This is a genomic window from Paraburkholderia oxyphila NBRC 105797 (genome assembly GCF_000685075.1).
Classification (GTDB): Bacteria; Pseudomonadota; Gammaproteobacteria; order Burkholderiales; family Burkholderiaceae; genus Paraburkholderia; species Paraburkholderia oxyphila.
Genome location: NZ_BAYD01000006.1, coordinates 115012 through 172682, shown reverse-complemented (window position 1 = coordinate 172682; position 57671 = coordinate 115012). Strand labels below are relative to the sequence as shown.

Here is a 57671-nt window from a genome sequence, read left to right as displayed (position 1 = left end):
TGCCTCGGCCTCGAGCGGACGGCATCGGCAGAGGCCTCAATGCGCCTGCATCTTCGAAAACAGATTCAGGACGATCACGCCCGCCACGATGAGCCCGAGACCGAGCACGGCGGGCAGATCGGGCACCTGCTTGTAGAGGACCATCGCGACGAGCGTGATGAGCACGATACCCACGCCGGACCAGACGGCATAGACGACGCCCACGGGCAGATTCTTGAGCGTGAGCGAAAGGCAGTAGAACGCGACGCCGTAACCCACGACGACCACTGCCGAAGGCACGAGCCGCGAAAAACCTTCCGAGGCGCGCAGCGCGGAGGTGGCGACGACTTCCGCGACGATGGCGATGATGAGGAAGAGCCATGCAGATGTGCGCATCGCGTCAGGCCTTTGCGAGCGCGAGCTGGCTATAGTCGGAATCGAGATGGGCGCACAGCGCTTCGACCACGAGCTCGTGATCGCGGCGTTGCGGCAGACCCGAAACGGTAATCGAGCCGATCACGCCCGCGCTCGCGACGGTCAGCGGAAACGCGCCGCCATGCGTGGCGAAATCGGCGACAGGCAGGCCATTTTTGTCGGCGAGCGTGGCGCCCGACTGCTGCATGCGCAAGCCGATCGCGTACGAGCTGCGGCGAAAGTGCTCGACCACGCGCGACTTGCGGCGCGCCCACTCGACGTTCTCGGGCGTGGTGCCGGCGAGCGCACAGAAGAACAGCGGCTGGCCGAACGTGCGCACGTCGATGACGATCGCGTGCGAGCGCGCGACGGCCAGCTCGCGCAGCAGCGTGCCGAGTTGCCAGGCGCGATCGGCGTCGAAACGGGGGAACACCAGCGCATGTTCTTGCGCGGCTATCGATTGCAGATCGAGGGCGATGTCCATGGAGGGTTGAAGAGGCAGAGTCAGGGGCAAGGAAGAAACGACCCGGCGGCACGCGATGCCCGCCGCGGCGACCGAGCCCCGATTCTAGCCTGGCGCCCCGTGCGGACGCCCCGGACGCAGCCTTGCCGGCGCGCTGCGCAATGCTTCTGCAATCGACCAGAAGGCTATTCGTTAATTCCTGTTGCGCTGCCGCAGGATTTACCCTATAATTCTTTTCTCTGACGGACGCGGGGTGGAGCAGTCTGGCAGCTCGTCGGGCTCATAACCCGAAGGTCGCAGGTTCAAATCCTGCCCCCGCAACCACGTATCCAGGCAGTTGAAGTTCGGTCAGCGCAATCAAGGGTTACAACGCATCGGCGTGTAACCCTTTTTTGTTTTCCGGCGTCGGAAAACCCTGCGAGGGACAGTACGGCACACGACGGCCCCGCAGTCCCTATACCGGGGATTTGTGCCGGTTCACGTCACCCCGCCCTGCGGTGATACACTCGCATCACCCATCCCCCTATCGTGCCCATGAAATTCTGCTCGACTTGCGGTCAGGCGGTCAGCCTGCTCGTCCCGCCCGGCGACAATCGCGAACGCTTCGTCTGCTCGCACTGCGGCACCATCCACTACCAGAATCCGCGCAACGTGGTCGGCACCGTTCCCGTCTGGGAAGACAAGGTGCTGCTGTGCCGCCGCGCGATCGAGCCGCGCTACGGCTACTGGACGCTGCCCGCGGGCTTCATGGAGATGGGCGAGACGACTTCGGAAGCCGCCGCGCGCGAGACGCTCGAGGAAGCCGGCGCGCGCGTCGAGGTGCAGAACCTCTTTTCGCTGCTGAACGTGCCGCGCGTGCATCAGGTGCATCTGTTCTATCTCGCGCGTCTGCTCGACCTCGATATCGAAGCCGGCGAAGAGAGCCTCGAAGTGCGCCTGTTCGAGGAGCACGAAATTCCGTGGGACGACATCGCCTTCCCTACCGTCGGCCAAACCCTGCGCTGCTTCTTCGCCGACCGCCAGTCGGGTAGCTACGGCCTGCACACGGGCGACGTGCTGCGCTCCCTGCGCGACGGCTGATCCGCTTCCGGCGATGGTGCCCTGGCTTTCGCCCGACGCCCCGTTCCCGCCCGTCGAGCGCGCCCTTGGCGCGTCGAGCGGCGCGCCGGGCCTGCTTGCCGCAAGCGCCGACCTGCTGCCCTCGCGCCTCGTCGACGCCTATCGGCACGGCATTTTTCCGTGGTATTCGGACGGCCAGCCCGTGCTCTGGTGGAGCCCCGATCCGCGCATGATCCTGCGTCCCGACGAGTTCAAGGTCTCGCCCTCGCTCAGGAAGACGCTCAAGCGCGTCCTGCGCGACCCCGCCTGGGAAATCCGCGTCGACAACGATTTCGCCGCCGTGATGCGCGCCTGTGCGAACGCGCCGCGCCACGGCCAGCGCGGCACCTGGATCACCGCCGACGTGATCGACGCCTATTCGTCCCTGCATCGCATCGGCGACGCGCACAGCATCGAAACCTGGCTCGACGGCCAGCGCGTGGGTGGGCTCTACGGCGTCTCGATCGGCAAGATGTTTTTTGGCGAGTCGATGTTCGCCTCCGTCACCGACGCCTCGAAGATCGCGCTCGCCGCGCTCGTCGCGCATCTGCGCCGCAACGGCGTCGAGCTGATCGACTGCCAGCAGAACACCGCGCATCTGGCCTCGCTCGGCGGGCGCGAGATCGCGCGCAAGGCGTTCATCGCGCATGTGCGCGCGACCGTGGGCGCGCAGGCGCTCGGCTGGCGCTTCGACAAGCAGGTGCTCGCCGACTGGATTGGCCAGGGCCACGCCGACAACAGCCCCGTCCCGACGCTCTGAACCGCCCCGGCGCCAGATTGCGGCCACTGTGGCGCCCGTCGCGGCACCCGTTGCGCGACGCGCAATTCGGTAGATACGCGCCTGGCGTCGATGTTAGTATGCAAGGAGAAAACGTCGCATCCGCCAAATCCGCCATGGGCGGCGCTGCGCGACGATCCGAACTGCTACGAGAGCTGCCAACGTGACGCATCCAAACGAGCTGCCGCTTTCACCGCTTTCCGCGCTGCAATTCTATGCAACGGCGCCCTATCCCTGCAGCTATCTGGAGGGGCGCATCGCGCGCTCGCAAGTGGCGACGCCCAGCCATCTCATCAACTCCGACGTCTACACCGATCTCGTGAAGGCGGGCTTTCGCCGCTCGGGCGTCTTCACCTACCGCCCCTATTGCGACGGCTGCCGCGCCTGCGTGCCGGTGCGCGTGCCGGTCGAGCGCTTCACGCCGAACCGCACCCAGCGCCGCGCCTGGAAGCATCACGGCCCGCTCGTGGCGACGGTCGCGCCGCTCCATTACGACGAAGCGCATTACGCGCTCTATATGCGCTACCAGTCGGCGCGGCACGCGGGCGGCGGCATGGACCGCGACAGCCGCGACCAGTACGAACAGTTCCTGCTGCAAAGCCGGATCAACTCGCGGCTCGTGGAATTTCGCGAGCCCGATCCGCAGCGTCCCGACGAGCCCGGCACGCTGCGCATGGTGAGCATGATCGACATCCTCGGCGACGGGCTGTCCTCGGTCTACACGTTCTTCGAACCCGACACGCCGCACACGAGCTACGGCACCTACAACATCCTCTGGCAGATCGAACAGGCGCGCAGTCTGCAACTGCCTTACGTCTATCTCGGCTACTGGATACGCGAAAGCCCGAAAATGGCCTACAAGGCGCGTTTTCAGCCGCTCGAAGGCTTGTTCGATGGCGTCTGGCGCGCCCTCGCCGACTCCGAAAGCTAGTCCGGCCCCCCCCTTGGCCGCGGCCCCACAAGCAGGGCCACGGCGCCCTTGCCCTGCGCGCGCCCCTGGCGCCCCGCCTGTGCCGCGAACTTTGTCGCTAAAATAGCGGGTTCTCATTTTCCGGCGCCCGCGCCTTTTCCCCGTGTTCAGTACCCTTTATCCGCTCGTCCGCGACCGGCTCTTTCGCATGGACGCCGAAGACGCCCACCACCTCTCCCTGCGCATGATCGGCGCCGCGGGCCGCACGGGCATGGCGGGCCTGTTCGCGCCGCGCGTGCCCGACTCGCCGCGCACCGTCATGGGCCTCACGTTCCGCAATCCGGTGGGCCTCGCCGCGGGCCTCGACAAGGAAGGCGCGGCCATCGACGGATTCGCCGCGCTGGGCTTCGGCTTCATCGAAGTGGGCACGGTCACGCCGCGTCCGCAGCCGGGCAACCCGCGGCCGCGCATTTTCCGCCTGCCCGAGGCCGGCGGCATCATCAACCGGATGGGGTTCAACAACCAGGGCGTCGAGCAGTTCGTGAAGAACGTGCAGGCCGCGCGCTACCGCGGCATCCTCGGCCTGAACATCGGCAAGAACGCCGACACGCCGATCGAGCGCGCCGCCGACGATTATCTGTTCTGCCTCGAGCGCGTCTATCCGTTCGCGAGCTACGTGACGATCAACATCTCCTCGCCGAACACGAAGAACCTGCGCCAGCTGCAAGGCGGGGGCGAGCTCGACGCCCTGCTCGCCGCGCTCAAGGACAAGCAGCAGCGTCTCGCCGACCTGCACGGCAAGCTCGTGCCGCTGGCGCTCAAGATCGCGCCGGACCTCGACGACGAGCAGATCAAGGAGATCGCCGACACGCTCCTGCGCCACAAGATCGAAGGCGTGATCGCGACCAATACGACGCTTTCGCGCGCCGCGGTCGAGGGTCTGCCCAACGCGAACGAAACCGGCGGCCTCTCGGGCCGCCCGGTGTTCGACGCCTCGAACGAGGTGATCCGCAAGCTGCGCGCCGAACTCGGCGAGCAGGTGCCGATCATCGGCGTGGGCGGCATCTTCTCGGGCGAAGACGCGCGCGCGAAGATCGCCGCGGGCGCCTCGCTCGTGCAGGTCTACACCGGCTTCATCTACCGCGGCCCCGCGCTCGTTGCGGAATGTGCGCGGGCGCTGGCCTCGGGCCGCGCGTGAAGCTATAGTTTCAGGCCATGTGCGGCGCATCGCAGACGCCGCCTGCTCTGATGCAGGCAGGCTCGGGACACACCCCAGGGGCATCCCGGGCTTGCCGCAAAACCGCAGCAATACAAGAGGAAAACAATGAAAGTCGCCTTGCTGAAAAAACTCCTTGCGCTCGCACTCGTGGGCGCATCGTTCGTTGCAGCGAGCGCCCACGCCGAAGACCTGCTCGACCAGGCGAAGGCGCGCGGCACCCTGCGCATCGGTCTCGAAGGCACGTTCCCGCCGTTCAATTCGAAGGCGCCCAACGGCGATCTGGTGGGCTACGACGTCGACATCGCAAAGGCCGTGGCGGCGAAGATGGGCCTGAAGCCCGAATTCGTCACGACCGAATGGAGCGGCATCATCGCCGGTCTGCAGGCGGGCAAGTTCGACGTGATCGTCAACCAGGTGGGCGTCACCGACCAGCGCAAGGCCGTGCTCGACTTCTCGCCGGCTTACACGTACTCGGCCGCGCAGCTCATCCAGCGCAAGGACGACACGCGCCAGTTCAAGTCGCTCGAGGACCTGAAGGGCAAGAAGCTCGGCGTGGGTCTGGGCACCAACTACATGGACATGGCGAAGTCGGTGCCGGGCATCGACGTGAAGACCTATCCCGGTGCGCCTGAATACCTGCGCGACCTCGCGGCCGGGCGTCTGGACGCGGCGCTCAACGACCGCCTGATGCTCGCCTACCTGCTGAAGAACTCGCAGCTGCCGCTGCGCACGGGCTCGATCGTCGGCGACGGCAACCCGTCGGCGATTCCGTTCAAGAAGGGTAATCCCAAGTTCGCCAAGGCGATCGACGACGCCATGACGCAACTCGAAGCCGACGGCACCTTCACGAAGATCTCGGACAAGTGGTTCGGCATCGACGTGACCAGGCCGATCACGAAGTAACGATGCAGCTCACACTGGCCACTCCCGTGCAAATTGCGCTGGCGCATCTCGCGCTGACGCATCGCGCGCAGCGCATCGGGGCGGCCACGTGACATAACAGGCGCGGGGCGGTATCGCAGGATGCCGCCCCTTGTTTTTACGGCTCGCCCAGCGAGCGCTTCTCACCCGCGTCCTCCCATGCCCATCTCTACGCTCATCATCCAGTCGCTGCCGGTGCTCGCGCAGGGTGCGGTGCTGACGGTCAAGTTCGCAGTCCTGTCGATGATCTTCGGGCTGATCGGCGGCGCCGTGCTCGCGCTCATGGGCATCAGCACGAACCGCGCGCTCGTGTTCATCGCGCGCGTGTACGTGAGCCTCATGCGCGGCACGCCGCTGCTCGTGCAGATTTTCGTGATTTACTACGGATTGCCTAGCATTGGCATCTCGCTGGACCCCACGCCCGCTGGCGTGATCGCGCTTTCCGCGAACGTGGCGGCCTATCTCTCCGAAAGCATGCGCGGCGCGATTCTCGGCATTCATCGCGGCCAGTGGCTCGCAGCCTATAGCCTCGGCCTCTCGCGGCGCCAGACGCTGCGCTACGTGATCGCGCCGCAGGCGCTGCGCATTGCGGTGCCGAGCCTCTCGAACAGTCTCATCAGCCTCATCAAAGACACCTCGCTCGTCTCGGTCATCACCGTGACCGAACTGCTGCGCAGCGCCCAGGAGATCATCGCTTCGACGTACCAGCCGTTGCCGCTCTATCTCGCGGCTGCCGCCGTGTACTGGGTGCTCTGCCAGGTGCTCGAGTGGATCCAGCACTGGTACGAAAAGCGCCTCGCGCTGCCCACGCGGCATTGAGCGTCATCCAGTGCCGCTGAGCGCCGGCAGGCGCGCACGAGCGGCAAAAGCGGCCCCAAGCCTCGCTGCGCGGGGCCGCGTCTCATCCCCTTTGGTTTCGACGGCGTGGCACGCTCAATCGTGAATGATTGCTTGATCGCGCTCGCCTTGATGTTGTAGCCCTCGGCGCGCGCGTCACGCGATGCGCCCGGCAATCTGCCGTGTGCCGACCAGATCGGCTTCGAGAATTGTTGCGTGAGCCGCACGAGCAGTCGAGCGCGCGCAGCGCGCCGGAACCGGCGCAAGCCGTTCGAGCTGGCGACAACGAATATCAAAATTATTCGCCATATTGGACAGAGATTATCGAATATCAAACTGTATGCACGTCACAATGCGCCGTGAATCGTTCACACCCTTATTCGGACGTCTCCTATACCGCACCTTCGGGAGCATCGCCAGCATCGCTTGAACAGGCGAAATCCACGCCTGCAGCGTAGCCGGTTGTACTACCTGGCCGGTTGTTTTCATCGTCTCCCTGGAGGTATGGAAATGGCAAAGCGACAAAGGCGAATTCGGTGGGGTGCGGTATGAGGCGTTACCTGCTAAGACCAGGTGACAAGTCCACGGCTGGCGGCGTAGTTATCGAAGGGGTGGAAAATCGCACCCACCAAGGCCGCCCCCTGACGTTCATCGACGCAAAGGTAGTGTGCCCCGTCTGCAATACGACTGGCGTAATCGGCCGGAGGGGTCCGCATCGATCGGCAACGATGATGGGCAAGCACCAGGCGCTCGAAGGCGATATTTGTATCTGCGCGTGTGATCCGCCGCCCGTCATGATCGCCTCTCAAGACACCGCCTGGCATGAATTCACGGCGCGCGAAATGGGAGAGGCACCAGGTAGTAGTCGCTCGATGACTGGCGCAAATCACGATACGCATGACGAACTCGAACATTACTTCGAACTGCTTGACGCGATAAGCGGCGCTCCAATTGACGGAATGACCTATACGCTGTTCAGTGATGGTGTTGCACTTTTCAATAGCGAATTGCTTGCAAGTGGCAAAACGGCAATGGTGTCGAAGGCTACGCATCCAGATCTAACATTCATTGCGTGGCGGACGGGGAGCGTTAGATGAGCAACGCGATAGACAGAAATGTGCGTCTGCTTGCGGCGATTGCATATGGCGAAGCATCGACGGCGAACGACTCCCAGGAAATCGGCGGTATCGCATTTGCAGTAGCTAACAGGTGTCGAGCGTGGAATAACAAAACGGTGTCCGAATTGCGTAGCGCGGATCCGAATTATGCATATGCGTGGGACGACTCTAACGAACGTTTCAACAGGCTGATGCGAACGCGGGAATCAGAGATAGAGTTAAGTCCGGCGATGAGATTGGCGGTTGATTGGGCACGAAAAGCGATTGCCAATGATGGTGTAGACCCCTCGAATAGTGCTTTCTGGTGGGACGGACTGGATTTCAAAACAAATTATTCACAGCACCCCAAAGTGCGCGATGGCTTTAAATGGGGAGACGTTTCCCATAACATATTCAACGTCCCAGAAAAGCCGCGGCATGTTATTGTGCATTGGCGGGTAATAAACAAGAAGACTGGGCAAATTGTTGATGGAGCCGAGCGCGGTCGATACGATTCAATATGGATTTCAACCGCAGCACACGGAAGCACAATTTTCTGGGCACACAACCCAGACTATCTACAGGCCACAGGCGGAAAGGCGTATCGATGAGAATTTTTAAATATATCGCAATTTTATTTCCAATTGCATCGAGCTGCGCATACGCGGAAACCATTTACAAAAGCTATGACACATTCTATACGGATCAACCCGGAGTAGTCTTCAAAAGCCCACTCAAACGGAACATGGGGAGTGTCTATTCCAACGCTGGGGATGATGGCGTCTATACCGAATTGCAATCGACAATCGATGGTCGAGCCGTAACAATTCAGGTTGCGCCGAATCATCTATCAATCAATAAGCGGCAGTATCGCTTTACACAAGCGACAATTTTTCCAAATGAACACGCTACCGACATCTATCCCGACGATGCCAATGTTTTCGTTACAGAAAGGATAGGCAACCGTCCACCCCTTCTCTGTATGGAGGGGCACGGTAGCGGATCGGGTGAAGCTAATCGACACCAGCAAATATACGTTCTGGTTGACCCATTGAGCGGCAAATCCGTGCTTCTTCATTTGCCGAGCCTGCTTTCATCATGTCGAGCCGTATTAGCAGCGGCTAACGGTCAAATTGCCTTTCCGAAGAACAGCTATCTTGTCGATGAAGCACAAGGTACGCGTACTGGATTGCTCCTTTCGTATTTCACCTTTGAGCGCGGGAAATTTATGCCGACGGGCAATGAAATCCGCCTTCACTTCGTCAGCCCTGAAAATCCGTTCTCATTTTCACGGGAAAGCAAATTGCTACCGAAAGTTCATTGAGCGGATCTTCGCTATATCAGAGTCTATCCGCATTGACGAACGCCCAGCTCAACGGGCCTTTAGACGTTCGGGTTCTACGCACGCATCTCGCAGTCAAAACGCAGGCCGAGCGCCGCACGCGCGGCGTCCGCCATCGCAATCATGCGCCGCGACGTTTCGTGCGGCATGACCGGGCTCTCAAGCGCCCCAGCGCGCAGCAACTCGCAAAAGTGCGCGGTCTCATAGTTCAGCCCGCCGCCGTCGAAGGGCTCGTCGAGCTCCACCGTGCGTCCGTCGACATAGCGGATCGTCGCGCGCACCGGGTTCCACCAGTTCGCATGGATCGTCACGTTGCCGAGCGGCCCCGCCAGCAGCGCGTCGCCAAACCCGTGCAGGTCGAGCCCGCAAAAGAGCTGCGCGATACCGTTTTCATGCTGGCAATTGAGGCTTGCAAACGTATCCACGCCGGTCGCGCCGAGGCGTCCGAAGGTCTGCACCTCGCGCGGCGCGCCTAGCCAGTCGACGGCCAGAAACATCTCGTACACGCCGATGTCGAGCAACGCACCGCCCGCATGCTCGAACGAGAACGACGGATGATCGGCGGGGACGTTGGCGACCGAGCAGCCCGCGCGCACGAGGCCCACCGGGCCGATGGGATCGACTTGCAGATGCGCGCGCAAGGCGCGATAGAGCGGATAGAACGGCGGCTTCATCGCCTCCATGAAGAGGCGTTGCGCGCCGCGCGCGGCGTCGAGCACGCGCTCGAGTTGCACAGCGTTCACCGTCGCGGGCTTTTCGCAGAGCACGGGCAAGCCGGCTTCCAGCGCAGCGACCGCATAGTGCGCGTGGCTGTCCTGCATCGTCGCGATATAGACAGCGTCGATGCCGCTCGCCAGCAGCGCCTCGAAGCTCGGGCACGCGCTAGCGCCGAACTCTTGAGCAAGCGCCTGCGCCGGCGCCGCGCTGCGTGACCACACCGCGCTCACGCGCGCGCCCTGCACGTGCGCCACGCCCTGCGCGAAGCGCCGTGCGATGCGGCCCGCACCCACGATGCCCCAACGTATCGTCGCTGGATTGGTCCCGCTGCTATTCACTGAGTCGCTCATGCCTTGCCTCGTATTGCCGTCGTATCGCTGATTGCCGCACGCTGTTCGCGTCAGCGTGTTACGTCATCCGCCTCATCAGCGCGCGGGGCGCGAAAAGGCAAAGACTCGCACGATACTGGCTCGCACGCGCGCATGCAACTTCGCAGGCAACCTGGCAGGCAAGGCAACGCGCCGCCCGACATCAAACATCGGGCAGCGCGTGCAGGAAATGGACAAGGCGCGCTAGCGCGGCTCGACGGCCTCGGGCGCAAGTGAGCGGTGGAGTTCGTCGGCGGTGAGCGCGATCATCGCCGCGGCGGCCGCGCGCGCTTCCTCGGGCGCACGCCGCTCGATCGCGTCGACCACGGTGCCGTGCGCGTTGACGACATTGAGCCAGCCGTCCTCGCGCTGGCTCAGGATGGGATTGACGAGCGTGAGCGCGCCGCGAATGATCGCCGCCATCTGCTGATAGAACTGATTGCCGCTCGCCGCGAGAATGCGTGTGTGCAAGAGCGTGTCGGCCGCTTCGCAGCCGGCGTCGCCGGGACTCGTCTGGCGCAGCGCCTCGAAGGCGTCGCGCATGCCCGTCAGGTCCGCCGCGCTCGCGCGCTCCGCCGCGAGCGCGCACGCGGCCGGCTCGATCAGCGCACGGAACTCGATTACGTCGCGCAGGAAGGTCTTGTCCGGCTTCGCGCGAAAGCGCCAGCTCACCACGTCTTCGTCGATCATGCGCCAGTCGCGCATGGGCCTGATGCGCGTGCCGATCTTGGGCCGCACGTCGAGCATGTGACGCGCGAGCAACATGGACAGCGCTTCGCGCATGACCGTGCGGCTCACGTCGAACTCCTTGGACAGGACGTCCTGCGGCGGCAGGATCGCGCCGTAACGTTCCTCGACGATGCCCGAAATCAGGCCATCCATGACCTTGCTCACGAGTGAGCGTTCCTTATTCCCCAGTTCCATGACCCCTCCCCCGATGCGGCGTAATCGCCCTGTTTGACGGTTGCAGCGCGGGCACTCGTGCTTCGTCGAACCTAGTCATACGTTGCCATGCGAATTGCATAATCCGCCAGCCAGGATATCTCCTGACGCAAAAATCACGCGACAAACGCCCAGTTCGTACGAGCCTTTCCCCGATCAGCCCTTTCGTTTCCCGAATCTTGTGATGTACAGTTTTTCGTTGTCGATTCGTAAGCAGTCTGTATGAATCGACCGCTTACTGTTGTGTCATGCGGCTGCGCCATCATCGGCACCGTCCTGCTGTGCATATGCAGTTGCTGCCCGGGGAGTTTGCCTCAACGCGGCGTGGTAGTGCCAGCGTGTTCTCCCGCACGTCCGTACTGATCGTCGAAGCGCACGATGTCGTCTTCGCCGAGATAGCCGCCCGACTGCACCTCGATGATCTCGAGCGGCGTCTTGCCCGGATTTTCGAGCCGGTGCTTCACGCCGAGCGGAATGTAAGTGGACTCGTTCTCCGAGATCAGGAACACGTCGTCGCCGCGCGTGACGCGCGCCGTGCCGCGCACGACCACCCAGTGCTCGGCGCGATGATGATGCATCTGCAACGAGAGCCGCCCGCCCGGCTTCACGACGATGCGCTTGACCTGAAAGCGCTCCCCGCGATCGACCGAGTCGTAGCAGCCCCACGGCCGCTCGACGCGGCGATGATGCTGCGCCTCCTCGCCGCGCTGCGCCTTGAGCTTGCCGACGATCGCCCTGACGCTCTGCACCCGATCCTTGGCCGCGACCAGCACGGCATCGGCCGTCTCCACCACCACCACGTTGTGCACGCCCACGCAGGCGACGAGCCGGCCATCCGAATGCGCGAAGCTTTCGCTCGAGTCTTCGAACAGCACGCGCCCGCGCGCGACGTTGCCGCTCGCGTCCTTCTCGGAGACCTGCCAGACCGCGTCCCACGCGCCGACGTCCGACCAGCCCGCCACGAGCGGCACGACCACGCCCGCGAGGCGCGCGTCGGCGCCCACGGATTCCATCACCGCGTAGTCGATCGAATCGGCAGGACACGCGGCGAGCGCCGCCGCGTCGAGATGGACCGCGCCGTCCGCGTCGATGCACGCCCGCTCGAAAGCCAGCGCGCACTGCGCCGCGATGGCGGGCCGGCAGCGCGCGATGGCCGCGAGCCACACCGAGGCGCGCACCACGAAAATGCCGCTGTTCCACCAGTAGTCGCCCGAGGCGACGTAGCGTGCGGCGACATCGGCATCGGGCTTTTCGACGAAACGCTCGATGGTGCGCGCCCCGCTTGCGCCGAGCGTCGTCCCGGCGCCAATGTAGCCGTAGCCCGTTTCCGCCCGTTGCGGCGGCACGCCGAGCGTGACGATCGCGCCGCGCGCCGCGTAGGTCACCGCGTCTTCGAGCGCGGCGGCAAACGCGGCACGATCGGCGATCAGATGATCGGCGGGCATCGCGACCAGAATCGGATCGCTGTCGTTTTCCGGCGCTTTTACCTTTGCCGTTGCCGTTTGCGCTGCTTTCTCCGTGGTTTTCTCCACGGCCTGCGCCGCGCATGCGGCGAGCGCGGCAACGGTGAGCGCCGGCGCGGTATTGCGCGCGACCGGCTCGAACACGACGCGCGCCGCCATGCCCGTGCGGCCGAGCCGGTCGGCCGTCATGTGGCGCAGCTCTTCGCTGCTCACCACGAGCGGCGGCGCCTTGCGCACCTGCACGCCGCCGCGCGCGTACACGCCATCGAGGCGGCGCACGGTGGCTTCGAGCAGCGACTCGCCGTCGAGCAAGTCGATCAACTGCTTCGGGCAATGTTCGCGCGAGAGCGGCCACAGCCGCGTGCCCGAACCACCTGCCAGCACCACGGGCTGGACGACGAGCGCAACTTCGGGTTCATTGGCAGCGGCAATCAAGCCGGCCGGCGTAACGACCTGGTTCATGCAGGAAGCTCCCCGTTCGGATGTCTGGTCCCCGACGGACGCGCGCGCCATGCGGCCCACGCGCCCCTCGGTGTTCGGACTCCATTGGAGCAAAGCGCAGCGGGCGATTCTGTACGCATACCCACACTGGTTGCTCGCTAGCGCACAGGCGGCGCGCGAGCGGACGAAACGGCGCTTGCGCACGCACGCGTCGCGCTTGCCGGGCCGTTGCGCGGGCAACGCCTGGCCTGCTGGTCCGCCGTGCCCTGCGTAACGTGACGCATCGTAACGCCGTCATGTTTCACGAGCGAACGTTTCTGCGCAGATCGCCTGCGGTGCAACACAGCTGATTCAATTTCGAACCGTTCCGCACACGCCCCGGCCGCTCGGCCATCCGCCCCGGGTGCGCATGTTTCAGCATGGAGTCATTTTCGAACACGCCCTCCACAGGCCCGAATAACTCAAATAATTCAAACACTTGCCTATTTTCCGGAAGCTCGGCAGGCGGCTGCGCGCCGGTGAGGCATCGTACATATTTGAAACAAAAACCCGGCGTTACACCGGCGCGCTCAGTGCATAGCGCCCGCAAAGCCGCGCAAGCACGAGGTTTGCGACGTTCTGGCACACCCCCTGCTTAGTGGGAAGCGCCACACAGGCGTGACGCATACAACGATATCGCGAACGCACTCGGGACTATGGGGCCGGCACGACGAACCAATAGCCGCTACGGGAAGCGGCATACAACAAAGGATTCGGCGGCCGGAATGACAAGACAAGGGGCGGCGAGAGCTGCTTCGCACGAGGACCAATCATGTTGACCCTTCAATCGGACCTGCACGGCAACCACCTGCTCGGCGCATTGCCGTCGCACGAGTGGCAAGCACTCGCACCGCATCTCGAACTCGTCCATCTGCGCACCGAACAACTGCTTTGCGATTCCGGCCAGCGCATTCACCACGTCTACTTTCCGACGACGGCGATCATCTCCATGCTTTCTACGATGGAAGACGGCAGCTCCGTGGAAATTGCCGCGGTCGGCCGCGAAGGCATGACCGGCGTGCCCGTGCTCACGGGCGGCGAAACCATGCCCAATCGCGTGCAGGTGCAGTGCTCGGGCTTCGCGTATCGCATGAGCGCACAGAGCCTCCGACAGCAGTTCGCGCGCTCGGATTTCCTGCGCCGCCTCATGCTGCTCTACATGCACGCGCTGCTCACGCAAGTGGCGCAGACCGCTGCCTGCAACCGCCATCACTCGCTCAGCAAGCAGCTGTGCCGCTGGCTGCTGATCGAGGTGGACCGCGTGGCGTCGAACGACCTGACGGTCACGCAGCAGCTCATCGCCGACATGCTCGGCGTGCGCCGCGAAGGCATCACCGAAGCGGCGGGCAAGCTGCACGACGAAGGTCTGATCCACCACAGCCGCGGCCGCATCCGCGTGCTCGACCGCAAGGGCCTCGAAGCCCGCGCCTGCGAGTGCTACGGCCTCGTGCGCCGCGAGTTCGACCGCCTGCTGCCGCGCCTTCAGCAGGCAGAAACGGTGGAATGAGCGCGCGCCGGGCCGCGGCCCGGCAGTCGCGCGCTGACTCGTCTCGATGGCTGTGTTGGCAAGGCGTGCCCGCCTGGGCACACCTTGCCGGTTGACCCGTGTCGCAACAGGGCCAGCTAATCAGGATGCCTGATTGATTTTTGCGCGCGACGGAAAGGTTCGTTTGACGCCTTTGCGCCCGCAGGTGCCCAGCAGTGCGCCTCGCACCCAGTCGAAAGCGAGCGGCGGCCCGCGCACCGCGCAACGGCATACGCGCGGGTTATCGCACGGCTTGGTGCGCCGCCGCTCGCGCGCGCGATCAGCCCTTGCGGTATTCGACGCGCTCGACGCCCGCTTCGCCGCCCAGCAGGCACAGGTCGGCGCCGCGTGCCGCGAACAGGCCCACGGTCACGACACCGGGCCATGCGTTGACGTGCGCCTCGAGCGTGCGCGGGTCGCTGATGCGCAGGCCCTTCACGTCGAGAATCTCGTTGCCGTTGTCGGTGATGAAGGGCGAGCCGTCCTTCTGCACGCGCAGCACCGGCACGCCGCCGAGCGCCGTCACGCGGCGGCCGATGGCCGTGCGCGCCATCGGCACGACTTCGATGGGCAGCGGGAACTGGCCGAGCACCTCCACGCGCTTGCTCGCGTCGGCGATGCACACGAACACCTCCGACACCGAGGCGACGATCTTCTCGCGCGTCAGCGCCCCGCCGCCGCCCTTGATCATCGCGCCCGACGCGTCAATCTCGTCGGCGCCGTCCACGTACACGGGCAGCGATTCGATTTCGTTCAGGTCGAAGATCTTGAAGCCGTGCGCTTCGAGGCGCGCGGTGGTCGCGACCGAGCTCGACACGGCGCCGCGGTAGCGGCCCTTGCTGGCAGCCAGCGCGTCGATGAAGCAGTTCGCGGTCGAGCCGGTGCCGACGCCAATCACGGCGCCTTCCGGCACGTGCGCGTTGACATAGTCGGCGGCGGCCTGGCCGACCAGTTTCTTGAGTTCGTCTTGAGTCATGATGGGGAACTGCCCGAGGAGAGAAAAACGCGGAAAACGCCTAGTTTACCGGAGTTGCGGGAGGCCGCAGCCGCGACTACGCCCGCAGTGCTTCGCGCAGGGCTCCGATAAGGGAGGTCTTGCCGCCTCGAGCCGCGGTTCAACGCGCGTTTTCGCGATCGCGAACCCCATCGCAGGGGCTCGCCTTGCGCAGCACCGTCATGGGCCAGACGCGTCAGCGCGCGGCCGCGCGTTGACGCACCGCCTCGAACAGGCACACCCCCGAAGCCACCGAAACGTTCAGGCTCTCGACCGTGCCCGCCATCGGAATCTGCATGACCTCGTCGCAGGTTTCGCGCGTGAGGCGGCGCATGCCCTCGCCTTCGGCGCCCAGCACGAGCGCGACGGGGCCGTCGAGCTTCGTCTCGTAGAGGCTCACGCTCGCGTCGCCGGCCGTGCCGACCACCCACACGCCCGCGTCCTTCAACTCGCGCAATGCGCGCGCCAGGTTCGTGACGGTGATGTACGGGACCGTGTCGGCGGCGCCGCTCGCCACCTTCGCTGCCGTGGCGTTCAGGCCCACGGCGCGGTCGCGCGGCGCGATCACCGCGTGCGCGCCGGCGGCATCGGCCACGCGCAGACAGGCACCGAGGTTGTGCGGATCGGTCACGCCGTCGAGCACGAGCAACAGCGGCGATCCCTGGATGCCGTCGAGCAGCTCGGCCAGGTTCTGGGCGAGCGGCAGATCGTGCACGCGCGCGACCACGCCCTGATGACGCTCCGTGCGCGCGAGGCCCCACAGGCGCGTCTCGTCCGCGGCGATGACGCGCACGCCCGCGTCCTTCGCGGCGTGCAGGAAATCCTGCATGCGGCGGTCGCGCCGCGTCGTGTCGTAGTAGACATCCTCGACCGTGGACGCGTCGTGCCGCAAGCGCGCGGTCACCGCATGAAAGCCGTAAAGAACCTTGAGACGTGACATGACTTGATACAACCCCTGATGAACGGTTCGCGACGCGCAAGGCACGGCGCCTTTCGCCGCGAACGAGTGTGATTCCGCCGGCCGACGCGCGGTCCGGGTCACGCCGTGCCCGCGCCTGCGGCCACCTCGATGGCCGCATCGGCGGCAGTCACGGCGTGTCTGGTCAAACGAACATGCGCCGCGCGGCATTCGCGGCGCGGCGCATGGGTGCTACATACGCTGCGCGCCCACGCGCGCAGCACGGCTTCAGCGCTTCTTGCGCGGCGAAGACTTCTTGGCCGCCGCCTTCGACGCCGCGCGCTTTTTCGCGGTCTTGGCCGCGCTGCGCGCTGCGCGCGCTTCCTTCACGGCGGCGCTCGGCGCGGGTGCGGCCTTCTTGCGCCGCACGTCATCACCGCCTTGACCGCCTGGCCCCTGAGGCATCGACCGCACGCGCGGACCGCCGTCCGGCGCACCGCGCTCCTGCTGCTGGCCCTGCGGGCCGCGATTCATGGCGGGCTTGACCGGCGTGTCGCGCACGAGGCGGAAGTCGATCTTGCGCGCGTCGAGATCGACGCGGCTCACCTGCACGCGCACGCGGTCCGAAAGACGGTAGCGGATGCCGGTGCGCTCGCCGCGCAGCTCGTTCTTGATCTCGTCGTACTGGAAATAGTCCGAGCCCAGTTCCGTCACATGCACGAGGCCTTCGATGAACAGCGAATCGAGCTGCACGAAAATGCCGAACGACGTCACGCCGCTCACCATCCCGCCGTATTCCTCGCCGAGCTTGTCGCGCATGAAATAGCACTTGAGCCAGGCCTCGACGTCGCGCGAGGCTTCGTCGGCGCGGCGCTCGTTGGCCGAGCAGTGCAGGCCCAGTTCTTCCCAGATTGCCGTGTTCGCGCCGCGTGCGCGCTTGCCGCGCTTCGCTTCGTCCTCGGCCTGCAGCGCGCGGGCGCGCGGCGAGAGTGCCGTGTTGAGCTCGACGCCTTCGGGCGCCGCCGGCTGATACTTCTTGCCTTGCAGGATCGCGTAGATCGCGCGGTGCGTGAGCAGGTCCGGATAGCGGCGGATCGGGCTCGTGAAGTGCGCATAGGCTTCGTACGCGAGACCGAAGTGGCCGATGTTGTCCGGGCTGTAGACGGCCTGCTGCATCGAGCGCAGCAGCATCGTCTGCAGCATCTGGGCGTCGGGCCGGTCGCGGATGTGCGCCATGAGGGCCGCGTAATCGCTCGCGTGAGGCGTGTCGCCGCCGCCGAGCGAGAGACCCATGCCGCGCAGGAAGGTGCGCAGGTTCTCGAGCTTTTCCGCGCTCGGGCCCGCGTGCACCCGGTACAGGCCCGGATGCTTGTTGCGCTTCATGAAGTCGGCCGCGCAGACGTTGGCCGCGAGCATGCACTCCTCGATCAGCTTGTGCGCGTCGTTGCGCTGACGCGGCACGATCTGCTCGATCTTGCCCTGCGCGTTGCAGACGATATAGGTCTCGGTCGTGTCGAAGTCGATCGCACCGCGCTTCTGGCGCGCCGCGAAGAGCGCCTTGTAGACACTGTAGAGGTTCTGCAGATGCGGCAGCAGCGCGGCGCGGCGCATCGCCTCCGGCCCCTTGGTGTTCTTGAGCACCGCGGCGACTTCGGTATACGTGAGACGCGCAGCCGAGTGCATCACGCCAGGATAGAACTGATACGCCTTGATCTCGCCGCGCGCGGTGATGACCATGTCGCAGACCAGCACACAGCGATCCACGTGCGGATTGAGCGAGCACAGCCCGTTCGAGAGCTTCTCGGGCAGCATCGGAATCACGCGGCGCGGGAAGTACACCGAGGTGCTGCGCTCGATGGCGTCCACGTCGAGCCCGCCGCCCGGCAGCACATAGTGCGAGACGTCCGCGATGGCCACGAGCAGACGGAAGCCGTCGCCGCGCCCGACCTTGATCGGCTCGCAGTAGACGGCGTCGTCGAAGTCGCGCGCATCTTCGCCGTCGATGGTGACGAGCGGCACGTCGCGCAGATCGACGCGATAGCGGATATCGGCGGGACGCACGGCATCGGGCAGCTTCGCGGCCTCGTCGAGCGCAGCCTTGCTGAACTCGTGCGGCACGCCGTACTTGCGCACGGCGATCTCGATCTCCATGCCGGGATCGTCGATGTCGCCGAGCACTTCCATCACGCGGCCGAGCGGCTGCGAGTGGCGGCTCGGGAAGTCGGTGAGCTCGACCACCACGACCTGGCCGACCTTGGCCTTCTTCGCGTTCTGCGTGATGAGGATGTCGTGGCCGATGCGCTTGTCTTCGGGCGCGACGATGAGCGCGCCGTTTTCGTTCAGCAGGCGCCCGATCACGCTGCGGTTCGCGCGGTCCGTGACCTCGACGATGTGTCCTTCCGGACGCCCGCGACGGTCGTAGCCGACGATGCGCGCGAGCACGCGGTCGTTGTGCATGACCTTCTGCATCTCGCCTTGCGGCAGGAACAGGTCGTCCTGGCCGTCGTCGCGCACGAGGAAGCCGTAGCCGTCGCGATGGCCCTGGACGCGGCCCGCAACGAAGTTCGACGGATGCGCAAGCTGATAGTGGCCGCGCGAGTCGAGCCGGATCTGAGCGTCGCGCTCCATCGCGGCGAGCCGCCTGAAGAACCCTTCGCGCTCCTGGCGCTTGATGGCCAGCGCCTCGGCGATATCGTTCGCGGTACAAGGCGATTCGCTGGTCCGCAGCACGCCGAGGATCTCTTCGCGGCTGGGAATCGGATACGGATATTTGCTCAAGGGCTTGTCGATGGTTGTTCTCGTGACTTGGACATCGGATAGTGCGCGGATACGGGAAATCATGCCGCGCCCCGGTCTTCGAGTGCTGCAACATGCGGCTGGCACAGACGACGCGCCGTGGTGCACCGCTGCGCGGCACACCACGCGCGGTGACGCGTCGAGCGCTTGCGCCATACCGTCTCTACTGCTGCGAGGCATTCTAACACCCGCGCCGCACCCGGCAATTCAGCATGCAGGCTTGCAAAGGCGCCGCGCGCGAGACTCGTGCGCGGGACTCGCGCCCGTCGGCGGCCGCGAAACTTTTTCTCAAAAGGGCCTTGACACTCCCTACAGACACGCTAGAATCTCGTTCTCTGCTGCACGACACAGCGCAGCAGCAAGTAGTAAGCGACACCTTGCCCAGGTGGCGGAATTGGTAGACGCACCAGGTTCAGGTCCTGGCGGTGGCAACACTGTGGAGGTTCGAGTCCTCTCTTGGGCACCAAGATTCAAAAAAGCCGGCTTTATGCCGGCTTTTTCATTTTCGACGCGCGAGCGGCACCTCCCCTGCGCTCCATGTTTCGCCGGGGCAGATCTTTCGCGATGTGAAGATTTTTTGAAAACATCTGTTGACAGAGTCCAGAAACACGCTATAATCGCTGTCTAGCTTGAAGACGTGCCCAGGTGGCGGAATTGGTAGACGCACCAGGTTCAGGTCCTGGCGGTGGCAACACTGTGGAGGTTCGAGTCCTCTCCTGGGCACCACGCTTCTTCAAGTACTGAAGTTTCATCAAAAAAGCCCGCACATTGCGGGCTTTTTTGTTTTTCGCGCACATCGCCTCCCCCGCTCAAAAAGCACCCCGCTATGTTTAGTGGTATACATTGATCGCAAACGGTCAGTGTCTGCTGCACGTCGTCTGCACTGGACCATGCCGATAACAGGGAGACGAGATGCCCGTCGTCATTAGCGTCGCCATCATCGCCGTGGCCTTCGGCGCCGCGGCGACGTGGTTGATCGCGACCAGATTGCCAGCCGAATGGATCGAGCGCGGCCGCAACGATGGGCGCTATGCGGCGTTGTCCGCCCCGGACGAACCCATCGAAGCACCCGAAACTGATCCACGCCGCGTCCAGGCGCGCACCCACACCCGGCGTGTGCGCCGCGCGCGCGTACGCGCGACGCACACCAGGACTGCGAAACCGGGTTGATGGCGCAGGGCGCACGCCCTATTCTCCGGAACCCAGCGGCTCGCCAACGAACGCCCTCTCCGTGCGCTTCGCAGGCGCGCCCGACTGCAGAATCCAGCGCCGCCGCATCGGCTGCAACACCACCTTCGCGCACACCCCCGCCATCATCGCGATACAGCCCGCGAAATCGAACACCATGTTCCAGCCGCCGTGCACCGCGAGCAGCGTTGCAACCGGCACCAGCAGCGCGGCAGTCCCCTTCGCCGTATAGAGCGTGCCGGCATTGCCCGCCGCATAGCGCGCACCGAAGGTATCCGCGCAGGTTGCCGGGAAGTTCGAGAAGATGTCGCCGTAGAACAGGAACACGAGCCCCGAAAACAGGATGAAGAGATACGGATCGTGGCCGAAGTAGCGCAGGCCGAGCAACGCGAGCCCTTCGCCGAGGAAGGTCATGAACATCGTGTTCTCACGCCCGATGCGGTCCGAAATGAGCCCGCACAGCGGCCGCGTGAAGCCGTTGCAGAGATTGTTGATCGACAGCGTCATCGTCAGAAGCGGCAGCGTCATGCTCATGAACGTCACCGGCATCGAGGCGAAACCATACGACTTGGCGATCGGCCCGATCTGCGCGGTCGCAATGATGCCGCCCGTGGCAACGCACACGAACATCGCATACATCACCCAGAACAGCGGTGCGCGGACCATCTGGCGCGTCGTGTAGTCGGTCTTCGTGGCAACGATGCGCCGCACGCCGGCCGCATGCGCGGGCGGCTTCGGGCGCACCATCACCAGCGCGAGCGCCATGATGCAGATGCCCTGCAACAGGCCGAAAAACACGAAGGCCGTCTCATAGCCCGAATGCTGGATCATGCGTGCGATCGGAATGACGGTGAGCGCCGCGCCCGCGCCGAAGCCCGCGGCCGTCATGCCGGCGGCAAGGCCGCGCCGGTCGGGAAACCATTTGAGCGCCGTGCCCACGCAGGTGCCGTACACGCACCCCGCGCCGATACCCGAGATCACCGCCGCCACGTAGAGCACCGGCAACACGGGCGCCCATGCGTCGAGCAGCCACCCCAGCGCCACGCAGCAAGCACCGCCCATCACGACAGGACGCGGCCCGAAGCGGTCGACGAGCCAGCCCTCCACGGGGACGAGCCAGGTCTCCGTCACGATAAACAGCGAGAACGCGAGCTGAATCGCGGCCTGCCCCCAGTGATGCTTCGAATCCATCGGTACTACGAACAGTGTCCACGCATACTGCAGATTGGCGACTAGCCCCATGCAGGCGACGCCCGCCACGAGCTGCACCCAGCGGTTGTGCCGCCGCGCCGTATAAGGGGCGTCGATGCGATCGGTGTGTGCCACGGTTGTCTCTCTCCGTACGTTGATGCGCCGCCGTCACCGGTGGCCTCGCGCGCGGCCGGCCTCGCCGTGCCGCGCGCCGCTTGCCGTGTGCTTGCCGTGCGCCTTTTCTCGTCAAGCCGATTCGAGCTGCCTGAGCAGCGCGTCGACGCTGCCCTTCGCATCGCCGAACAACATTCGTGTGTTCTCCTTATAGAAGAGCGGATTGTCGACGCCCGCGTAGCCCGTTGCCATGCTGCGCTTGGAGACCACTACGGTGCGCGCCTTCCACACCTCGAGCACCGGCATGCCCGCGATCGGGCTGCCCGCATCCTCCTGCGCGCCCGGGTTCACGATATCGTTCGCGCCGATCACGAGCACGACATCGGTGTTCGTAAAGTCCTCGTTGATTTCGTCCATCTCGAGCACGATGTCGTAGGGCACCTTCGCCTCGGCGAGCAGGACGTTCATATGGCCCGGCAGGCGCCCCGCCACCGGATGGATGCCAAAGCGCACGCGCACGCCCTGCGCGCGCAGCCGCCGCGTGATCTCGCTGATGGTGCTCTGCGCCTGCGCAACGGCCATGCCGTAGCCGGGCACGATCACGACCTCGGCGGCGTCGCGCAGCAGCGCCCCCACCTCCTCCGCCGAGGTCGCCACCACCTCGCCCTGTGGCGCCGCGCTTGCCGTGCTGGCCACCGCGCCAAAGCCGCCGAGGATCACCGAAACGAAGCTGCGGTTCATCGCGCGGCACATGATGTAGCTGAGGATCGCGCCGCTCGAGCCCACGAGCGCGCCGGTCGTCACCAGCAGGTCGTTGTCGAGCATGAAGCCGGTTGCCGCCGCTGCCCAGCCCGAATAGCTGTTGAGCATGGACACGACCACAGGCATGTCCGCGCCGCCGATCGCCATCACCAGATGCACGCCCAGCACCGCCGCAATCGCGCACATCGCGACGAGCGCAGCGAGTGCATACGGACCCTGTGGCGCACTCACGAAGACATAGCCGAGCGCGATACACACCGCGAGCGCCACGGCATTCATGAGGTGCCGGCCGGGCAGCACGAGCGGCTTGCCGCCCACCGTGCCCTGCAGCTTGAGGAACGCGACGATCGAGCCACTGAAAGTCACGGTCCCGATGAACGCGCCGACATAGATCTCCGTGTCGTGGATCCCGCGCTCGACGGCGCTCATTGCCGCGGCGGGAGAGAGAAAGTTGGCGAAGGCGATGAGCGTTGCCGCAAGACCGACGAAGCTGTGCAGCACGGCCACGAGTTGGGGCATTTGCGTCATCTCCACGCGCCGTGCGAGCACCGCGCCGATGCCGCCACCCACCAGCGCCGCCCCCAGCGCGATCTCGAGCCCCGCGCCACCCGTGACGAGCAGCGTCGCGAGCACCGCGATCGCCATCCCACAGATGCCGAAGAGATTGCCGCGCCGGGCGCTCGCCGGATGACTGAGTCCGCGCAGGCTGAGGATGAAGAGCGTGGCCGAGCCGAGCCACGCCATATTGCCGATTCCACCGAGCATGACACCCGTCTCCTTAAGTCCGTTGGAACATCTTCAGCATGCGCTGGGTCACGAGGAATCCGCCCGCGATGTTGACCGTCGCGACCAGTAGCGCGACGCCCGCGAGCACGCTCACGACCGTGCCCGTATCCGCGCCACTGGGATGCAGTAGCGCGCCGATCACGATGATCCCGCTGATGGCGTTGGTCACGCTCATGAGCGGCGTGTGCAGCGCGGGCGTCACATTCCAGACGACCTGATAGCCGACGAACACGGCCAGCACGAACACCGTGAAATGCGCCACGAACGCAGGCGGTGCGACTGCGCCGAGCGCGAGCAACAGCGCGGCGGCCACGACGAGCGCGGCCAGCGGCCAGGCGCTGCGCCCGCGTGCTTCTGTAGCGTCCGGTCCCGCGCCACCTGCCGCAGCGTGCGCCGACTGCACGGCCTTCGCCGCAGGCGCGGCTGCTGCGGGTTGTGCGACCGCCGCCGTCGGCACCGGCGGCGCGGGCCAGCACAGCTTGCCCCGCTCCATGACCGTCGTGCCGCGCTGCACGACATCGTCCATGTCGATCGTTATTTCGCCATCCTTAAGAGGCGTGAGATCGGTCAGCAGATGGCGCAGGTTCGTCGCGTAGAGCTGGCTCGACTGGTTCGCCATGCGGCTCGGCAGATCGGTATAGCCGATCACCGTCACGCCGTGCGCATGCACGACCTCGCCCGCGCGCGTGAGCTCGCAGTTGCCGCCCTGCTCGGCGGCCATGTCGACGATCACGCTGCCCGCGCGCATGCACGCGACCATCTCCGCATCGATCAGGCGCGGCGCGGGCTTGCCCGGGATCAGCGCCGTCGTCACGATGATGTCCACCTCGCTCGCCTGGGCCCTGAAAAGCGCCATCTCCGCTTCGATGAACTTCGCGCTCATCACTTTCGCGTAGCCGCCGCCACCGCCGCCCTCTTCCTCCACGTCCACGCTCAGGAACTCGGCGCCCATGCTCTCGATCTGCTGCCCGACCTCGGGCCGCGTATCGAACGCGCGCACGATCGCACCCAGCCCGCGTGCCGCCCCAATGGCCGCGAGGCCGGCCACGCCCGCGCCTATCACGAGCACTTTCGCGGGCGGCATCTTGCCCGCGGCCGTGATCTGGCCCGTGAAGATACGGCCGAAATGCTGCGCGGCCTCGATCACCGCGCGATAGCCCGCCATGTTCGCCATCGAGCTCAGCGCATCGAGCTTTTGCGCGCGCGAGATGCGCGGCACGCAGTCCATCGCGAGCACCGTCGCGCCGCGCGCGGCGAGCACGTCGAGCAGCGCGCCGCTTTGCGCGGGCCAGATGAAGCTGACGAGCGTCGCTCCGGTCTTCAGGCGCTGCGCCTCCTCGATCGACGGCGGACGCACCTTCAGCACGATGTCGGCGTTGGCCCAGAGTTCGAGCGCGTCGCCGACGAGGCACGCGCCCGCCGCGCGATAGGCGTCGTCGCCGTACGATGCCTGGTGGCCGGCACCGGCTTCGATCTCGACCTCATAGCCAAGTTTGATCAGTTGTGCGACGCTTTCCGGCGTCGCGGCTACACGGCGCTCGTTTTCGAATGCTTCGCGGAGCACTGCAATGGTCATTGCCATGGCGAACCTCCGCTCATGGATGTCGCGCTTTCGCAGGCGCGGAGAATCGGCGGGGCGCAAAAGCCCCTGGCGCGCCGATGGCGTGGCCATGCTGTCATGAAACGTCTCCTGTGTCGGCCGGAGTGGGTGCAAAGCGCTTACTCCGGCCCCATGCAATGTAGTTATTGCCCAGATATTGGAATCGTTCGCGCACGGCGCCTCGTTGCGCCGTCCTGGGACCTCGCTCGCTCAGGACTGCTGCACCTGCGCCTGCGTTTCGAGCTCGGTAATGCGCTTGCGCAGATTGCGCTCCTCCTGGAAGCGCGCGGTCTCTTCGCGAATCACGGCGACGATGCCCGTCACCTCGCCCTGCCGCCCATGCAGCAGCGCGACGGTGAACGCAATGGAAAGCGCACGTCCATCCTTGTCGACGGCGGGCACGCGCAGCACGTCGTTGCCGTAGCGCGTCTGCCCCGTCGCCATCGTCTTGTGATAACCGTCCCAGTGGCGGCCGCGCAGCCGCTCGGGAATGATCAGATCGAGCGTCTTGCCCAATGCCTCGTCGCGCGTAAACCCGAACATGCGGGTGGCGGCGGGATTCCAGTAAGTGATGTCGCCGGCGGCGTCCGAGATGACGATGGCGTCGCCGATAGCGTCGGCAAGCTGCGCGAAATCGATGGCGGTTGGCATATTTTGGGCAATGGGGGGAAAGGGTTGGGCCGGCAGAGCGCGGCGCGCGCGACACTCACTCGCACGCCGCGCTTTTCGGCCAGAGTGTCCCGCGCCTCAGACCGCGCGCGACTCATGCAGCGCCGCGATCTGCTGCGGCGTATAGCCAAGGTCCGCGAGCACTTCGTCCGTATGCTCGCCGAGCAGCGGCGAACCCGTGATTACCGGCTTCAGCTCCGAGAACTTGATCGGGCTGCCCACGGTGAGATACGAACCGCGTTCCTTGTGCGGGACCTCGACGATCGTACCGCTTGCGCGCAGCGAAGGGTCATTGGCAATTTCCTTCATGCTGAGCACCGGCGCGCACGGGATGTCGAACTTGCGCAGGATATCGACGGCCTCGAACTTGGTCTTGTCGGCCAGCCACGCCTCGATCGTCGCGAAGATGTCGAAGATATGCGGCTGGCGCGCCTGGGCCGTCTTGTAGTTCGGATCGTCGATCCACTCGGGCTTGCCGATTGCGTGGCAGATCGGCTCCCATGCGTGCCCCTGCACCGTGAAGTAGATATACGCGTTCGGATCGTTTTCCCAGCCCTTGCACTTGAGCACCCAGCCCGGCTGGCCACCGCCGCCCGCGTTGCCGCCGCGCGGCACCACATCGCTGAAGGAGCCATGCGGATACTGCGGATACTCCTCCAGATAGCCCACGCGGTCGAGACGCTGCTGGTCGCGCAGCTTCACGCGGCACAGGTTGATCACGCTGTCCTGCATCGAGACGGCCACCTTCTGGCCCTTGCCCGTCTTGTCGCGGCCGATCAGCGCCGTGAGAATGCCGATGGCCAGATGCATGCCGGTGTTGCTGTCGCCAAGCGCCGCCGCGCTAACCGTGGGCGGGCCGTCCCAGAAGCCCGTGGTCGAGGCCGCGCCGCCCGCGCACTGCGCGACGTTCTCATAGACCTTGAGGTCGTCGTAGTGATGGCCTTCGCTGAAGCCTTTCACCGAAGCCACGATCATCTTCGGATTGAGCTCCTTGATGCGCTCCCACGTGAAGCCCATGCGATCGAGCGCGCCGGGGCCGAAGTTTTCCACCATGACGTCCGACTCGCGAATCAGCTTCTCGAGCACCTCCTTGCCTTCCGGCTTCTTGGTGTCGAGCGTGAGCGAGCGCTTGTTGCTGTTGAGCATCGTGAAGTAGAGCGCGTCCGCTTCGGGAATGTCGCGCAACTGCGAGCGCGTCACGTCGCCGGCGCCCGGCCGCTCCACCTTGATCACGTCCGCACCGAACCACGCCAGCATTTGCGTGCAGGCGGGCCCGGCCTGCACGTGCGTGAAATCGATGATCTTGATGCCGTCGAGGGGTTTGCTCATTGCCTTGACTCCTGATTAATGTCCGATTGGATTTATTTCTTCATGGCCGCGCTTTGCGGATTCAGATTCGTGAGACGGCCGCTCTCGGTGCCGGCCGATTCGTCGATCACGGCGTTGATCAGCGTGGGCTTGCCCGACGCGATCGCTTCAAGCAATGCCGCAGTAAGTTCTTCGGGAGTGCTCGCCTGGTGGCCGATGCCGCCAAAGGCCTCGATCATCTTGTCGTAGCGCGCGCCCTTCACGAACACGGTGGGCGCGACGTCGGCGCTGCCGCTCGGGTTCACATCCGTGCCGCGATAGACGCCGTTGTTGTTGAAGACGATCGTGCAGACCGGCAAGTTGTAGCGGCAGATGGTCTCGAGCTCCATGCCGCTGAAGCCGAACGCGCTGTCGCCTTCGATGGCCACGACCTGGGTGCCGCTCGTGACCGCCGCGCCAATCGCAAAGCCCATGCCGATGCCCATGATTCCCCACGTGCCCGAGTCGAAACGCTTGCGCGGCTGAACCATGTCGATGACGGCGCGCGCGTAGTCGAGCGTGTTCGCGCCTTCGTTCACGACGTTGATGTCGGGGCGTGTCTTGAGCACGTCGCGAATCGCGCGCAGGGCGCTGTGGAAATTCATCGGCGACGGGTTCTTCTCGAGCGTCGCGGCCATCTTCGCGAGGTTCTTGCTCTTGCGCTCCGCGACAGCACCGAGCCATTCGCCGCTGGGCTTCGGAAAGTCCGCGCCCATGCCGGCGACGAGCGCCTCGACGCACGAGCCGATATCGCCGATCACGGGCGCTTCGATCGCCACGTTGCTGTCGATCTCGGTGGGCGCGATGTCGATCTGCACGAAGCGCTTGGGCGCGGGCGCCCCCCACGTCTTGCCCTTGCCGTGAGAGAGCAGCCAGTTCAGACGCGCGCCGATCAGCACGACCGCGTCCGATTCCGCCAGCACGAACGAGCGCGCCGCCGAGGCGGACTGCTCATGCGTGTCGGGCAGCAGGCCCTTGGCCATCGACATCGGCAGGTACGGAATACCGCTCTTCTCCACCAGCTCGCGAATCTGCGCGTCGGCCTGGGCATAGGCCGCGCCCTTGCCGAGCAGGATCAGCGGGCGCTTTGCAGTCCTGATGACATCGAGCGCGCGCTCGACCGCGTCGGGGGCGGGCAGCTGGCGCGGCGCCGCATCCACGACCTTCACGAGCGATTGCTCGCCCTTCACGGCGTCGATGGTCTGCGCGAGCAGCTTGGCCGGCAGGTCGAGATAGACGCCGCCGGGCCGGCCCGAGACCGCCGCACGGATCGCCCGCGCAATGCCAATGCCGATGTCCTCGGCGTGGAGGACGCGGTACGCAGCCTTCGCATACGGCTTGGCCGCGTTGAGCTGGTCCATTTCCTCATAGTCGCCTTGCTGCAGGTCGACAATCTCGCGCTCGCTCGAACCACTGATGAGGATCATCGGGAAGCAGTTGGTGGTGGCGTTCGCGAGCGCAGTGAGGCCGTTGAGGAAGCCAGGCGCCGAAACCGTCAGGCAAATACCGGGCTTCTTCGTCATGTAGCCCGCGATGGCCGCGGCATTGCCCGCATTCTGCTCGTGGCGGAAGCCGATGAAACGCATCCCTTCGGCTTGGGCGAGACGCGCGAGGTCCGTGATCGGAATGCCGACCAGGCCGTAAATCGTGTCGATGTCGTTGAGCTTGAGCGCGTCGATGACGAGGTGAAAACCGTCGGTCGTCGATTGCGCTTCATGCGCAGAGCTCTCCTGCGCGTCGTTGATGCCTGCTTCTGCCATGACGTCTCCTCTTTGGCGGGGCGTTGGGTTACTCGTGATATACAATATTCCACACACAGTATTAGTCAAGATGTTTTTTTACGCGCCCTGATTCGTGCCGCGGTGCAATACGACGCGCAACGCTTGTGCGAGCGGACTTGTGTGCCTTCGCTTTGATGCGGCACACCACACGAGCCGCAACGCCGCATCGAAATGCGCGCATGCAAATCATCGATTTATTACGGAGTCCAAACATATCGGCTAACAGAAGCATGTAGATGAAAGCGCGGAATGCATGGGATCACACCGCGGCAGCGGCGTTCAATTCATGCGCATGAATGTCCAGATGAGCGGCGTACGGCGTTGCGCTCGCCGTGCTCAATCGAGAAAGTCGCAGTTCGCCTCGACGAACAGTGCAAGATCGATCGAATGCTGTCGCACGAGCCGCTCCACTCTTTCGGTGTCGCGCGCCTCGAGCGCCTCGATGATCCGCATGTGGTCCACGATGGATCTCGACGCGCGATCGCTCTGCGCGATCGTCATGCGCCGGATCGCGCGCACATGCATGAAGATGTTCTTGACGGTCTCCACGATGATCGGCGACTTGGACAGTTCCACCAGTGCCTGGTGGAACGTGATGTTCGCTTCGGAGTATTCCTCGATATGGTCGGAGGGCGCGCCCTCGCCGAAGTCCGCGAACATGTGGCGCAGCCGCGCGATGTCCTCATCCGAGGCGCGCTGCGTGGCCAGCCTCGCGGCAATGCTTTCGAGCGCGGCCCACATATAGATCATCTCGACGATCTCCTTGCGGGTCTTGCGCAGAATATAGACACCGCGCCGCGGCACGGTGCGCAGGAATCCTTCCTGTTCCAGCAGCGTCATCGCCTCGCGCACCGGAGTACGGCTCACGCCGAGCTTTTCGGTCAGCTCCTTCTCATCGAGCCGGATTTCATCGCGGGAGCGGTAGATATCGGTTTCGGCAATCGCCTGCTTGAGCCGCGCATACGCCTGATCACGCAGCGAGACGGTCGCGTGAATGGGTTCGAGCGTCAAGCTCAGCGGGGACAACCTCGCTTCGTACTGGGTTTCGGCAGACATCGGTGGTTTGTCTCCAACGTTGCGTTTAGCCGCTGCTTCAAGCGAATTCCATATGTGCAATACAATATATCAGCGGAGAGGGCGTAACCAAGCGGGTTTACGCGTAGCCCCATCCCGTTACGGCTGGTGGCGCACATGCATACACGATGCTTTATATAAATCGAAAAAAACTTTAACTATCGTTTATTCATTCGCGCTTCTACGATTGGCTCACGACATCTGAACTTGAACGGAGGCAGCCATGAGCCACTCTTCAGCCAGCCAGAGAGGCACGGAGCACGATCACCACTTGCATCACCAGTTGAGCGCGTTCAATTCCGCTTTCGCCGAGCTCGGACTGCGCTTTCGCTGGGACGCACCCACGCTTTACGCGCTCGCGTCGATTCAGGGCGAAGCGGCGCGCCTTGCGGCCTACATCGAAACGCACCATGCGCATCTGCTGAAGGCGTACAGCGTCGACTTTCTGTGCGAGGCGATTCTCGGGCGCAAGAATGCGCAGGCGCCCGGCGAATGGTCGCCGGGCCGCACCGCGCAGCACGCGGAATCGAAGGCAGCGCCCGCAGGGGCGCCGCACGGAGGATGGGATTGGAGCGAGCCGGGTCTGCCGGCGCTGGCCGGCGCCTGAGGCTCGCGAGGCAGGAGGTTCGGTGCGTTAAAGCGCGACTAAAGCGTGTCGCTTAAAGCCTGTTCAAGGCGTGCTTTAACGCTCGGCGGCCTCCTCTTCCTGCAGCTTGCGCCAGAGGATCTTGCCACTGCCCGACTTCGGCAGCGTCTCGACAAACTGCACGATGCGCGGGGCCTTGTAAGCGGCCATGTTCTCGCGCGCCCACGCGACGATGTCGTCTTCGCTCACGCTGCCGACCTGTTTCGGATCGAGCACCACGACAGCCTTCACGGTCTCGCCGCGCTTGGGGTCCTGCGTGCCGATGATGCAGACCTCCTTGATCGCCGGATGCCGGTACATGAGCGCTTCGACTTCGGCCGGCCACACCTTGTAGCCCGACGCGTTGATCATGCGCTTCAGGCGGTCGGTCATGAAGTAATAGCCGTCCGCGTCGCGTCGCACAAGGTCGCCGGTGCGCAAAAAACGCTTGCCGTCGCGCTCGATGAAGGCCTCGCTGGTGGCCTTGGGGTTGCCCCAGTAGCCCTGCATCACTTGCGGCGCGCTCATGATCAGCTCGCCCGCCTCGCCCTCGGGCACCTCTTCGAGCGTGATCGGATCGACGATGCGCGCATCGACGTCGTAGACCGGAATGCCGAGGCACTGCGCCTTCGGGTGCTGCGGCGGATTGATGTGCGTGGCGGCCATCGTCTCGGACATGCCGTAGCCCTCCACGAACTCGAGGCCCGTGAGATCGCGCAGCTTCTTGACCACGGCATCGGGCATGGTCGCGCCGCCGCCGCGCATCCAGGCGAGGCTCGACAGGTCGTATTCGCCAATGCGCGGATTCGAAATGAAGTCGACCACCATTGTCGCGATCGCCTGCCAGCCGTTGATGCGGTAATGCTCGATCGCGCGCGCCGCCGCGTCGCGGTCCCAGCGCGGCAGGATCACCACCGTCGAGCCGTTGTAGAGCGGGCTGTTCATGCCGCCCTGCATGCCGGTCACATGAAAGAGCGGCAGCACGGAGAGCTGCACGGCATCCTGATTGCTGCTGAACCAGTTGCAACCGCCCACGGCCGTGCACATCACGCTGCGGTGCGTATGCATGCAGCCCTTGGGCTTGCCCGTCGTGCCCGAGGTGTACGGCATCACGCACAGGTCGTCCGGCCCCGCGGTGAGCGGGCCGGGCGTGCAGTGCGCCGCGAGCACGTCGGCCCAGTGCGCAACGCCCGGGCCTTCTACGTGGCGCGACGCGCTGACGAACTCGGGCGGCGGCGAGAACGGCTCGTTCTTCAAATAGTCGCTGTAGGTGGCGACGAGCAGATGCCGCAGCCCCGGTCCCGCGCCCTCGCCCACCAGCGGCGCAATGCGCGGATACAGATCCTGCGCCACGAACGCCGTGGTCGCGCCGCTGTCTTCCACGTAGTGCTCGAGCTCGTCGGTGAGGTTCATCGGGTTGACGGGCACGACCACGGCATTCGCGCGCAGAATGCCGTAATACGCGATCACCCATTGCGGGCTGTTCTGCATATAGAGCAGCACGCGGTCGCCGGCCTTCACGCCGCATTGCGTCTGCAGATAGCCCGCCACACGCTCGGCCTCGTCCTTGAACTGCGCGAAGGTGACGGGCGTGTCGTAGAAGACGATGAACGGCTTGTCCGGGTAACGCGCGGCCGAAACCTCGGCGTTATAGAACAGGTTCGTGGCCGGAATGCTCAGGTGCGGCGAGAGTTGCGAAGGCCAGTATGGCGAGCGGTTGCACGGTACGGCGGTATCGGACGTGGGCATGGCAGGTGTTCGTCTCGTGGGATGCGCGCCGGTACGTGCGGCGCGCAGGTCTTGCAATCCAGACAATCGGTCATGCCACGCCAAGCGCTGCGCCGCATGACCGTCCATTGATCTGCTTCGGACTACGATTCAAACGATGGCGCCACTCGATAGCGACTCAATGACGATTCGAGCGCGACGCACATCGTCGAATGCGGCGTCAGACGATGCTCGCGCCGCCGTCGATCGCCAGATACTGGCCGGTGATATGGCGCGACGCGGCGCTCGCGAGAAACACGGCGGCGCCCTTGAGATCGCTTTCGTCGCCCAGGCGCTGCAGCGGCGTGCGCTCGATCACCGTCTGACCGAGCGTGTCGAGCAGCCCCGACGACATCTTCGAGGGGAAGAAGCCCGGGCAGATCGCATTCACATTGATGCCGTACTTGCCCCATTCCGCGGCGAGCGCGCGCGTGAAGTTGATGGCCGCGGCCTTTGACGTGTTGTACGCGATGGTCTGCATGGGACCGAGCGCGCCCTTCAGGCCCGCGATCGACGCGATGTTGATGATCTTGCCACGCCGCGCGGGAATCATGCAGCGCTTGCCCACTTCGCGCGCGAGAAAGAACGGCGCGTTGACGTTGAGGTTCATGACCTTGTGCCACGCCTCGTCGGGATAGTCCTCCGCCGGCGCCCCCCAGGTCGCGCCCGCATTGTTCACGAGAATGTCGATCTGGCCGTACGCCGCCAGCGTCGCGTCGACGAGCGGCTTGACGGCCTCGGGGCGCTGCAGGTCACTCACGATCGTCGTGGCCTCGATGCCACGCGCCTGCAGATGCTGCTGCGCCTCCTTCAGTTCGTCGGCCTTGCGCGCCGTGATGACGACGCGGCAGCTCATTTCGCCGAGCGCCTCGGCCATCTGCAGCCCGAGCCCGCGCGAGCCGCCCGTGATGAGTGCCACCTGCCCGCCCAGTTCGAACAATTCTCTGACCTGCATGCTTGCGTCTCCTTGATGTCTGCCGGCGGGCGTGCGCTGCGCGGCAACGCCCGCCGATTGCGCCAGGCCGCCGAGCGGCGCTGGCCCTGATCGCACTGCTGGCCCGCATGGATTCCGCATCGTGGAATCCGCGAGGATCAAACCGATTCTAGTGACTCTGTCCAGTCACGTGAATCAGGAAAAGCACGGTCGTTCATTATGTTCGAAAATGTGCGTCCGTGCTGCGGGACGAACAGGTTGCCCGTGGCGCGCGCATCGGCGCAATTTTAAGAAGCCTCCGATATCGGCCATTGTCGGGCGTCGCTAGGATTTATCTGACAAACAGCTTCTGACGCCCCGCCGATGTCCCACGATCCGGAACAGCAACTCCTCAAGGCCTTCGTCGCGCACGCCCGCAGTCCTTCCGACCCCACCCCTCTGCTCCAGATTTGCGAAGCGCTCGTCCGCGTGAGACGCGACGAGCAAATGCTGCCGTGGGCCGAAAAGGGCCTGGCACTCGACCCGCGCCACCGCGGCTTCGTGCACGCGCGCGCCCGCGCGCTGCGCCTGCTCGGCCGGCACGCGCAAGCGGTGCAGACCTGGCTCGACTTCGCGCCGCTCGACTGGTCGCCGCTGTTCTATCAGGCGAGGCTCGGACGCGACCTGTACCTGAGCGGCGACACGGCGGGCGCGATCGCATTGCTGGAACGCGCCTTGCTGAACCCGGCTGAAGATCACGACGCCGACAAGCTGCGGGTGCACAAATGGCTGGCCGAGGCGCTGCTGAGCACGGGCGACGCACGCGGCTTCCAGCACTGGATCTGGCGCAACGCCGGCGACAGCGGCAACTACCGCTACAGTGCGGTGCCGATGTGGGACGGGCAGCGCGACCTGCGCGGCGAGCGCGTGCTGGTCACGCACCAGATGGGCTATGGCGACCAGTTCATGCTATATGGCAGCATCCGTCTCTGGCGCGACGCCGGCGCAGAGATCATGGTGCTCTGCGACGCGGCGATCCACAGCGTCATCGAGGCGTCGTTACCGGATTGTCGGGTCGTGGCGGCGCGCCGTCCGATGGCGCCGCGCTCGCCGATCGACGCCAAGACGCTACCCGCCGTGCAGACATTTGCGCCGACCCTGCAGGCGACGCTGCTGCATCTGCCGATGCTCGCCGCTTGCGACGAGCCGCGCCCCTCGCCCTATTTCGAAGCCTTTATCCGCGCACCGCTGGCCGAGCACGACCGCGCGGCAAGCTGGGCGAGTGCGTTGCGCGCGCGGCACCCGGGCAAGACACTGGTTGGCGTGTTCTGGGATTGCTCGCAACGCCATGCCCGCGATATGCGCAGCAAGGAACGCAGCTGGGCGGGCCTGCGCAGCTTGCCGCTCGAGGCGCTCGAGCGCCTCACCACGAACCCGCAGCTCACGAGCCGCGTTCACTTCGTCAGCCTTCATCATCCTGTTGCGGAAATGATGGGCGGCTCGCCGCGCGGGAGCCTCACCCACTACGCGCCAGGCATCATGACGTTCGGCGATACCGCGGCCTGCATCGCGCATCTGGACGCTGCAATCAGCGTCGACTCGGGCGTGGCCAATCTCGCCGTCATGAGCGGCAAACCCACTGCCGTGCTCGTCAATCCGGCCGGCGAATGGCGCTGGGGCGCTAACGGTACGCGCTCGCCCTGGATGCGCGATGCCCATGTGCTGCGCCAGACGGCCATGGGCGACTGGGATTCGGTCGTATCCCGCGCCGCCCAATGGCTGCTGCAACGCTGAACGACTGCCTTCTCCATTCCCCTGCCCGATGCGCCGCGAATCCTTGCGGCGCACGCCCCCAAATGCAATCAGGATTGCAAACGATCATCCGCGGCGTTGCCCCCGCTTGCCCCGCTTGTCTACTTGTCCGATCGAATCAGAATGGATCACGCCTCGGCGTGTACGTGCGTAGGTCATTCGAAGGGCATTCAATTTCCAATTCATGTTAATTACATTTTAATTACTATTAAAACAAAAACCTTTCATTTGATAAGGCCCGATAAAGCCGTGTTCCAGGGATTAGCCCGGGTTGCGCCGGGCTTTCATGCAAATGTTTAATGCCGGGCGTACACTCGTACGACGCTCGTCGCGCGGGGCGGAGCAAGCCACACGCGCATCGCCGGGAGACAAGGCAGTGCGCGTGCCTATGAGGAGAACAATGAAATGAGCTGGACGCGAGAACAGAGAAACGTCACGATCGCAGCGTATTTGGGGTGGACGCTCGACGCATTCGATTTCTTTCTAATGGTTTTCGTTCTGAAAGACATCGCCACTGAATTCAACACCCAAATTCCCGCTGTCGCCTTTGCCATTACGATCACGCTGGCCATGCGCCCAATCGGCGCGCTGATCTTCGGCCGGCTCGCCGACAAATTCGGTCGCCGTCCCACGCTGATGGTCAACATTGCGTGTTATTCGTTCCTCGAGCTGCTCACCGGCTTCTCCCCCAATCTCACGACCTTCATCGTCCTGCGCGCGCTCTTTGGCGTGGCGATGGGCGGCGAATGGGGCGTGGGCTCCGCGCTCACCATGGAGACCATTCCGCCGAAGGCGCGCGGCTTCGTCTCGGGCCTGCTGCAAGCGGGCTATCCGAGCGGCTATCTGCTCGCTTCGATCGTGTTCGGCGTGCTCTACCAGTACATCGGCTGGCGCGGCATGTTCTTCGTCGGCGTGCTGCCCGCGCTGCTCGTGCTCTATGTGCGCGCTCACGTGCCCGAATCGCCGGCCTTCAAGGAGATGGAAAAGCGTGTGCGCCCGACCCTGCTCACCACGCTCAAGCACAATCTCGGCCTGTCGCTCTACGCGATCGTGCTGATGACGGCGTTCAACTTCTTCTCGCACGGCACGCAGGATCTCTATCCGACCTTCCTGCGCGAACAACACCACTTCGATCCGCATACGGTTTCGCTCATCACCATCACGCTCAATCTCGGCGCGATCGTGGGCGGCCTGTTCTTCGGCTCGTTTTCCGAGAAGATCGGCCGCCGCAAGGCCATCTTCATCGCGGCGCTGATCGCACTGCCGGTGCTGCCGCTCTGGGCGTTCTCGTCGGGTCCCGTGCTGCTCGCGCTCGGTGCGTTCCTCATGCAGATTTCCGTGCAAGGCGCGTGGGGCGTGATCCCGGTGCACCTCAACGAGATCTCGCCCGACGAAGTGCGTGCGACCTTCCCGGGTCTCGTCTATCAGCTCGGCAACCTGCTGGCTTCGGTGAACGCCACGCTGCAGGCCTCGCTCGCGCAAACGCATGGCCAGAACTATGCGATGGCAATGGCCATCGTCGCGGGCACGGTGGCGGTCGTGATCGCCGTGCTGATCCCGTTCAGCCGCGAGCGGCGCGGCATCGACATGACACAGACCGCCAAGCACGTGACCGCCTGAGCATCGGGCAACCATTCGGGCGGCGCCGCGGCGTTGCCCGAATGCACGCGTGCACGACACTGCACCACCACTGAACCACGAAAGCAAGGCCGTGCCGGGCGACCGCCCGCACGGCCTTCTCTTTTGGCGCGCCGCGCAATCGCACAATCGCACGAAGCGGGCCTGGACGCTGCACAGCGCTGCGGGGAAACTCTGTCTGCCCTTCTTTCCCGGCGCGGTGCATCATGAATGCGTCGTGTAAGCCAGGCGCGCCGCACACGCCGACGGCGCCATGCAATACGGCGAGGACCCACGCTACGCCCGGAGAACGAGAATGAGCGATACGCCGCAACAGCCGCGGCACGAAACGACCCCAGCCCCCGCGCAAACCGCCACGCCACCGCCACCGCCACCGCCACCGCCTGCGCAAGCGCTTGCCGACGCCGCGGCCCCGGATACGGACGGCGTCTGGTATGCCTCGTACCCGCCGGGCGTCCCGCATGAAGTGGACGTGACGCAATATGCCTCGCTGGTCCAGTTCTTCGACGACTGCACCTCACGCTTTCGCGAGTGCGTGGCCTACGTGAGCGCCGGCTCGCCAATGACCTACGGCACGCTCGCAAAGAAGGCCACCGCATTCGGCTCCTGGCTGCAGGGCGCGGGCGTGAAGCCCGGCGAGCGCGTCGCCATCATGCTGCCCAATACGTTGCAGTATCCGGTCGCGCTATTCGGCGCGCTCAAGGCCGGCGCGGTCATCGTGAACGTCAACCCGCTCTACACGGCGCGCGAACTCGCGCATCAACTGAAGGACAGCGGCGCGCAGACCATCGTGGTGTTCGAGAGCTTCGCAAAGACGCTGGCAGACGCGCTGCCCGGCACGCGCATCGAGCGCGTCGTCCTCACGCAACTGGGCGACCTGCTGGGCGAAGGCTTCAACCTCAAGGGCCGCTTCATCAACTTCATGCTGCGCCATGTGAAGAAGCTCGTGCCCGCGTTCCGGCTGCCGCCCGGCGTGCACGTGGTGCGCCTGCTCGACGCGCTCTCGCAGGGCGCGCGCGCGCCGCGCGCCCCCCTCAGCGCAACACTCGACGATCTCGCCTTCCTGCAATACACGGGCGGCACCACGGGCGTGGCCAAAGGCGCGATGCTCACGCACGGCACGATCCTCGCGAACGTGATCCAGGCGAAAGGCTGGATCGCGGGGCAGCTCGAGGACAAGGCCGAGACCATCCTCACGCCGCTGCCGCTCTATCACATCTATGCGCTCGCCGTGAATGCGCTGATCTTCATGGCGATCGGCGCGCGCAACATCCTGATCGCGAATCCGCGCGACATGCCGCGCGTCATGAAGATCCTGCGTCACGAAACGTTCACCTGCATGAGCGCGGTCAACACGCTCTACAACGCGTTCCTCGAGAACGAAGCATTCCGCCAGCGCGATTTTTCGGGGCTCAAGCTCGCGATGGGGGGCGGCATGGCCACGCAGAAGGCCATTGCCGAGCGCTTCAAGGCCGTCACCGGCAAGCCGATCGTCGAGGGCTATGGGCTCACCGAATGCTCGCCCATCGTGGCGATGAATCCCGTCGATATCGGACATCTTCAGGACTTCGAGGGATCGATCGGGCTGCCCGCGCCCTCCACCCAGGTGCGCTTTCGCCGCGACGACGGCACGTGGGCGAATCTGAACGAGCCGGGTGAGCTGTGCGTGAAAGGTCCACAGGTGATGAAGGGCTACTGGATGCGCCCCGACGAGACCGCGCGCGTCTTTGTCAACGATGGGTGGCTGGCGACCGGCGACATCGGCGTCATGGATGCGCGCGGCTATATCCGCCTGATCGACCGCAAGAAGGACATGATCCTGGTCTCGGGCTTCAACGTCTACCCGAACGAAATCGAAGACGTGATCGCGCAGCATCCGGGCGTGCGCGCGGTGGCGGCCATCGGCGTGCCCGACCCCGTGCAGGGCGAGCGCGTGAAGGTGTTCATCGTGCGCCGCGACCCCGCGCTCACCGAGGACGCGCTGATCCAGTTTTGCCGCCAGCAACTCACGGGCTACAAGGTGCCGCGCCTCGTGGAGTTTCGCGAGACGCTGCCGCAAAGCAATATCGGCAAGATCCTGCGGCGTGCGCTGCGCGACGAAGAGATCGCCAGGATGAGCAAGGCGAGCGCGGCTTGAGTCTGCCGCTTCAAGTCCGCGGTACGTCGAGCACGATGCAACGGTGCGGCGCGGCGAGACGCTCCAGCACGAAGCGGTCGGAGGCGCGTAACGCAGAAAGCACGCAGTGCGCGACGACCGGTGTGTCAGCGCGGGTTTCGAAGCGACATGCAAGCTGTGCATGCCACAGCATGCCGATATCGCTGCCGAAATCTTCTCCGACTGCGAACGCCGGCATGCTCATGCGCGCCGCCGCGCGCGCAAGCGAGCGGCCCTGTGCCAGCGCCGGATCGTAGACGGCCATGCGCACCGGGTGTGGCGTCGGCCGTTGCTGCGGGCTTTGTAGCGCAAGTGCATCGAGCGGGCGTGTCGCGGCGCGCGCAGCGCATGCCGCCGCCGCTAGCGCCCCACCCGTCGCGTAGAGAAACGTCCGCCGCTTCATCGCGTCACCCTCATCGCGGTGCTTGCCTCACACACGCATGCACACATGTACGCATCCACACATACGCGAGCGTCACAAGCATCACGTATAGCCGCGCATTGCGCGCCACGCCGCCGGCCACACGCCCTGCTTGCCCGGCGCGAGCACGCCCTGCGGATCGAGCGCGTCCTTCACCGTCTGCGCGAGCCGCAGCAGCGCGCCATCGTTGAAATCGTACTGCGCCGCCGCGTAATCCATGTAGAGAAGATGCGAACGGTAGACGCCGTAGCCCGCCGCGCGCGCATCGCTCATCAGCGCGCGCAGCAGGTCGCCTGCGCGGGCCGCGTCGTCGCGCCGCTCGCGCGCGAAGATCGCCGCGAACACATGATGCAGGCAGCGCCCCGCCGCCGTGAAGCCGCCGTAGTAATCGAAGCCGTATTCCGACGCGCGCGCCTTCACGAGCGCGTACTGGCGCAGCGCGTCGCGTCCGTCGGCGGGACACAGCGGCGAGAAGTCCACGTGAGCGCCCTCGCCGCCGCGCCAGTCGAGCATGCGAAAGGCGCTCATCGACGGAATGCCGGCCATATTGCGGTCGCCGCCGTCCTGCGGCTCCTCGCTGCCCGCATAGCGCTTCGCGAACGCACGCGCGTGCGGCACCTGCGCGAACGCGCGCTCGACGATGCGCCGCTGCAACTCGATCACATCGGGGTCGCCGTAGAGCGCGTAATGGAGGTTCCAGCGGCCGATATCGAGGTCGCGCTGCATGGCCGCAACGGCTGCCTCGGGCATTGGCCCCTCGCCCGTGTACCAGCGCGCGCGCGGCGCAATGCCGGCCGCGCGGCGGATCGCACCTTCGATCACCGCGTGCTGCGCGATCGTGCCGCCCAGCTGCAAGCCTCGCAGCGTATCGACGACCGCGCCCAGATCGTCCTCGCGCGCAAACTGGATTTCGCCGATCACGTAAGCGGGCGGCGCGGGCATCAGCCAGAGCCCCATCTTCGTGACGATGCCGTAGTTCGATTGCGTGAAGAGCGCGTCGAATGCGGGGCCGTAGCCCGGCTTGTAGAGTTGCCACGCCGTGCCCGTCGTGAGCGCGCCCATGCCGGTGCGCACGATGTCGCCATTGGCAAGCACGATTTCCATGCCGCACAGCGCCGCCGCATGATCGCCGTAGGCCGTGGTGCCGAAGCCGCGCTCGAGCGTATTACCGATCACGCTGCCCCAGCCCGCCGCAGACGGGTCCACCCACAGCTTCAGGCCGCGTTCGCGCAAATGCGCGTGGAGATCGAAGTAGCTCACGCCGGGCTCGACGAGCGCCCAGGCGAGCCGTTCGTCCACGTCGAGCACGCGGTTCAGGCGCTGCAGGTCCAGCACGACCGAGCCCGCGAGGCGCGGGGCCGCGCCGCCATACGCGAAGTTGCGGCCCGTGGAGACGCTCCAGAGCGGCACGCGCGCCGCGTTGGCCACGCGCAGGATCGCGCGGATCTCATCGACGTTGGCCGGCAGGAGCGCCGCCGAGGGCGCGAACATGCGCGCATCCTCGACGGGGGCGAACGGATCGAAATACGGTGCGAGCGCGGCGCCGCCACGGCAGACATTGGGCGCGCCCACGATCAACTCGAACGCGGCGAGCGCACGCGCGAAGCGCGCCGCGCTCATGCCAGGCGGCAGCACGCGGGACGTATCCGTTCTCTCGGGTTCCATCGCGCGCCCGTCACCGTCTGTCACCATTGCGCCCGCGTGCCGCCGAGCGCGCCGCACACCTCGTACGCGATCGAGCGCAGGCGCGTCTCCGTCGCCGGGCCGGAGAGCGCGTAGCCCATGCCATCGGTGCTCCAGTAGAAGGTGCGGCGGCTGCCGTCGCTCAGCAGATGCACCGCATCGCGGCTGCGACCCGACGTGCTCACGTAGAGCGTGAGCCGCGCGCCGGCGCGGTTCTGATACATGAATTGCGCCGCCGGCCCGGCCGCGCCGGGCAAGAGCCGCCCACCGACGAGCGCGTAGCCGTATTCGCCGAGCGGCGGAATCGCGAGCGGTTTGCCGAGCCGCTTCGAGAGCCACGCGACGAGATGCGCTTCGTCCGCGGCGCCCACTTCCACGGGATGGCGCACTTCAGGCGAGTACACGGCATAGGCCACGTCGGCACGCCGCGCGAAGCTTTCCGCGTCACGCGCCAGAAACGCGGGGTCGAGTCCCGCGACCGCGGCATCGCGCGTGGCGCCGCCCCATGTGGCGTCCGGGAACCATTGCGGCATCAGCGTGCCCGCCGCCACCGCGAAGCCCGCGCCCGCGACGGCCCACGCCGCCGCGAGGCCCGCGCGCCGCCACCACGGATCGCGACGCCTCAGCACCACATAACCGGGCGACGCCGCCTCGTCGCCGGCGCGGCAAAGCGTTTGCAACGCGGCCTTCTGCGCACGCCAGGCGGCGACGCGCTGCGCGGCGCGCTCGTCGGACGCCAGCCGCGCCTGCAGCGCCGCGCGTTCGTCCGGCGGCAATTCGTCGTCGATATAGGCGCCCAGCACGGCAAAATCGGCGTCTGTGTCGCTGTCGGGAACAGCCGAGGCTGCCGAGGGGGCCGACGGCGGCGTCGCGCCGGGCGCCGCCCCGCCATCGGGCGAAGCTGGCGGTGCGGGATGGGCGCTCGCGCGCTCGCGTTCGCGTTCGAATTCGTCGTCGTTCATCGCGTGGTCCCCACCACCCTGAGCGGCGCGGCGCGCCGCGCCGGATCCTGCACCGGCCCCGTGTCCAGCAGCACGCGCAAATGCTCGCGCGCACGCGAAAGACGCGACATCACCGTGCCCGCCGGCACGCCGAGCACCGTGGACGCCTCCTGATAGCTCAGTTCCTCCACGCACACCAGCAGCAGCACCTCGCGCTGCGCGGCGGGAAGCAGATAGAGCGCGCGCTGCACGTCGCGCAGCACGAGGCCGTCGACCTCGCCGTGCGGCGCTTCGAGCGTGCGCCACGGCGCGCTTTCGTCGTCCACCGCAATCTCGCGCCGGCCGCGCAGCTGGTCGATGTAGATGTGGCGCAGGATCGTCAGCAACCAGGCGCGCAGATTGCTATCGGGCCGGAACGACGACGCGCGCGAAAGCGCTCGCTCGGCAGCGTCCTGCACGAGATCGTCGGCCCACGCGGCATCGCCCGTGAGCGCACGCGCGTAGCGGCGCATGGGCGCGAGCTGCGCGACCACTTGCGCTTCGAACTCCGCGGACGGACGGCGCAGCATGGCGCGCGGCAGCCAGGGGCGCGGTCAATAGAGCAATGTTTTACGCAATCAATATCCGCCCGAAGAGCCACCTGAAGAACCACCCGAGCTGCTCGACGAGCTGCCGCTGCCCGAATTCATCCCGCTGCACGCGGCCAGCGAACCCGAGACCGCCGCCATCGTCAGACAGAAAAGACAGGCAAGAACAAGGCGAGTCCGTTTCATGGTCATCTCCCGTTTGAGGATGCCCGGCAAACCATTGACCAGGCGACTACCCGGTATTGCCGGGTTACCAGGGACAGCGAACTGCCGGCGCAATGCGAACGTGGCGTGCGGCTCACCTTGAACCGCGAGCGTCGACATGTTGATAAACGCAGCGCGGCGAGGGCTTATTCCTGGCGCACTGCGGTCGTGCCATTTTTATTTGCGGGACCGTTCTGGGGCGGGCACGAAACGGGCGCCACATCGCGTCGCGCAGCCGGAAGTCGGCACCACGCACGTGCGTCGCCGCACGGAACCCGGGCGCGCGAAACTGGACAATCGAATGACAGTAAGGCGCTGGAAAGGTCTGTTGCGATCACGCGCAAATACACCGAAATCCGTGACACATTCGCCCGTGCTTTGCACTACGCTATGAACGTATGCGCTGCCCCTGCGTCAAATCGACCGTGTTGACGGGCCATACTTGACACATCGTGCCTGACTGGCCGTACCTGACCGGCCGTACCCGACTGTCGCAGTTCGAGCCCGCTTTCATGTATCTTGACTGGCATGCGTCATGCACGCTCCCTGATTCTGCGATGACGGCCGCGAGCCGGTATAGTTCTACAGTAGAGTATGTCAACGCACGCGCGCTTCGCCGGCACAAGGTAGAATTCTGGCGAGCAAACGTTTCCAATTGAATTGCGGCACTGAGCCGCCTGGTCAAAATTCGTCCATGCCTTCCGCAGAATCGCACCCGCAAAACGACTTCATGAACGCCGCGCGCAAAGAGCGCAAGCGCGTCGAAATCTATCTGGTCAACGGCATTCGCCTGACCGGATGCATCGAGTCGTTCGATCAGTACCTGGTGATGCTGCGCACGCCTGTCGGCCTGCAAGGCATCTACAAACGCGCCATTTCCACGATCCAGCTTGACACCGGCACGCGTCCGGGCCCGCGCACGCCGCGCCCCTCGCACGGCGAGCACACGAGCCGCGGCCCGCACGGCAACTATGGCAACCACGGTGGCCATGGCCCGCGCGAGCCCCGCGAATCGCGTGAGCCCAGAGAGCGCGAGCCGCGCGAATCGTGGTCGGCGCCCGCTTCGTCCGAGCGCCCCGCCCAGGACGGCCCGGTGGTCGTCACGCGCCGCCGCCGGCTCTACGGCTCCGTGAACAACGGTGGCAACGGCGGCGAAGGCTCGAACAACAGCTAAGCCGTGCGTGCGCGCCCCACGCGCGCTATTTTCAGCAACGGCCGGTCTCACGATGCACAGGCGCGCGCGACGCGCCTGTGTTCGTTCTGGTCTGCAGCCCGCGAGGCAAACGCGTGCGCCGCACAGCCAGACGCTCATGACGCTTCCCTTTGCGCTATTCTGAAAGCGACTCTCTTCGCCCCGGAGAACGCCATGAGCTCATCCAAACCGAAGTCCCCTCAGCCCTCGCAGGACGACGCGCTCGACGAGGCGCTGGAAGAAACTTTCCCGGCGAGCGACCCGATCGCCATCGACCCGCCGCCCACGAAGCACAAGTCCGCCGAAGACACTGAGAAGGACCACGGCAAGCATCATCACGGCAAGCACTAAGGCCGCAAAATCATCCCGCCCAAAAACAACGAAGGCGGCGCGTCATGGACGCCCGCCTTCGTTTGACATTGCCTCTTCGCGCTATAAACCGGATCGCCGGACCGGCCCCCACCGATGAGGCCCGGCGCCTGCGCCCCAGTGCGCCTTACTGATCCGGCAAGCCGCCCTCCACCTGACGCTGTAGCTCCTGCACCTGGCGCTGTACCGCGCGCAGTTGATCCTGCGCCGCCGCCTTCTCGACCTGGAGCGCATTGGCCTGAGCACGCGTCTGCTTCTGCTGATCCGCGACGAGCGCCTGCTGCTGGCGGGCGATCGCGAGGTCGGCCTGCAGGCGATTCGCGTGGTCCTGCGTGAGCGCAATCATGCGGGCCGTGAACGCCTTTTGGGCTTCGAGGCGCGTGCGGCGGATCTCGACATCCGACAACTGCAGCGTCTTCTGCACGAAGTCGCGGTAGATCGCCTCGGCGCGCGTTTCGTCGCTGGTCTTGATCACGCGCCAGAACGTCTTGTTCTGGAACAGCGCCACGTAATAGGTCATCTCCTTGCCGTAGAACAGCAGGCTTGCGCCGTAGGTGCCGTTGTAGGTCGTGCGCAATTCGTTGAGATCGGAGCCGTGGATCATCTGCTGCAGTTCGGCCACATTGCCCGCCGCGTTCTGCTGCGCCTCCTCCGGCGTGAGCGCGACCGGTGCGCCGGGCAAGGGCTGCGCGGCGGATTGCGCCTGCGGCTGCACGGACGCGGCCGCCGGGTCCTGTTCCGCCACCGTGCTCACGGCCGTGTTCGCGGCCACGCTGGCCGTCGTCTGCGCCGCCGATTGCGCTTTGGCCTGCGCGTTTGCCTGATCAGCCAGCGCTTGCGCGCAACCGGCCTGCACGCCGCCGAGCAGCATCAGCGCCACCACCGCGACTTGCCGAACTCTCCACTTGTCGTTCATGAAGCCCCTGTTTTTGTACTGTTCTTTTGTACGATTTTACAAAATCGCACAATTATTACTCACTTTCACCGGTTGCGGGCTCATCGTCGAAAATTTGGTATTTGCGGATCTTTTCCCACAACACTTGGCGACTGATGCCCAGGTATTGGGCGGTGTCCTTGCGCCGCCAGGCGTTTGCCTCCAGGGCCGCCAGCAGCCGGCGCAGGCGCGGCGCGTCCCAGTCGCCCATCTGCCGCACCGTCACGCCGACGCGTTCGGCCAGGTTGCGCAGCTCGCGCGCATTGCCCGGAAAGCGCATCGAGGCCACCGAGTCGGCCAGCCAGTAAGGCAGCTCCGGCGGCGCCCCGAGCCGCTCCGAGCCCACCACCGACGCGACGAAGGCCTTGAAGAGCGCGATCTTGTCCACCGCGCCGCGCTCTTCGAGTGACGGTACGATCAGCTCGATCACGGCAAGCCGGTAATAGAGGTCGGCGCGAAAGTTGCCCTCCTTCACCCGTTGCGGCAACTGCCGGTTGGTGGCCGCCACGAGGAGAAAATCCACCTTCAGCGGCGTGGCCGAGCCAATGCGCGTGACCGTGCCGTCCTCCAGCACGCGCAGGAGCTTCACCTGCTGGTAGAGTGGCAAGTCGCCGATTTCGTCGAGAAAGCGCGTGCCGCCGTCGGCCTGCTCGAAGTAGCCCTTGTGCGCGAGCGCTGCGCCCGTGAAGGAGCCCTTCGCATGTCCGAAGAAGAGCGACTCGAACAGCCCGTCCGGAATCGCGCCGCAGTTCACGGCGACGAACGGCCCCGTGCCGTAGCGGCTGTGCTTGCGGTGTAAAAGCTCGGCGATGCGCTCCTTGCCGGTCCCGGTCTCGCCGTGCACGAGCACGCGCTCGTGTCGCAGTCGGCGAATGTGTCGACTTCCCCAAGCAGCGCGCGCATGCTCTCGGACTCGGCCACGAGCATGTCGGCGCCCGCCGTCTCGGCCGAATGCGCGCGGTCGCGGCGCACATCGTCGAAGCCGGCCACTGCGCACGGGGCGCGACAACGTCACCTATCTCGCCGCGCATGCGGCCGTACCCATCGCGAGCGATGGCTTGACGGCGAAGCTCGACGCCTCGCACTACCGCGGCAAACCCCGTCGACAACCCGGGTCTGCCCAGTTACGTGGAGCGCACTGTCATCAGCGACAAGCTCAAGGGCTCGCTCTCGTCTCCGCTGCTGTTCAGCAATACGCGCAGCGTCGTCGGCACGGTGAGCGCCTATGCGGCGCACGACGAGGACCGCTACCACAACACCATCAACGGTCTGCATACGGCCTGAGCTCGCAGGTGCGCGTGCTGCAACTGCAAGCCGACCGCTCGTGCACGCCGACTAGAGTTTCTCCTCGCAAACGCGCGCAGCGCTTTCGCGTATCCTGCCCTGACCGCTGCGCGCCTTCGCCGCGAACGAATGCGCCGCGCGGTTCGCCGCCAATCGAGGCCACGCACGGTAGTCCGCGGCGCTTAGACGCACACATAGCGATAAACATCAGTGGAGGAAGACACATGTTGCAATTCAACAGCCGTAGCCCCTCGTTGGCCGCCCGCGCCGCTCGACAATTCGCGCTGGCTGGAGTCCTGCTCGGCAGCGTGCTCGCCGCGCATGCGGAGTCGAACTCGCCCGTCGGCGTCTGGCAAACGATGGACGATCACACGGGGCAGCCCAAGGCACTCGTGCAAATCAGCGAGGACGGCAGCGGCGGCCTCAGCGGCAAGGTCATCAAGGGCCTCGGGCCGAACAACAACCCTGACCGCCGCTGCACCGCGTGCACGGACTCGCGCAAGGACCAACTGATTCTCGGCATGACGATCATCGACGGCATGAAGCAGGCCGGCGACGAATGGGACGGCGGCCACATTCTCGACCCTGAAAACGGCAAGATCTACCGCTGCAAGATGCACACCGAAGAGGGCGGCCAGAAGCTGGTGGTGCGCGGCTATCTGGGCATTTCGCTGCTCGGCCGCTCGCAAACCTGGGTGCGTCAGCAGTAATTCACGCCTGCCTGAAAAAGCGAAGGCCGCCTTGCAACAAGGCGGCCTCGGCAGGCGTCTCGGGTGCGCATCACGCGCTCGGGGCGCTCGCCCCGTCAAGCGGTGTGCCGGTACACCGAGCGATAGCTGAACGGCTGCGGCACACCGGGCGTGGCCGGGCTGAACGGCGAATTGCGCGGCGCGGACGGCACGCCCGGCACGCCTTCCTGAACGCGGGCAGCGGCCTTTTCGGCACGGCTCAGGTGCTTGCGCATGCGCGTTTCGATGGTGTCGCACAGCGCGACGCCTTCTTCGCCGAAGAGCTCGGCCATCACGCGCTTGAGAACCCCTTCGTCATGCCAGGCTTTGAAGCGCCGGTGGCAGGTTTGATAGGACGGGTAGCGGCGCGGCATGGCCGACCACGTGGCGCCGCTATACATGACCCACAAGACGCCGTTGAGCACCGAACGGGTGTTGGCGAGTGGACGGCCGCGCATTTCCGAGCGCGGACGCAATTCTGGCAGCAGCGGCATCACGCGCTGCCATTCTTCCTCGGTAATATCGCGATGGGGGGTCATGGTCTACTCCTTTGTCAGAACCTGTCCTGACTAAAGATATCGACTTGACCCTGCGGCCCCTATCAGACGAGTCCGAATCTTGAAAAAGCGGATTCGCGCCTGTTTTGCGATGCCGTGACGGCGCTTTGCGCCCTGGATGCCCGGCTCCGGACGCCTGAGCGTTTAAGTCAGCGACGTATCCACGATGCGGCGAGGCGTTTCGAGATATTCCTTCGACTGCATCTCGACGATACGCGAAACGGTGCGCGTGAATTCATTGGCCATCGGGCCTTCGACGTAAAGCTGCTCCGGTGGCACCGCCGCCGACATGAGCAGCTTCACCTTGTGGTCATAGAACACGTCGATGAGCCAGGTGAAGCGGCGCGCTTCGGACTGCATACGAGGCGTCATTTGCGGCACGTCCGAGAGGATCACCGCGTGAAAGCGGCTCGCGAGCTCGAGATAGTCGTTCTGCGAACGCGGGCCGCCGCACAGCGTGGCGAAGTCGAACCACACGACGCCGTCGGCCTTGCGCAGGGCCTTGAGCTCGCGCTTTTCGATGCGCAGGAGCGGGCTTTCGTCGGGCACCGCGGCGAGCTGCGCGAACGAGTGGCGCAGCGCCTTGTCCGCGGCCGCGCCGAGCGGCGTGTGATAGACCTCGACCTGGGCAAGCGTGCGCTGGCGATAGTCGATGCCCGCATCGACGTTCAGGACATCCAACTTTTCCTTGATGAGCTCGATGGCGGGCAGCATGCGGTCGCGATGCAGGCCATCGGGGTAAAGCAAATCGGGATCGTAGTTGGACGTCATCACGAACTGCACGCCGTTCTTGAACAGGCCGTCCAATAGGCGATAAAGAATCATCGCGTCGGCGATGTCCGAGACGTGGAATTCGTCGAAGCAGATCAGGCGATAGCGCTTCGCGATGCGCCGCGCGAGTTCGTCGAGCGGATCGGCCTGGCCCTTGAGCTCTTCGAGCTCTCGGTGCACCTCGCGCATGAATTCGTGAAAATGCAGACGCGTCTTGCGCTGCAGGGGCACGACCGCATAGAAGCTGTCCATCAGGAAGCTCTTGCCGCGGCCTACGCCACCCCACATATAGACGCCGCGCGGCAGTTCCGGGTGGTTGATGAGCTTCCAGAACGCGTTCGAGCGACGCGACTTGTATGCGGCCCACTCGTCGTAACACCGCTGCAGCCGGTCGATGGCGGCACGCTGGGCCGCGTCGGGCTTGTATCCCCGCTTCTGCAGTTCGTTTTCGTAGTATTCGGTGACGTTCATTTCGTGGACCACAAACGAGTAAAGGCGGGAGGGCAAAAGCCCACCCGCCTCTGTACCAAGGTGCTGCGAGGCAAAACGGCTAGATAAAAATAGCCGCCCTGCCCTGATGCATTACATGTTGAGCGCGCGCTTGTCGGTGGCGAGCGCCGCTTCGCGCATGACTTCGGACAGCGACGGGTGCGGATGGCAGATGCGGCCGAGGTCTTCGGCGGCAGCCTTGAATTCCATCGCCACCACGGCTTCCGCGATCAGGTCCGATGCGTTAGCCGAGATGATGTGCACGCCGAGCAGCTCGTCGGTCTTGGCGTCGGCAATCATCTTCACGAAGCCGTCGGCCTTGTTGATGCCGAGCGCACGGCCGTTGGCCATGAACGGGAACTGGCCCGTCTTGATGTCGCGGCCTTCGGCCTTCAGCTGCTGCTCCGTCTTGCCGACCCATGCGATTTCCGGCTCGGTGTAGATCACCCACGGAATGCAGTTGTAGTCGATGTGCGGCTTCTGGCCGTCGATGATCTCGGCCACCAGCACGCCTTCGTCTTCGGCCTTGTGCGCGAGCATCGGGCCACGCACCACGTCGCCGATCGCGTAGACGTTCGGCACCGCCGTTGCGCAGTGGTCGTCCACGTCGATGAAGCCGCGCTCGTTGGCCTTCAGGCCGATCGCTTCGAGACCGAGGTTGTCGGTGTTCGGCACGCGGCCGACCGAGACGATCAGGCGGTCGGCTTCGAGCACTTGCGCGTTGCCGTCCTTGTCCGTGTAGTTGATCGTGACGTTCGTGTCGGTGGCCTTGACTTCGCCGACCTTCACGCCAACGTGAATGTCGAGGCCCTGCTTCTTGAAGAGCTTTGCGGCTTCCTTCGCGAGCGACTGGTCAGCGGCGCCGAGGAATTCCGGCAGCGCTTCGAGGATCGTGACTTCGGCACCAAGACGGCGCCACACCGAACCGAGCTCCAGACCGATCACGCCTGCGCCGATCACAGCCAGCTTCTTCGGCACCGCGTCGAACGTGAGCGCGCCTTCGTTGTCGGCAACGATCTTGTTGTCGACCGGAATGCCCGGCAGATGGCGTGCCTTCGAACCCGTCGCGATGATGACGTTCTTCGCCGTGACGACTTCGGTCTCGCCTTCGCCGCTCACTTCGATCTGCACGCCGGCGTCGGTCTTGCCCGTGAACTTGCCGTGACCCTTGAGCCAGGTGATCTTGTTCTTGCGGAACAGGAACTCGATGCCCTTGGTCATCTTCTCGACGATGCCGTCCTTGCGGGCGAGCATCTTGGCGATGTCGAGCGACACGTCGCCGACGTTGATGCCGTGGTCGGCCAGGTGATGCTGGGCGCTTTCGAACTCTTCCGACGAGGCGAGCAGCGCCTTCGAGGGAATGCAGCCCACGTTCAGGCAGGTGCCGCCGAGCTTCAGCGCGCCGGCCGGGTTCTTCCATTTTTCGATACAGGCAACCGACTTGCCGAGCTGCGCGGCGCGGATCGCTGCGATATAGCCGCCAGGGCCGGCGCCGATCACAACGACGTCAAATTCTTTGGACATGGTCATCCTTTCGATACGTGAGCGCGGCTCGCGGAGTCCGGCTTCCGGATTCCGCGCGCAACACTCAGTGTGAGACTGGATGCGCGAGCAGGACGTGAGCCCTGGCTCGCGCTACAACGCGAATTACAGGTCGAGCAGCAGGCGAGCCGGATCTTCCAGCGCGTCCTTCATCGCGACCAGCGACAGGACGGCTTCGCGGCCGTCGATGATGCGGTGGTCGTACGACATCGCGAGGTAGTTCATCGGACGGATCACGATCTGGCCGTTCTCGACCACCGCGCGTTCCTTCGTCGCGTGCACGCCGAGGATCGCCGACTGCGGCGGGTTGATGATCGGGGTCGACAGCATCGAGCCGAACACACCGCCGTTCGAGATCGAGAACGTACCGCCCGTCATTTCCTCGATCGAGAGCTTGCCGTCCTTGGCCTTCTGGCCGAATTCGGCGATCTTCTTCTCGATGTCGGCGAGGCTCATCTGGTCTGCGTTGCGCAGGATGGGCACCACCAGACCGCGCGGCGAGCCGACAGCGATACCGATGTCGAAGTAGCCGTGGTAGACGATGTCGTTACCGTCGATCGACGCGTTCACGAGCGGGAACTTCTTCAGCGCGTGGACCGCGGCCTTCACGAAGAACGACATGAAGCCGAGCTTCACGCCGTGTTCCTTCTCGAACTTGTCCTTGTACTTGTTGCGCAGGTCCATGACCGGCGCCATGTTCACTTCGTTGAACGTCGTGAGGATGGCGTTGGTTTGCTGCGACTCCAGCAGACGCTCGGCGATACGCGCACGCAGACGCGACATCGGCACGCGCTGTTCCGGACGGTTGTTGAGCCAGTTGGCAGCCGATGCCGGTGCGTTGACTTGCGGCAGCGAGGGCTTCGCGGCGGCGGCCGGCTTGGCAGCCGGTGCGGCTGCCGGAGCAGCCTTCGGTGCGCCGGCGCCGAGCACGTCCTGCTTCGTGATGCGGCCGTCGCGGCCCGTGCCGGCAACGTCGCTGCCCGACAGACCTTGCTCCGCCATCAGCTTCGAAGCGGCGGGCGATGCGACCGTGCTGCTGCCCGTCGATGCGGCAGCGGCAGCGGCCGGTGCGGCTGCGGGAGCAGCGGCTGCAGCCGGTGCGGCAGCAGCAGCGGGCGCGGCAACGGCGCCAGCCTTGGCTTCCGTGTCGATCTTCGCGATCAGCTGTTCGCTCGTGACGGTTGCGCCGTCACCGACGAGGATCTCGGCCAGCACGCCGGCAGCCGGCGCGGGCACTTCGAGCACGACCTTATCGGTTTCGATCTCGATGACGACTTCGTCCTGGGCAACAGCTTCGCCCGGCTTCTTCTTCCACTGCAGCATCGTGCCTTCCGACACCGACTCCGAAAACTGCGGGACCTTGACTTCTACGATAGCCATGTAATTTTCCTGAATACTTGTCGGGGGACTTTCCCCGTATGACGAACCGGGTCGCGCACGTGAGCGCGGGAAAGCGCGTGATCCATGAGTCGCGCTTTCCCGGTTCGATTCGCTCTATGTGTGCTTACTTCGCGAGTTGCGCGCCCTTCAGGCGGCCGAACGCACCTTCGATCAGCGACTTCTGCTGCTCGTAGTGCTTCGCGTAGTAGCCGACGGCCGGCGAGGCGGAAGCGGGACGGCCGCTGTAGGCGAGCTTCTGTCCTTCCTTCATGCCTTCCTTCAGGTGGTGCTCGATGTAGAACCACGGGCCCTGATTCTGCGGCTCGTCCTGCACCCAGACCACTTCGGTCGCGTTGTCGTACTTCTTCATTTCCGCTTCGAACTGCTTGTGCGCGAACGGATAGAGCTGTTCGATACGGATGATCGCGACGTCGTTCGACTTCGATTCGCGGCGATGCGCGACGAGGTCGTAGTACACGCGGCCCGAGCAGGCGACCACGCGCTTGACCTTCTTCGCGTCGATCGCGTCGTCCACTTCACCGATGACCGGCTGGAACGTGCCCTTCGCGAGTTCGGACAGATCCGACACGGCTTCCTTGTGACGCAGCAGCGACTTCGGCGTGAAGATGATGAGCGGCTTGCGGAACAGGCGGATCATCTGGCGGCGCAGCACGTGGAAGATCTGTGCCGGCGTGGTCGGCTGAACGACCTGCATGTTGTGCTCGGCGCACAGTTGCAGGAAACGCTCGATACGCGCCGACGAGTGCTCCGGACCCTGACCTTCATAGCCGTGCGGCAGCAGCATCGTGAGACCCGAAACACGGCCCCACTTCACTTCGCCCGACGAGATGAACTGGTCGATCACGACTTGCGCGCCGTTCACGAAGTCGCCGAACTGACCTTCCCACGCGACGAGCGTGTTCGGCTCAGCCGTCGAATAGCCGTACTCGAAGCCGAGCACCGCTTCTTCGGAGAGCACCGAGTCGATCACCGTGAACTGCGCCTGGTTCTCGCCGATGTTCTGCAGCGGGATGTAGGTGCCGTCGTTCCAGCGCTCGCGGTTCTGATCGTGCAGCACCGCGTGACGGTGCGTGAACGTGCCACGGCCCGAATCCTGGCCCGTGAGACGCACGGCGTAGCCCGAAGCGACCAGCGAGGCGAACGCGAGGTGCTCGCCCATGCCCCAGTCGAGCTTCGCTTCGCCCTTGCCCATCGCGCGGCGGTCGTTGATGACGCGCTCGACCAGCGGGTGAACCTTGAAGTTCTCGGGGATCGTGGTGATGCGCTCGGCCAGACGCTTGAGCTCGGCGAGCGGCACGGCCGTGTCGGCGGCGTCGGTCCACTTGCGGTTCAGGAACGGCACCCAGTCCACCGCGTACTTGCTCTTGTAGTTCGAGAGCACGGGGTCGATCGTGTGGTGGCCTTCGTCCATCGCGGCGCGGTAGGCCTTGATGTAGTTGTCGCCGTCTTCAGCCGTGATGACGCCCTGCTGCACGAGCTTCTCGGCGTACAGCGCACGGGTGCCCGGGTGCTTCGCGATGGTCTTGTACATCAGCGGCTGCGTGACCGCCGGGGTGTCCTGCTCGTTGTGGCCGAGCTTGCGGAAGCAGATGATGTCGACCACGACATCCTTGTGGAACTGCATGCGGAAATCGACCGCGAGCTGGATTGCCAGCACGACCGCTTCCGGATCGTCGCCGTTCACGTGCAGAACGGGCGCCTCGATCATCTTGACGACGTCGGTACAGTAGAGCGTCGAGCGTGCGTCGCGCGGGTCCGAGGTCGTGAAGCCGATCTGGTTGTTGATGACGATGTGCAGCGTGCCGTGCGTGCCGTAACCGCGCGTTTGCGCGAGGTTCAGCGTTTCCATCACGACGCCCTGGCCCGCGAAGGCCGCGTCGCCGTGGATCTGCACCGGCAGCACTTGCAGGCCGTTGTCGTCGCCGCGGCGATCCATACGGGCCTTCGCCGAGCCCTCGACCACCGGGTTGACGATTTCGAGGTGCGACGGGTTGAACGCGAGCGACAGGTGGACCGGACCGCCTTCAGTGGCGATGTCCGACGAGAAGCCCTTGTGGTACTTCACGTCGCCGGCCGGCAGGTCGTCCACGTGCTTGCCTTCGAATTCGGCAAACAGGTCCGACGGCATCTTGCCGAGCGTGTTCACGAGCACGTTCAGGCGGCCGCGGTGGGCCATGCCGATGACGATTTCCTGCACGCCCTTCGCGCCCGCGTGACGGACGACTTCGTCCATCGCGGCGATGAAGGACTCGCCGCCTTCGAGCGAGAAGCGCTTCTGGCCGACGTACTTGGTGTGCAGGAAGCGCTCGAGGCCTTCGGCGGCCGTCAGGCGCTGCAGGATGTGCTTCTTCTTGTCGTTCGAGAAGCTCGGCGTCGAGCGGATCGACTCGAGACGCTCCTTCCACCAGCGCTTTTGTTCAGGATCGCTGATGTACATGTACTCGGCGCCGATCGTGCCGCAGTACGTGTCGCGCAGCGCCTTGACGATCTCGCGCAGCGACGCGCGCTCGAAACCGAAATACAGGTTCGTGGCGCTGAACGTCTCGTCCATGTCGGCTTCGGTGAAGTCGTAGAACGCGGGCTCGAGCTCGGGGATGTTCGGACGTTCACGGCGCTTGAGCGGATCGAGATTGGCCCATTGCGAGCCGAGGAATCGATAAGCACCAATCAGGGACTGAACGTATACTTGCTTGCGCGCCGTGGCGAGATCTTCGCCACCGCCGCGCGGGATGAACGCGTTGGCCTTGGCGCGCTGGGCAAACGACTCGACGATCGGCCCATGGGCGATGTCGTTATCGGTCGTGCCGCTCGACGACGGCACGTTTTGCAGTGCGTCGAAGTATTCACGCCAGGTGTCCGGTACGGACGCAGGGTTATCAAGATATGCTTCGTATAGCTCTTCGACATACGGAGCATTGCCGCCGAACAGGTAGGAGTTCAGCTGAAACTGCTTCATCGTTTCCGACATTTACGCTCACCTTTCTTCGAGTTTCTCGAGAAATAGCGGGTTACTCAACCTTCCGCGCCACGGCCTGACCGTTTAGCGGATTGCGAATCAAGTCTGCTTGGAAGGACCTAAATCATGCATCCGCGGAGGATATCACAGAAGTGATACTCCCCATAGATTGCAATGTGGCACAAGCGCACACGCAAACCCTTTGCAGACGGGCCTTTGCGGCGTTTGCAACGCACTCTTCTTGCACTGCAGCGCAATTACCGCCGGATGCAAAAAAGCCGCCCACAAAGAGGCGGCTTTCTTGTCTCCGTACTTGCATTGCAGTGCGCAAAAAATCAACGACTACGCTTACTCGGCAGCGGCTTCGCGGCTTGCGCGGCGACGCTCGTGCTCTTTCAGATGGCGCTTGCGCAGACGGATCGACTGCGGCGTGACTTCCACGAGCTCGTCGTCGTCGATGAATTCCACGGCGTACTCGAGCGACATCTGGATCGGCGGCACGAGGCGCACGGCTTCGTCGGTGCCCGAGGCGCGCACGTTGGTGAGCTGCTTGCCCTTGATCGGATTCACGACGAGGTCGTTGTCGCGGCTATGGATGCCGATGATCATGCCTTCGTACAGCGCGTCGCCCGGCTTCACGAACATGCGGCCGCGGTCCTGCAGCTTCCACAGCGCGTAGGCGACGGCGGCGCCATCGTCCTGCGAGATCAGCACGCCGTTGCGGCGCTCGCCGAGCGAGCCTTCGCGGATCGGACCGTATTCGTCGAACACGTGGCTCATCAGCCCCGTACCGCGCGTGAGCGTCATGAACTCGCCCTGGAAGCCGATCAGGCCGCGCGCCGGAATCTTGTATTCCAGACGCGTGCGGCCGCGGCTGTCCGAGGCCATGTCGAGCATTTCTCCCTTGCGGCGCCCCAGCTCTTCCATCACGCCGCCCTGGTGGGCGTCTTCGACGTCGACCGTCAGCAGTTCGTACGGCTCCATCTTCACGCCGTCGACTTCGTGCAGCACCACGCGCGGACGCGACACGGCCAGCTCGTAGCCTTCGCGGCGCATGTTTTCGATCAGGATCGTCAGGTGCAGCTCGCCACGGCCCGAGACTTCGAACGTGGTTTCGTCGCCGGTGTCCTTCACGCGCAGCGCCACGTTGTGGTTCAGCTCCTTCGTGAGACGGTCGCGGATCTGGCGGCTCGTCACGAACTTGCCTTCGCGGCCGGCGAGCGGCGACGAGTTCACGAGGAAGTTCATCGTGAGCGTCGGCTCATCCACCGTGATCATCGGCAGCGCTTCGGGGGTATCGACCGCGCAGATCGTCGCGCCGATGCCGATATCTTCAATGCCGTTGATCAGCACGATGTCGCCGGCTTCGGCCGATTCGACCTGCACGCGCTCGAGGCCGCTGAACGACAGCACCTGGTTGATCTTGCGGTTCATCACGTCGCCGTCCGGGCCGAAGCGCAGCGCCACCGGCTGACCCGGCTTGATGCGGCCACGCTTGATGCGGCCCACGCCGATACGGCCGACGTAGGTCGAGTAGTCGAGCGAGGTGATCTGGAGCTGGAGCGGACCCTCCGGATCGGCGTCGCGCACCGGCACGTGCTCGAGGATCGCCTCGAACAGCGGACGCATGTCGCCATCGCGCGCATCGGCGGAGAGCGACGCGTAGCCGTTCAGGCCCGAGGCGTAGACGACCGGGAAGTCGAGCTGCTCTTCGGTCGCGCCGAGCTTGTCGAACAGGTCGAACGTCTGGTTGATCACCCAGTCGATACGCGCGCCCGGACGGTCGATCTTGTTGACGACGACGATGGGCTTCAGACCGAGCGCGAGCGCCTTCTTCGTGACGAAGCGCGTTTGCGGCATCGGGCCTTCCACGGCGTCGACGAGCAGCAGCACCGAGTCGACCATCGAGAGCACGCGCTCCACTTCGCCACCGAAGTCGGCGTGGCCCGGGGTGTCGACGATGTTGATGTGGGTGCCTTCGTACTCGACCGCGCAGTTCTTCGCGAGAATCGTGATCCCGCGCTCTTTTTCGATGTCGTTCGAGTCCATGACGCGTTCGGCGATCTGCTGGTTGTCGCGGAAGGTGCCGGACTGGCGCAGCAGTTGGTCGACGAGCGTGGTCTTGCCGTGGTCGACGTGGGCAATGATGGCGATGTTGCGAAGGGCGCGGGACATAGGAACCTGGGTACAGTTGAGTGCGCCGCGCATGCCCTGCTGGCAGGCCCGGCTCGGGCACGCGGCCGCCGCCTCGATCCGCCCGGGACTTTCGGCCGGCGGATCAGTTCAGCATCGCTGCGATGACGCACTTTTGGGAACCTGAAATTATAGCACGTGTGGATGAATTGATCGTGCTCATACCCAAGGCGCGCCAATGGGCTCAAGTGGGCGCCCTGGTCGCAGTCTTCCGGCTGGACTAGCGCAGCCGCTCGTGGCAGAGCGCTCCGCCGGGGGCAATTTGCTCACGCGCATCTGGCCCAATTAAGACCTTACCCGGCAAAGGTTTCTTCGCCCTGCCACAATAAATCCTTGCCGCGTCAACTAACGGACCCTATAATTGCTGCCTGGTCAATCATTGCAGTCGCAGCAGAAACATGACGGATCCGACTCCCACGGTACCTCCCGAAGTCCGCGATTACGACTTCGGCGAAAGCGTTGGCTACCTCATTTCGCGGGTGAAATCGACGATGTCGAACCTGATCACCCAGCGCACCGTCGCCGAACTCGGCGTGACGAGCCAGCAAGCGAGCGTGCTGTTCATGGTGGCGAGCGGCAAGTGCGTGCTCGCGGCGGAGCTCGCGCGCGAGTACGGCATCGACGCGAGCGCGGTGACGCGCCTCGTCGACCGGCTGGAAAAGCGCGGCCTCCTCAAGCGCGTGCGCAGCTCCGAGGACCGCCGCGCCGTGCGCCTTGCGCTCACGCCCGAGGGCGAGGCCATCGCCGCGCGCATGC

Annotated in this window: 47 protein-coding genes, 3 tRNA genes and 2 pseudogenes (1 of these 52 running past the window's edge); 23 read left to right on the top strand and 29 right to left on the bottom strand. The window is 65.0% G+C overall.

The features are described 5' to 3' along the window. Positions 1–36: 36 nt before the first annotated feature. Both BO1_RS05820 and BO1_RS05815 read right to left on the bottom strand, forming a co-directional pair. Positions 37–375, bottom strand: coding sequence for a DMT family transporter (locus tag BO1_RS05820; RefSeq protein WP_028216749.1), 339 nt, complete (start codon positions 373–375; stop codon positions 37–39). A gap of 4 nt (positions 376–379) precedes the next feature. Then, complete coding sequence (locus BO1_RS05815) at positions 380–877, bottom strand: heme-degrading domain-containing protein (protein WP_028216748.1); 498 nt, start codon at positions 875–877, stop codon at positions 380–382. 226 nt (positions 878–1103) lie between these two features. On the opposite strand from BO1_RS05815, the gene BO1_RS05810 reads away from it, so the two are divergent. From BO1_RS05810 to BO1_RS57125, 10 genes are all read left to right on the top strand, one after another. After that, positions 1104–1180, top strand: a tRNA-Met gene (locus tag BO1_RS05810). A 210-nt stretch (positions 1181–1390) separates the two neighbouring features. Further along, positions 1391–1936: an NUDIX hydrolase gene (locus tag BO1_RS05805; RefSeq protein WP_028216747.1), complete on the top strand. Its 546-nt coding sequence runs from the start codon at positions 1391–1393 to the stop codon at positions 1934–1936. A 13-nt stretch (positions 1937–1949) separates the two neighbouring features. Further along, a complete protein-coding gene (gene aat, locus BO1_RS05800) occupies positions 1950–2714 on the top strand; it encodes a leucyl/phenylalanyl-tRNA--protein transferase (protein WP_028216746.1) in 765 nt (254 codons plus the stop codon). Between the two features lie 181 nt (positions 2715–2895). Further along, positions 2896–3663: an arginyltransferase gene (locus BO1_RS49850; RefSeq protein WP_043283882.1), complete on the top strand. Its 768-nt coding sequence runs from the start codon at positions 2896–2898 to the stop codon at positions 3661–3663. 142 nt (positions 3664–3805) lie between these two features. Further along, positions 3806–4840 carry a quinone-dependent dihydroorotate dehydrogenase gene (locus BO1_RS05790; RefSeq protein ID WP_028216745.1) on the top strand — a complete coding sequence of 345 codons (1035 nt, stop codon included), beginning with the start codon at positions 3806–3808 and terminating at the stop codon, positions 4838–4840. 126 nt (positions 4841–4966) lie between these two features. After that, a complete protein-coding gene (locus BO1_RS05785; protein ID WP_028216744.1) occupies positions 4967–5764 on the top strand; it encodes a cystine ABC transporter substrate-binding protein in 798 nt (265 codons plus the stop codon). 177 nt (positions 5765–5941) lie between these two features. Continuing rightward, entirely contained in the window at positions 5942–6601 is a 660-nt protein-coding gene (locus tag BO1_RS05775; RefSeq protein WP_028216743.1) for an amino acid ABC transporter permease, read from the top strand. Positions 6602–7167: 566 nt separating this feature from the next. Beyond that, on the top strand, positions 7168–7716 hold the full coding sequence (locus BO1_RS56210) for a PAAR domain-containing protein (RefSeq protein ID WP_084687778.1): 549 nt from the start codon (positions 7168–7170) through the stop codon (positions 7714–7716). Further along, positions 7713–8327, top strand: a complete 615-nt coding sequence (locus BO1_RS57130; protein WP_084687777.1) for a hypothetical protein — start codon at positions 7713–7715, stop codon at positions 8325–8327. Before BO1_RS56210 ends, BO1_RS57130 begins: the two co-directional genes overlap by 4 nt. After that, positions 8324–9040 carry a hypothetical protein gene (locus BO1_RS57125; RefSeq protein WP_084687776.1) on the top strand — a complete coding sequence of 239 codons (717 nt, stop codon included), beginning with the start codon at positions 8324–8326 and terminating at the stop codon, positions 9038–9040. The genes BO1_RS57130 and BO1_RS57125 overlap by 4 nt, the downstream gene beginning before the upstream one ends. Positions 9041–9114: 74 nt before the next feature. Here the strand turns inward: BO1_RS57125 and BO1_RS05755 are convergent, their stop codons facing one another. The 3 genes from BO1_RS05755 to BO1_RS05745 form a co-directional block, all read right to left on the bottom strand. Next, positions 9115–10125, bottom strand: coding sequence for a Gfo/Idh/MocA family protein (locus BO1_RS05755; RefSeq protein ID WP_043283881.1), 1011 nt, complete (start codon positions 10123–10125; stop codon positions 9115–9117). Between the two features lie 222 nt (positions 10126–10347). After that, a complete protein-coding gene (locus BO1_RS05750; protein WP_028216740.1) occupies positions 10348–11067 on the bottom strand; it encodes a FadR/GntR family transcriptional regulator in 720 nt (239 codons plus the stop codon). 332 nt (positions 11068–11399) lie between these two features. Beyond that, positions 11400–13010, bottom strand: a complete 1611-nt coding sequence (locus tag BO1_RS05745) for a mannose-1-phosphate guanylyltransferase/mannose-6-phosphate isomerase (RefSeq protein ID WP_028216739.1) — start codon at positions 13008–13010, stop codon at positions 11400–11402. 790 nt (positions 13011–13800) lie between these two features. Between BO1_RS05745 and BO1_RS05740 the strand changes: the two genes are divergently transcribed. Beyond that, positions 13801–14535 (top strand): Crp/Fnr family transcriptional regulator, encoded by a 735-nt coding sequence (locus BO1_RS05740; RefSeq protein ID WP_028216738.1) that lies wholly within the window; start codon positions 13801–13803, stop codon positions 14533–14535. Positions 14536–14833: 298 nt separating this feature from the next. Here the strand turns inward: BO1_RS05740 and rpiA are convergent, their stop codons facing one another. The 3 genes from rpiA to rnr all read right to left on the bottom strand — a co-directional run bounded on the left by rpiA (position 14834) and on the right by rnr (position 19223). Next, positions 14834–15529 carry a ribose-5-phosphate isomerase RpiA gene (rpiA, locus tag BO1_RS05735; protein WP_028216737.1) on the bottom strand — a complete coding sequence of 232 codons (696 nt, stop codon included), beginning with the start codon at positions 15527–15529 and terminating at the stop codon, positions 14834–14836. Positions 15530–15743: 214 nt separating this feature from the next. Next, positions 15744–16487 carry a 23S rRNA (guanosine(2251)-2'-O)-methyltransferase RlmB gene (rlmB, locus tag BO1_RS05730; RefSeq protein WP_028216736.1) on the bottom strand — a complete coding sequence of 248 codons (744 nt, stop codon included), beginning with the start codon at positions 16485–16487 and terminating at the stop codon, positions 15744–15746. A 246-nt stretch (positions 16488–16733) separates the two neighbouring features. Next, complete coding sequence (gene rnr / locus BO1_RS05725; protein WP_028216735.1) at positions 16734–19223, bottom strand: ribonuclease R; 2490 nt, start codon at positions 19221–19223, stop codon at positions 16734–16736. 397 nt (positions 19224–19620) lie between these two features. On the opposite strand from rnr, the gene BO1_RS05720 reads away from it, so the two are divergent. From BO1_RS05720 to BO1_RS49835, 3 genes are all read left to right on the top strand, one after another. Further along, positions 19621–19707 (top strand) — tRNA-Leu (locus BO1_RS05720). Between the two features lie 173 nt (positions 19708–19880). Continuing rightward, positions 19881–19967: transfer RNA gene (locus BO1_RS05715), tRNA-Leu, on the top strand. A 186-nt stretch (positions 19968–20153) separates the two neighbouring features. Continuing rightward, positions 20154–20411: a hypothetical protein gene (locus BO1_RS49835; RefSeq protein WP_043283878.1), complete on the top strand. Its 258-nt coding sequence runs from the start codon at positions 20154–20156 to the stop codon at positions 20409–20411. Between the two features lie 18 nt (positions 20412–20429). Here BO1_RS49835 and oxlT read toward each other — a convergent pair whose 3' ends face one another. The 7 genes from oxlT to BO1_RS05675 form a co-directional block, all read right to left on the bottom strand. Beyond that, a complete protein-coding gene (gene oxlT, locus BO1_RS49830; RefSeq protein WP_156992156.1) occupies positions 20430–21671 on the bottom strand; it encodes an oxalate/formate MFS antiporter in 1242 nt (413 codons plus the stop codon). 195 nt (positions 21672–21866) lie between these two features. Continuing rightward, positions 21867–23261 carry an NAD(P)(+) transhydrogenase (Re/Si-specific) subunit beta gene (locus tag BO1_RS05700; protein ID WP_028216734.1) on the bottom strand — a complete coding sequence of 465 codons (1395 nt, stop codon included), beginning with the start codon at positions 23259–23261 and terminating at the stop codon, positions 21867–21869. Between the two features lie 13 nt (positions 23262–23274). Further along, a complete protein-coding gene (locus BO1_RS05695; protein WP_028216733.1) occupies positions 23275–24864 on the bottom strand; it encodes a Re/Si-specific NAD(P)(+) transhydrogenase subunit alpha in 1590 nt (529 codons plus the stop codon). A 228-nt stretch (positions 24865–25092) separates the two neighbouring features. After that, positions 25093–25533 (bottom strand): PAS domain-containing protein, encoded by a 441-nt coding sequence (locus BO1_RS05690; RefSeq protein WP_028216732.1) that lies wholly within the window; start codon positions 25531–25533, stop codon positions 25093–25095. Positions 25534–25629: 96 nt separating this feature from the next. Further along, complete coding sequence (frc, locus tag BO1_RS05685) at positions 25630–26880, bottom strand: formyl-CoA transferase (protein ID WP_028216731.1); 1251 nt, start codon at positions 26878–26880, stop codon at positions 25630–25632. Between the two features lie 32 nt (positions 26881–26912). Continuing rightward, a complete protein-coding gene (gene oxc / locus BO1_RS05680) occupies positions 26913–28658 on the bottom strand; it encodes an oxalyl-CoA decarboxylase (RefSeq protein WP_028216730.1) in 1746 nt (581 codons plus the stop codon). Between the two features lie 357 nt (positions 28659–29015). Continuing rightward, on the bottom strand, positions 29016–29735 hold the full coding sequence (locus BO1_RS05675) for a GntR family transcriptional regulator (RefSeq protein ID WP_028216729.1): 720 nt from the start codon (positions 29733–29735) through the stop codon (positions 29016–29018). Between the two features lie 241 nt (positions 29736–29976). Here BO1_RS05675 and BO1_RS05670 point away from each other — a divergent pair, with 241 nt between their 5' ends. Continuing rightward, entirely contained in the window at positions 29977–30360 is a 384-nt protein-coding gene (locus BO1_RS05670; RefSeq protein WP_028216728.1) for a hypothetical protein, read from the top strand. Positions 30361–30435: 75 nt separating this feature from the next. Here BO1_RS05670 and BO1_RS05665 read toward each other — a convergent pair whose 3' ends face one another. Continuing rightward, complete coding sequence (locus BO1_RS05665) at positions 30436–32127, bottom strand: long-chain fatty acid--CoA ligase (RefSeq protein ID WP_028216727.1); 1692 nt, start codon at positions 32125–32127, stop codon at positions 30436–30438. Between the two features lie 199 nt (positions 32128–32326). Further along, complete coding sequence (locus BO1_RS05660) at positions 32327–33100, bottom strand: SDR family oxidoreductase (protein ID WP_028216726.1); 774 nt, start codon at positions 33098–33100, stop codon at positions 32327–32329. A gap of 342 nt (positions 33101–33442) precedes the next feature. Here BO1_RS05660 and BO1_RS49825 point away from each other — a divergent pair, with 342 nt between their 5' ends. From BO1_RS49825 to BO1_RS49820, 3 genes are all read left to right on the top strand, one after another. After that, positions 33443–34852: a glycosyltransferase family protein gene (locus BO1_RS49825; RefSeq protein ID WP_043283874.1), complete on the top strand. Its 1410-nt coding sequence runs from the start codon at positions 33443–33445 to the stop codon at positions 34850–34852. A gap of 423 nt (positions 34853–35275) precedes the next feature. Beyond that, on the top strand, positions 35276–36490 hold the full coding sequence (locus BO1_RS05650; RefSeq protein WP_028216725.1) for an MFS transporter: 1215 nt from the start codon (positions 35276–35278) through the stop codon (positions 36488–36490). A gap of 313 nt (positions 36491–36803) precedes the next feature. Beyond that, the gene (locus BO1_RS49820; protein WP_084687775.1) at positions 36804–38645 is read left to right on the top strand and encodes an AMP-binding protein; all 1842 of its coding nucleotides are present in this window, start codon (positions 36804–36806) and stop codon (positions 38643–38645) included. Between the two features lie 10 nt (positions 38646–38655). On the opposite strand, the gene BO1_RS05635 is transcribed toward BO1_RS49820, so the two are convergent. From BO1_RS05635 to BO1_RS05620, 4 genes are all read right to left on the bottom strand, one after another. Then, positions 38656–39066 carry a hypothetical protein gene (locus BO1_RS05635; RefSeq protein WP_028216723.1) on the bottom strand — a complete coding sequence of 137 codons (411 nt, stop codon included), beginning with the start codon at positions 39064–39066 and terminating at the stop codon, positions 38656–38658. Positions 39067–39147: 81 nt separating this feature from the next. After that, a complete protein-coding gene (locus BO1_RS05630) occupies positions 39148–40749 on the bottom strand; it encodes an FAD-binding oxidoreductase (RefSeq protein ID WP_028216722.1) in 1602 nt (533 codons plus the stop codon). A gap of 20 nt (positions 40750–40769) precedes the next feature. Beyond that, positions 40770–41729: an anti-sigma factor family protein gene (locus BO1_RS49815; protein WP_245643718.1), complete on the bottom strand. Its 960-nt coding sequence runs from the start codon at positions 41727–41729 to the stop codon at positions 40770–40772. Beyond that, positions 41726–42277, bottom strand: coding sequence for a sigma-70 family RNA polymerase sigma factor (locus BO1_RS05620; RefSeq protein ID WP_028216721.1), 552 nt, complete (start codon positions 42275–42277; stop codon positions 41726–41728). The genes BO1_RS49815 and BO1_RS05620 overlap by 4 nt, the downstream gene beginning before the upstream one ends. A gap of 916 nt (positions 42278–43193) precedes the next feature. Between BO1_RS05620 and hfq the strand changes: the two genes are divergently transcribed. Both hfq and BO1_RS60130 read left to right on the top strand, forming a co-directional pair. Next, positions 43194–43673, top strand: a complete 480-nt coding sequence (gene hfq, locus BO1_RS05610) for an RNA chaperone Hfq (protein ID WP_028216720.1) — start codon at positions 43194–43196, stop codon at positions 43671–43673. A 192-nt stretch (positions 43674–43865) separates the two neighbouring features. Continuing rightward, positions 43866–44042: a hypothetical protein gene (locus tag BO1_RS60130; RefSeq protein WP_167338313.1), complete on the top strand. Its 177-nt coding sequence runs from the start codon at positions 43866–43868 to the stop codon at positions 44040–44042. Positions 44043–44187: 145 nt separating this feature from the next. Here BO1_RS60130 and BO1_RS05600 read toward each other — a convergent pair whose 3' ends face one another. Both BO1_RS05600 and BO1_RS49810 read right to left on the bottom strand, forming a co-directional pair. After that, complete coding sequence (locus BO1_RS05600; protein ID WP_028216719.1) at positions 44188–44976, bottom strand: DUF2968 domain-containing protein; 789 nt, start codon at positions 44974–44976, stop codon at positions 44188–44190. Between the two features lie 55 nt (positions 44977–45031). Continuing rightward, positions 45032–45954, bottom strand: a pseudogene (locus BO1_RS49810) (sigma 54-interacting transcriptional regulator); the annotation flags it as partial. A 38-nt stretch (positions 45955–45992) separates the two neighbouring features. Between BO1_RS49810 and BO1_RS57120 the strand changes: the two are divergent. Continuing rightward, positions 45993–46313: pseudogene (locus BO1_RS57120) on the top strand (ShlB/FhaC/HecB family hemolysin secretion/activation protein); the annotation flags it as partial. A gap of 189 nt (positions 46314–46502) precedes the next feature. Continuing rightward, positions 46503–46988 (top strand): DUF2147 domain-containing protein, encoded by a 486-nt coding sequence (locus BO1_RS05585; RefSeq protein WP_028216718.1) that lies wholly within the window; start codon positions 46503–46505, stop codon positions 46986–46988. A gap of 95 nt (positions 46989–47083) precedes the next feature. Here the strand turns inward: BO1_RS05585 and BO1_RS05580 are convergent, their stop codons facing one another. From BO1_RS05580 to typA, 6 genes are all read right to left on the bottom strand, one after another. Next, complete coding sequence (locus BO1_RS05580) at positions 47084–47545, bottom strand: transposase (RefSeq protein ID WP_028216717.1); 462 nt, start codon at positions 47543–47545, stop codon at positions 47084–47086. Positions 47546–47707: 162 nt separating this feature from the next. Then, complete coding sequence (zapE, locus tag BO1_RS05575) at positions 47708–48805, bottom strand: cell division protein ZapE (RefSeq protein WP_028216716.1); 1098 nt, start codon at positions 48803–48805, stop codon at positions 47708–47710. A gap of 111 nt (positions 48806–48916) precedes the next feature. Beyond that, complete coding sequence (gene lpdA / locus BO1_RS05570) at positions 48917–50347, bottom strand: dihydrolipoyl dehydrogenase (RefSeq protein WP_028216715.1); 1431 nt, start codon at positions 50345–50347, stop codon at positions 48917–48919. A 123-nt stretch (positions 50348–50470) separates the two neighbouring features. Next, positions 50471–51745, bottom strand: coding sequence for a 2-oxoglutarate dehydrogenase complex dihydrolipoyllysine-residue succinyltransferase (odhB, locus tag BO1_RS05565; RefSeq protein WP_028216714.1), 1275 nt, complete (start codon positions 51743–51745; stop codon positions 50471–50473). 124 nt (positions 51746–51869) lie between these two features. Continuing rightward, complete coding sequence (locus BO1_RS05560) at positions 51870–54734, bottom strand: 2-oxoglutarate dehydrogenase E1 component (protein ID WP_028216713.1); 2865 nt, start codon at positions 54732–54734, stop codon at positions 51870–51872. Positions 54735–55070: 336 nt separating this feature from the next. Beyond that, positions 55071–56897 carry a translational GTPase TypA gene (gene typA, locus BO1_RS05555; protein WP_028216712.1) on the bottom strand — a complete coding sequence of 609 codons (1827 nt, stop codon included), beginning with the start codon at positions 56895–56897 and terminating at the stop codon, positions 55071–55073. Positions 56898–57313: 416 nt separating this feature from the next. Between typA and BO1_RS49805 the strand changes: the two genes are divergently transcribed. Continuing rightward, positions 57314–57671 carry the 5' portion of a MarR family winged helix-turn-helix transcriptional regulator gene (locus BO1_RS49805; RefSeq protein ID WP_043283872.1) on the top strand. It continues 158 nt past the right edge of the window, so only the first 358 of its 516 coding nucleotides appear in the window; it begins with the start codon at positions 57314–57316; the stop codon falls past the right edge of the window.

Excerpts from the sequence above, each read along its gene's own strand:
- BO1_RS05820 (WP_028216749.1), bottom strand. The coding sequence starts at position 375 with ATGCGCACATCTGCATGGCTCTTCCTCATCATCGCCATCGTCGCGGAA.
- BO1_RS05815 (WP_028216748.1), bottom strand. The coding sequence starts at position 877 with ATGGACATCGCCCTCGATCTGCAATCGATAGCCGCGCAAGAACATGCG.
- BO1_RS05805 (WP_028216747.1), top strand. The coding sequence starts at position 1,391 with ATGAAATTCTGCTCGACTTGCGGTCAGGCGGTCAGCCTGCTCGTCCCG.
- aat (WP_028216746.1), top strand. The coding sequence starts at position 1,950 with ATGGTGCCCTGGCTTTCGCCCGACGCCCCGTTCCCGCCCGTCGAGCGC.
- BO1_RS05785 (WP_028216744.1), top strand. The coding sequence starts at position 4,967 with ATGAAAGTCGCCTTGCTGAAAAAACTCCTTGCGCTCGCACTCGTGGGC.
- BO1_RS05775 (WP_028216743.1), top strand. The coding sequence starts at position 5,942 with ATGCCCATCTCTACGCTCATCATCCAGTCGCTGCCGGTGCTCGCGCAG.
- BO1_RS56210 (WP_084687778.1), top strand. The coding sequence starts at position 7,168 with ATGAGGCGTTACCTGCTAAGACCAGGTGACAAGTCCACGGCTGGCGGC.
- BO1_RS57130 (WP_084687777.1), top strand. The coding sequence starts at position 7,713 with ATGAGCAACGCGATAGACAGAAATGTGCGTCTGCTTGCGGCGATTGCA.
- BO1_RS57125 (WP_084687776.1), top strand. The coding sequence starts at position 8,324 with ATGAGAATTTTTAAATATATCGCAATTTTATTTCCAATTGCATCGAGC.
- BO1_RS05755 (WP_043283881.1), bottom strand. The coding sequence starts at position 10,125 with ATGAGCGACTCAGTGAATAGCAGCGGGACCAATCCAGCGACGATACGT.
- BO1_RS05750 (WP_028216740.1), bottom strand. The coding sequence starts at position 11,067 with ATGGAACTGGGGAATAAGGAACGCTCACTCGTGAGCAAGGTCATGGAT.
- BO1_RS05745 (WP_028216739.1), bottom strand. The coding sequence starts at position 13,010 with ATGAACCAGGTCGTTACGCCGGCCGGCTTGATTGCCGCTGCCAATGAA.
- BO1_RS05740 (WP_028216738.1), top strand. The coding sequence starts at position 13,801 with ATGTTGACCCTTCAATCGGACCTGCACGGCAACCACCTGCTCGGCGCA.
- rpiA (WP_028216737.1), bottom strand. The coding sequence starts at position 15,529 with ATGACTCAAGACGAACTCAAGAAACTGGTCGGCCAGGCCGCCGCCGAC.
- rlmB (WP_028216736.1), bottom strand. The coding sequence starts at position 16,487 with ATGTCACGTCTCAAGGTTCTTTACGGCTTTCATGCGGTGACCGCGCGC.
- BO1_RS49835 (WP_043283878.1), top strand. The coding sequence starts at position 20,154 with ATGCCCGTCGTCATTAGCGTCGCCATCATCGCCGTGGCCTTCGGCGCC.
- oxlT (WP_156992156.1), bottom strand. The coding sequence starts at position 21,671 with ATGGGGCTAGTCGCCAATCTGCAGTATGCGTGGACACTGTTCGTAGTA.
- BO1_RS05700 (WP_028216734.1), bottom strand. The coding sequence starts at position 23,261 with ATGCTCGGTGGAATCGGCAATATGGCGTGGCTCGGCTCGGCCACGCTC.
- BO1_RS05695 (WP_028216733.1), bottom strand. The coding sequence starts at position 24,864 with ATGGCAATGACCATTGCAGTGCTCCGCGAAGCATTCGAAAACGAGCGC.
- BO1_RS05690 (WP_028216732.1), bottom strand. The coding sequence starts at position 25,533 with ATGCCAACCGCCATCGATTTCGCGCAGCTTGCCGACGCTATCGGCGAC.
- frc (WP_028216731.1), bottom strand. The coding sequence starts at position 26,880 with ATGAGCAAACCCCTCGACGGCATCAAGATCATCGATTTCACGCACGTG.
- oxc (WP_028216730.1), bottom strand. The coding sequence starts at position 28,658 with ATGGCAGAAGCAGGCATCAACGACGCGCAGGAGAGCTCTGCGCATGAA.
- BO1_RS05675 (WP_028216729.1), bottom strand. The coding sequence starts at position 29,735 with ATGTCTGCCGAAACCCAGTACGAAGCGAGGTTGTCCCCGCTGAGCTTG.
- BO1_RS05670 (WP_028216728.1), top strand. The coding sequence starts at position 29,977 with ATGAGCCACTCTTCAGCCAGCCAGAGAGGCACGGAGCACGATCACCAC.
- BO1_RS05665 (WP_028216727.1), bottom strand. The coding sequence starts at position 32,127 with ATGCCCACGTCCGATACCGCCGTACCGTGCAACCGCTCGCCATACTGG.
- BO1_RS05660 (WP_028216726.1), bottom strand. The coding sequence starts at position 33,100 with ATGCAGGTCAGAGAATTGTTCGAACTGGGCGGGCAGGTGGCACTCATC.
- BO1_RS49825 (WP_043283874.1), top strand. The coding sequence starts at position 33,443 with ATGTCCCACGATCCGGAACAGCAACTCCTCAAGGCCTTCGTCGCGCAC.
- BO1_RS05650 (WP_028216725.1), top strand. The coding sequence starts at position 35,276 with ATGAGCTGGACGCGAGAACAGAGAAACGTCACGATCGCAGCGTATTTG.
- BO1_RS49820 (WP_084687775.1), top strand. The coding sequence starts at position 36,804 with ATGAGCGATACGCCGCAACAGCCGCGGCACGAAACGACCCCAGCCCCC.
- BO1_RS05635 (WP_028216723.1), bottom strand. The coding sequence starts at position 39,066 with ATGAAGCGGCGGACGTTTCTCTACGCGACGGGTGGGGCGCTAGCGGCG.
- BO1_RS05630 (WP_028216722.1), bottom strand. The coding sequence starts at position 40,749 with ATGGAACCCGAGAGAACGGATACGTCCCGCGTGCTGCCGCCTGGCATG.
- BO1_RS49815 (WP_245643718.1), bottom strand. The coding sequence starts at position 41,729 with ATGAACGACGACGAATTCGAACGCGAACGCGAGCGCGCGAGCGCCCAT.
- BO1_RS05620 (WP_028216721.1), bottom strand. The coding sequence starts at position 42,277 with ATGCTGCGCCGTCCGTCCGCGGAGTTCGAAGCGCAAGTGGTCGCGCAG.
- hfq (WP_028216720.1), top strand. The coding sequence starts at position 43,194 with ATGCCTTCCGCAGAATCGCACCCGCAAAACGACTTCATGAACGCCGCG.
- BO1_RS60130 (WP_167338313.1), top strand. The coding sequence starts at position 43,866 with ATGAGCTCATCCAAACCGAAGTCCCCTCAGCCCTCGCAGGACGACGCG.
- BO1_RS05600 (WP_028216719.1), bottom strand. The coding sequence starts at position 44,976 with ATGAACGACAAGTGGAGAGTTCGGCAAGTCGCGGTGGTGGCGCTGATG.
- BO1_RS05585 (WP_028216718.1), top strand. The coding sequence starts at position 46,503 with ATGTTGCAATTCAACAGCCGTAGCCCCTCGTTGGCCGCCCGCGCCGCT.
- BO1_RS05580 (WP_028216717.1), bottom strand. The coding sequence starts at position 47,545 with ATGACCCCCCATCGCGATATTACCGAGGAAGAATGGCAGCGCGTGATG.
- zapE (WP_028216716.1), bottom strand. The coding sequence starts at position 48,805 with ATGAACGTCACCGAATACTACGAAAACGAACTGCAGAAGCGGGGATAC.
- lpdA (WP_028216715.1), bottom strand. The coding sequence starts at position 50,347 with ATGTCCAAAGAATTTGACGTCGTTGTGATCGGCGCCGGCCCTGGCGGC.
- odhB (WP_028216714.1), bottom strand. The coding sequence starts at position 51,745 with ATGGCTATCGTAGAAGTCAAGGTCCCGCAGTTTTCGGAGTCGGTGTCG.
- BO1_RS05560 (WP_028216713.1), bottom strand. The coding sequence starts at position 54,734 with ATGTCGGAAACGATGAAGCAGTTTCAGCTGAACTCCTACCTGTTCGGC.
- typA (WP_028216712.1), bottom strand. The coding sequence starts at position 56,897 with ATGTCCCGCGCCCTTCGCAACATCGCCATCATTGCCCACGTCGACCAC.